Annotated in this window: 66 protein-coding genes, 1 rRNA gene and 2 other annotated features (1 of these 69 running past the window's edge); all 67 genes read left to right on the forward strand. The window is 43.9% G+C overall.

Translation table 11 applies throughout. The features are described 5' to 3' along the window. The first annotated feature begins 42 nt into the window (after nt 1-42). Nucleotides 43-158: ribosomal RNA gene (rrf, locus tag FQV28_RS03760) — 5S ribosomal RNA — on the forward strand. Between the two features lie 137 nt (nt 159-295). After that, nucleotides 296-541, forward strand: a complete 246-nt coding sequence (locus tag FQV28_RS03765; RefSeq protein ID WP_146494259.1) for a hypothetical protein — start codon at nt 296-298, stop codon at nt 539-541. Between the two features lie 157 nt (nt 542-698). After that, entirely contained in the window at nt 699-1,169 is a 471-nt protein-coding gene (locus FQV28_RS03770) for a CtsR family transcriptional regulator (RefSeq protein ID WP_146494260.1), read from the forward strand. A gap of 11 nt (nt 1,170-1,180) precedes the next feature. Further along, a complete protein-coding gene (locus tag FQV28_RS03775) occupies nt 1,181-1,714 on the forward strand; it encodes a UvrB/UvrC motif-containing protein (RefSeq protein WP_146494261.1) in 534 nt (177 codons plus the stop codon). Further along, entirely contained in the window at nt 1,704-2,795 is a 1,092-nt protein-coding gene (gene mcsB, locus FQV28_RS03780; protein ID WP_146494262.1) for a protein-arginine kinase McsB, read from the forward strand. The genes FQV28_RS03775 and mcsB overlap by 11 nt, the downstream gene beginning before the upstream one ends. Then, complete coding sequence (clpC, locus tag FQV28_RS03785) at nt 2,792-5,242, forward strand: ATP-dependent protease ATP-binding subunit ClpC (RefSeq protein WP_146494263.1); 2,451 nt, start codon at nt 2,792-2,794, stop codon at nt 5,240-5,242. The genes mcsB and clpC overlap by 4 nt, the downstream gene beginning before the upstream one ends. A gap of 63 nt (nt 5,243-5,305) precedes the next feature. After that, nucleotides 5,306-6,685, forward strand: coding sequence for a DNA repair protein RadA (gene radA / locus FQV28_RS03790; RefSeq protein WP_146494264.1), 1,380 nt, complete (start codon nt 5,306-5,308; stop codon nt 6,683-6,685). A 103-nt stretch (nt 6,686-6,788) separates the two neighbouring features. Then, complete coding sequence (locus FQV28_RS03795; protein ID WP_146494265.1) at nt 6,789-7,886, forward strand: PIN/TRAM domain-containing protein; 1,098 nt, start codon at nt 6,789-6,791, stop codon at nt 7,884-7,886. Nucleotides 7,887-7,899: 13 nt separating this feature from the next. Then, entirely contained in the window at nt 7,900-8,595 is a 696-nt protein-coding gene (gene ispD, locus FQV28_RS03800) for a 2-C-methyl-D-erythritol 4-phosphate cytidylyltransferase (RefSeq protein WP_146494266.1), read from the forward strand. Then, nucleotides 8,592-9,092, forward strand: coding sequence for a 2-C-methyl-D-erythritol 2,4-cyclodiphosphate synthase (gene ispF / locus FQV28_RS03805; RefSeq protein WP_146494267.1), 501 nt, complete (start codon nt 8,592-8,594; stop codon nt 9,090-9,092). The genes ispD and ispF overlap by 4 nt, the downstream gene beginning before the upstream one ends. A gap of 38 nt (nt 9,093-9,130) precedes the next feature. After that, nucleotides 9,131-10,594 (forward strand): glutamate--tRNA ligase, encoded by a 1,464-nt coding sequence (gene gltX, locus FQV28_RS03810; RefSeq protein WP_146494268.1) that lies wholly within the window; start codon nt 9,131-9,133, stop codon nt 10,592-10,594. A gap of 42 nt (nt 10,595-10,636) precedes the next feature. Next, nucleotides 10,637-10,853 (forward strand) — a binding site (T-box leader). A 52-nt stretch (nt 10,854-10,905) separates the two neighbouring features. Continuing rightward, nucleotides 10,906-11,568 carry a serine O-acetyltransferase gene (gene cysE / locus FQV28_RS03815; protein WP_146494269.1) on the forward strand — a complete coding sequence of 221 codons (663 nt, stop codon included), beginning with the start codon at nt 10,906-10,908 and terminating at the stop codon, nt 11,566-11,568. After that, nucleotides 11,565-12,965, forward strand: a complete 1,401-nt coding sequence (gene cysS / locus FQV28_RS03820) for a cysteine--tRNA ligase (RefSeq protein WP_146494270.1) — start codon at nt 11,565-11,567, stop codon at nt 12,963-12,965. The genes cysE and cysS overlap by 4 nt, the downstream gene beginning before the upstream one ends. Before the next feature lie 4 nt (nt 12,966-12,969). Further along, the gene (locus FQV28_RS03825; protein ID WP_146494271.1) at nt 12,970-13,389 is read left to right on the forward strand and encodes a Mini-ribonuclease 3; all 420 of its coding nucleotides are present in this window, start codon (nt 12,970-12,972) and stop codon (nt 13,387-13,389) included. Beyond that, nucleotides 13,386-14,138, forward strand: coding sequence for a 23S rRNA (guanosine(2251)-2'-O)-methyltransferase RlmB (gene rlmB, locus FQV28_RS03830; RefSeq protein ID WP_146494272.1), 753 nt, complete (start codon nt 13,386-13,388; stop codon nt 14,136-14,138). The genes FQV28_RS03825 and rlmB overlap by 4 nt, the downstream gene beginning before the upstream one ends. Nucleotides 14,139-14,149: 11 nt before the next feature. Next, a complete protein-coding gene (locus tag FQV28_RS03835) occupies nt 14,150-14,659 on the forward strand; it encodes an NYN domain-containing protein (RefSeq protein ID WP_146494273.1) in 510 nt (169 codons plus the stop codon). Between the two features lie 70 nt (nt 14,660-14,729). Beyond that, nucleotides 14,730-15,380: an RNA polymerase sporulation sigma factor SigH gene (sigH, locus tag FQV28_RS03840; RefSeq protein ID WP_146494274.1), complete on the forward strand. Its 651-nt coding sequence runs from the start codon at nt 14,730-14,732 to the stop codon at nt 15,378-15,380. Between the two features lie 70 nt (nt 15,381-15,450). Then, nucleotides 15,451-15,597: a 50S ribosomal protein L33 gene (gene rpmG, locus FQV28_RS03845; protein ID WP_146494275.1), complete on the forward strand. Its 147-nt coding sequence runs from the start codon at nt 15,451-15,453 to the stop codon at nt 15,595-15,597. A 59-nt stretch (nt 15,598-15,656) separates the two neighbouring features. After that, on the forward strand, nt 15,657-15,842 hold the full coding sequence (gene secE, locus FQV28_RS03850; RefSeq protein WP_146494276.1) for a preprotein translocase subunit SecE: 186 nt from the start codon (nt 15,657-15,659) through the stop codon (nt 15,840-15,842). 97 nt (nt 15,843-15,939) lie between these two features. Beyond that, the gene (nusG, locus tag FQV28_RS03855) at nt 15,940-16,473 is read left to right on the forward strand and encodes a transcription termination/antitermination protein NusG (protein ID WP_106534490.1); all 534 of its coding nucleotides are present in this window, start codon (nt 15,940-15,942) and stop codon (nt 16,471-16,473) included. Between the two features lie 289 nt (nt 16,474-16,762). Then, on the forward strand, nt 16,763-17,188 hold the full coding sequence (gene rplK / locus FQV28_RS03860; protein WP_052654209.1) for a 50S ribosomal protein L11: 426 nt from the start codon (nt 16,763-16,765) through the stop codon (nt 17,186-17,188). Between the two features lie 109 nt (nt 17,189-17,297). Beyond that, a complete protein-coding gene (gene rplA / locus FQV28_RS03865) occupies nt 17,298-17,996 on the forward strand; it encodes a 50S ribosomal protein L1 (protein ID WP_146494277.1) in 699 nt (232 codons plus the stop codon). A 42-nt stretch (nt 17,997-18,038) separates the two neighbouring features. Further along, nucleotides 18,039-18,188: a sequence feature (ribosomal protein L10 leader region), on the forward strand. A gap of 38 nt (nt 18,189-18,226) precedes the next feature. Beyond that, the gene (rplJ, locus tag FQV28_RS03870; RefSeq protein WP_146494278.1) at nt 18,227-18,727 is read left to right on the forward strand and encodes a 50S ribosomal protein L10; all 501 of its coding nucleotides are present in this window, start codon (nt 18,227-18,229) and stop codon (nt 18,725-18,727) included. 58 nt (nt 18,728-18,785) lie between these two features. Continuing rightward, nucleotides 18,786-19,145, forward strand: coding sequence for a 50S ribosomal protein L7/L12 (rplL, locus tag FQV28_RS03875; protein ID WP_146494279.1), 360 nt, complete (start codon nt 18,786-18,788; stop codon nt 19,143-19,145). 113 nt (nt 19,146-19,258) lie between these two features. Then, nucleotides 19,259-19,861, forward strand: a complete 603-nt coding sequence (locus tag FQV28_RS03880) for a class I SAM-dependent methyltransferase (RefSeq protein ID WP_146494280.1) — start codon at nt 19,259-19,261, stop codon at nt 19,859-19,861. Nucleotides 19,862-20,076: 215 nt separating this feature from the next. After that, complete coding sequence (rpoB, locus tag FQV28_RS03885) at nt 20,077-23,631, forward strand: DNA-directed RNA polymerase subunit beta (protein WP_146494281.1); 3,555 nt, start codon at nt 20,077-20,079, stop codon at nt 23,629-23,631. Between the two features lie 107 nt (nt 23,632-23,738). Then, entirely contained in the window at nt 23,739-27,344 is a 3,606-nt protein-coding gene (gene rpoC, locus FQV28_RS03890; protein WP_146494282.1) for a DNA-directed RNA polymerase subunit beta', read from the forward strand. A 320-nt stretch (nt 27,345-27,664) separates the two neighbouring features. Beyond that, nucleotides 27,665-28,084, forward strand: coding sequence for a 30S ribosomal protein S12 (rpsL, locus tag FQV28_RS03895; protein ID WP_146494283.1), 420 nt, complete (start codon nt 27,665-27,667; stop codon nt 28,082-28,084). Between the two features lie 45 nt (nt 28,085-28,129). Beyond that, complete coding sequence (gene rpsG, locus FQV28_RS03900; protein WP_146494284.1) at nt 28,130-28,600, forward strand: 30S ribosomal protein S7; 471 nt, start codon at nt 28,130-28,132, stop codon at nt 28,598-28,600. Nucleotides 28,601-28,651: 51 nt separating this feature from the next. Continuing rightward, the gene (gene fusA / locus FQV28_RS03905; RefSeq protein WP_146494285.1) at nt 28,652-30,730 is read left to right on the forward strand and encodes an elongation factor G; all 2,079 of its coding nucleotides are present in this window, start codon (nt 28,652-28,654) and stop codon (nt 30,728-30,730) included. Between the two features lie 114 nt (nt 30,731-30,844). After that, entirely contained in the window at nt 30,845-32,032 is a 1,188-nt protein-coding gene (tuf, locus tag FQV28_RS03910) for an elongation factor Tu (protein WP_146494286.1), read from the forward strand. 490 nt (nt 32,033-32,522) lie between these two features. Beyond that, a complete protein-coding gene (gene ilvE, locus FQV28_RS03915) occupies nt 32,523-33,422 on the forward strand; it encodes a branched-chain-amino-acid transaminase (RefSeq protein ID WP_146494287.1) in 900 nt (299 codons plus the stop codon). A 339-nt stretch (nt 33,423-33,761) separates the two neighbouring features. After that, a complete protein-coding gene (ilvB, locus tag FQV28_RS03920; protein WP_186763776.1) occupies nt 33,762-35,477 on the forward strand; it encodes a biosynthetic-type acetolactate synthase large subunit in 1,716 nt (571 codons plus the stop codon). Then, nucleotides 35,474-35,986 carry an acetolactate synthase small subunit gene (gene ilvN / locus FQV28_RS03925; protein ID WP_146494289.1) on the forward strand — a complete coding sequence of 171 codons (513 nt, stop codon included), beginning with the start codon at nt 35,474-35,476 and terminating at the stop codon, nt 35,984-35,986. Before ilvB ends, ilvN begins: the two co-directional genes overlap by 4 nt. Nucleotides 35,987-36,014: 28 nt before the next feature. Further along, the gene (ilvC, locus tag FQV28_RS03930; RefSeq protein ID WP_146494290.1) at nt 36,015-37,049 is read left to right on the forward strand and encodes a ketol-acid reductoisomerase; all 1,035 of its coding nucleotides are present in this window, start codon (nt 36,015-36,017) and stop codon (nt 37,047-37,049) included. Further along, on the forward strand, nt 37,036-38,580 hold the full coding sequence (locus FQV28_RS03935) for a 2-isopropylmalate synthase (RefSeq protein ID WP_146494291.1): 1,545 nt from the start codon (nt 37,036-37,038) through the stop codon (nt 38,578-38,580). The genes ilvC and FQV28_RS03935 overlap by 14 nt, the downstream gene beginning before the upstream one ends. Before the next feature lie 33 nt (nt 38,581-38,613). Continuing rightward, nucleotides 38,614-39,714 (forward strand): 3-isopropylmalate dehydrogenase, encoded by a 1,101-nt coding sequence (gene leuB, locus FQV28_RS03940; protein WP_146494292.1) that lies wholly within the window; start codon nt 38,614-38,616, stop codon nt 39,712-39,714. Between the two features lie 18 nt (nt 39,715-39,732). Then, nucleotides 39,733-41,151 (forward strand): 3-isopropylmalate dehydratase large subunit, encoded by a 1,419-nt coding sequence (leuC, locus tag FQV28_RS03945; RefSeq protein WP_146494293.1) that lies wholly within the window; start codon nt 39,733-39,735, stop codon nt 41,149-41,151. A gap of 24 nt (nt 41,152-41,175) precedes the next feature. Then, on the forward strand, nt 41,176-41,766 hold the full coding sequence (gene leuD, locus FQV28_RS03950) for a 3-isopropylmalate dehydratase small subunit (protein ID WP_146494294.1): 591 nt from the start codon (nt 41,176-41,178) through the stop codon (nt 41,764-41,766). A gap of 84 nt (nt 41,767-41,850) precedes the next feature. After that, nucleotides 41,851-42,786, forward strand: coding sequence for a threonine/serine dehydratase family protein (locus FQV28_RS03955; protein ID WP_255472797.1), 936 nt, complete (start codon nt 41,851-41,853; stop codon nt 42,784-42,786). Between the two features lie 158 nt (nt 42,787-42,944). Beyond that, nucleotides 42,945-44,267, forward strand: coding sequence for a Na+/H+ antiporter family protein (locus FQV28_RS03960; protein ID WP_146494296.1), 1,323 nt, complete (start codon nt 42,945-42,947; stop codon nt 44,265-44,267). 253 nt (nt 44,268-44,520) lie between these two features. Then, a complete protein-coding gene (gene rpsJ, locus FQV28_RS03965) occupies nt 44,521-44,829 on the forward strand; it encodes a 30S ribosomal protein S10 (protein WP_033542800.1) in 309 nt (102 codons plus the stop codon). Between the two features lie 52 nt (nt 44,830-44,881). Continuing rightward, entirely contained in the window at nt 44,882-45,511 is a 630-nt protein-coding gene (gene rplC / locus FQV28_RS03970; protein WP_146494297.1) for a 50S ribosomal protein L3, read from the forward strand. Between the two features lie 29 nt (nt 45,512-45,540). Continuing rightward, nucleotides 45,541-46,164, forward strand: coding sequence for a 50S ribosomal protein L4 (rplD, locus tag FQV28_RS03975; protein ID WP_146494298.1), 624 nt, complete (start codon nt 45,541-45,543; stop codon nt 46,162-46,164). Then, nucleotides 46,164-46,448 carry a 50S ribosomal protein L23 gene (rplW, locus tag FQV28_RS03980; protein WP_146494299.1) on the forward strand — a complete coding sequence of 95 codons (285 nt, stop codon included), beginning with the start codon at nt 46,164-46,166 and terminating at the stop codon, nt 46,446-46,448. The genes rplD and rplW overlap by 1 nt, the downstream gene beginning before the upstream one ends. A gap of 46 nt (nt 46,449-46,494) precedes the next feature. Next, a complete protein-coding gene (gene rplB, locus FQV28_RS03985) occupies nt 46,495-47,325 on the forward strand; it encodes a 50S ribosomal protein L2 (RefSeq protein ID WP_146494300.1) in 831 nt (276 codons plus the stop codon). Nucleotides 47,326-47,385: 60 nt separating this feature from the next. Continuing rightward, on the forward strand, nt 47,386-47,664 hold the full coding sequence (rpsS, locus tag FQV28_RS03990; RefSeq protein WP_146494301.1) for a 30S ribosomal protein S19: 279 nt from the start codon (nt 47,386-47,388) through the stop codon (nt 47,662-47,664). 19 nt (nt 47,665-47,683) lie between these two features. After that, entirely contained in the window at nt 47,684-48,025 is a 342-nt protein-coding gene (gene rplV / locus FQV28_RS03995; protein ID WP_106534465.1) for a 50S ribosomal protein L22, read from the forward strand. Between the two features lie 3 nt (nt 48,026-48,028). Then, nucleotides 48,029-48,685: a 30S ribosomal protein S3 gene (gene rpsC / locus FQV28_RS04000; protein ID WP_146494302.1), complete on the forward strand. Its 657-nt coding sequence runs from the start codon at nt 48,029-48,031 to the stop codon at nt 48,683-48,685. A 1-nt stretch (nt 48,686) separates the two neighbouring features. Next, nucleotides 48,687-49,121 carry a 50S ribosomal protein L16 gene (rplP, locus tag FQV28_RS04005; protein ID WP_036803910.1) on the forward strand — a complete coding sequence of 145 codons (435 nt, stop codon included), beginning with the start codon at nt 48,687-48,689 and terminating at the stop codon, nt 49,119-49,121. After that, nucleotides 49,111-49,311 carry a 50S ribosomal protein L29 gene (gene rpmC, locus FQV28_RS04010; RefSeq protein WP_006828936.1) on the forward strand — a complete coding sequence of 67 codons (201 nt, stop codon included), beginning with the start codon at nt 49,111-49,113 and terminating at the stop codon, nt 49,309-49,311. Before rplP ends, rpmC begins: the two co-directional genes overlap by 11 nt. A gap of 24 nt (nt 49,312-49,335) precedes the next feature. After that, nucleotides 49,336-49,599 carry a 30S ribosomal protein S17 gene (gene rpsQ, locus FQV28_RS04015; RefSeq protein WP_146494303.1) on the forward strand — a complete coding sequence of 88 codons (264 nt, stop codon included), beginning with the start codon at nt 49,336-49,338 and terminating at the stop codon, nt 49,597-49,599. Between the two features lie 47 nt (nt 49,600-49,646). Continuing rightward, nucleotides 49,647-50,015, forward strand: a complete 369-nt coding sequence (rplN, locus tag FQV28_RS04020; RefSeq protein ID WP_121636502.1) for a 50S ribosomal protein L14 — start codon at nt 49,647-49,649, stop codon at nt 50,013-50,015. A 35-nt stretch (nt 50,016-50,050) separates the two neighbouring features. Next, nucleotides 50,051-50,362, forward strand: a complete 312-nt coding sequence (gene rplX / locus FQV28_RS04025) for a 50S ribosomal protein L24 (RefSeq protein WP_146494304.1) — start codon at nt 50,051-50,053, stop codon at nt 50,360-50,362. Nucleotides 50,363-50,389: 27 nt separating this feature from the next. Beyond that, nucleotides 50,390-50,929 (forward strand): 50S ribosomal protein L5, encoded by a 540-nt coding sequence (rplE, locus tag FQV28_RS04030; RefSeq protein WP_146494305.1) that lies wholly within the window; start codon nt 50,390-50,392, stop codon nt 50,927-50,929. Nucleotides 50,930-50,948: 19 nt separating this feature from the next. Beyond that, on the forward strand, nt 50,949-51,134 hold the full coding sequence (rpsN, locus tag FQV28_RS04035) for a 30S ribosomal protein S14 (protein ID WP_084242180.1): 186 nt from the start codon (nt 50,949-50,951) through the stop codon (nt 51,132-51,134). A 29-nt stretch (nt 51,135-51,163) separates the two neighbouring features. Continuing rightward, entirely contained in the window at nt 51,164-51,562 is a 399-nt protein-coding gene (gene rpsH, locus FQV28_RS04040; RefSeq protein ID WP_006828942.1) for a 30S ribosomal protein S8, read from the forward strand. A 30-nt stretch (nt 51,563-51,592) separates the two neighbouring features. Continuing rightward, entirely contained in the window at nt 51,593-52,132 is a 540-nt protein-coding gene (gene rplF, locus FQV28_RS04045; protein ID WP_146494306.1) for a 50S ribosomal protein L6, read from the forward strand. Nucleotides 52,133-52,165: 33 nt separating this feature from the next. Further along, nucleotides 52,166-52,525 carry a 50S ribosomal protein L18 gene (rplR, locus tag FQV28_RS04050; RefSeq protein WP_146494307.1) on the forward strand — a complete coding sequence of 120 codons (360 nt, stop codon included), beginning with the start codon at nt 52,166-52,168 and terminating at the stop codon, nt 52,523-52,525. A gap of 20 nt (nt 52,526-52,545) precedes the next feature. Beyond that, the gene (rpsE, locus tag FQV28_RS04055; RefSeq protein ID WP_106534456.1) at nt 52,546-53,046 is read left to right on the forward strand and encodes a 30S ribosomal protein S5; all 501 of its coding nucleotides are present in this window, start codon (nt 52,546-52,548) and stop codon (nt 53,044-53,046) included. A gap of 14 nt (nt 53,047-53,060) precedes the next feature. Then, entirely contained in the window at nt 53,061-53,243 is a 183-nt protein-coding gene (rpmD, locus tag FQV28_RS04060; protein WP_106534455.1) for a 50S ribosomal protein L30, read from the forward strand. 33 nt (nt 53,244-53,276) lie between these two features. Continuing rightward, on the forward strand, nt 53,277-53,717 hold the full coding sequence (gene rplO / locus FQV28_RS04065) for a 50S ribosomal protein L15 (RefSeq protein WP_106534454.1): 441 nt from the start codon (nt 53,277-53,279) through the stop codon (nt 53,715-53,717). After that, nucleotides 53,717-55,012, forward strand: coding sequence for a preprotein translocase subunit SecY (secY, locus tag FQV28_RS04070; RefSeq protein ID WP_146494308.1), 1,296 nt, complete (start codon nt 53,717-53,719; stop codon nt 55,010-55,012). The genes rplO and secY overlap by 1 nt, the downstream gene beginning before the upstream one ends. 60 nt (nt 55,013-55,072) lie before the next feature. Continuing rightward, nucleotides 55,073-55,726: an adenylate kinase gene (locus FQV28_RS04075; RefSeq protein WP_146494309.1), complete on the forward strand. Its 654-nt coding sequence runs from the start codon at nt 55,073-55,075 to the stop codon at nt 55,724-55,726. A 412-nt stretch (nt 55,727-56,138) separates the two neighbouring features. Beyond that, nucleotides 56,139-56,357: a translation initiation factor IF-1 gene (gene infA, locus FQV28_RS04080; protein ID WP_006828950.1), complete on the forward strand. Its 219-nt coding sequence runs from the start codon at nt 56,139-56,141 to the stop codon at nt 56,355-56,357. A gap of 37 nt (nt 56,358-56,394) precedes the next feature. Next, nucleotides 56,395-56,508: a 50S ribosomal protein L36 gene (rpmJ, locus tag FQV28_RS04085; protein WP_058386714.1), complete on the forward strand. Its 114-nt coding sequence runs from the start codon at nt 56,395-56,397 to the stop codon at nt 56,506-56,508. A gap of 23 nt (nt 56,509-56,531) precedes the next feature. Further along, nucleotides 56,532-56,696, forward strand: partial view of a 30S ribosomal protein S13 gene (gene rpsM / locus FQV28_RS04090; protein ID WP_033542779.1) — the start only. 201 nt of this gene lie beyond the right edge of the window; only the first 165 of its 366 coding nucleotides appear in the window; it begins with the start codon at nt 56,532-56,534; the stop codon falls past the right edge of the window.

Consider the following 56,696-nt stretch of genomic DNA (forward strand, 5'->3'; position numbering starts at 1 on the left):
GTCGTGTATCCAGTTTTGAGTGAACAAGCACTCTAACAAGAGTCCAGTGATGATGGCAAAGAGGCCACACCCGTTCCCATCCCGAACACGGAAGTTAAGCTCTTTTGCGCCGATGGTAGTTGGGGGTCTCCCCCTGTGAGAGTAGGACGTCGCTGGGCATACCGAAAAAGTCAGAACCGATCAGGTTCTGGCTTTTTTGCGTTCCCTAAGAAAGCATTAGCTTTTTTTAGCAATTACTTACCTAAATGGTTGAATATTACCCAATAAGGGAAAAGCAAAAAATGAGGTGAGGAATATGAAAGCAGGATTATATAAAGTAGAAACAATTGATAAACGAACAGCTTTATTAACTTCAATAGAAGAGCAGCACGATCAGTTTACATTTCCCGTAGCTGATTTTACGCACGATGTTTCAGTTGGAGATGTAGTGGAAATCTGGCGAGAAGGTGTGAAATGGAAAACCAAGTACAGAGAAGAAAAAACTGAATCGATTTCAAGCCATGCAAAAGATTTCATGAAGCGAATGCTTGAAGAAGAATAATTTAAGTTATAGTCTCGAGTGCACTTTTCTCGAGCTTTTTTTGAAGCCTACTTTTTCGAAACGTACTATTTGAAATCTCTAAAATAGTTAGTGTATAATTAAGTCAAATATAGTCAAAGTCAATTTTGACATATTATGTATCGAAGAGGTGAAGGCGATGCGGAATATTTCAGATGTGATTGAAGGTTATTTAAAGCAAGTTATCGAATTAAGCGAGAGAGACCATATTGAAATCAAGAGAAGCGAAGTAGCTGAAAAATTTCAATGTGTCCCTTCTCAAATAAATTACGTTATTAACACAAGGTTTACCGTTGACCGCGGCTATTTGGTGGAAAGTAAAAGGGGAGGTGGAGGTTATATTCGCATTAAGCGAATTCGTCTCCATAAAAAATCAGATGTTTTGGCGGAAATTATTGATCGATTAGAACAAGGTGCAACACAAAGTATGGCAGAAGACATTGTGTTTCGACTGCTAGACGAAGAAATTGTTTCTAAACGCGAGGCAAAATTGATGCTAAGTGCAATTGATCGTTCTACATTGCTTTTGCCTTTGCCTCTTCGAGATGAAGTGAGATCCCGGATTCTCATTGCAATGCTTTTCTCATTAAAATTTCAGTCTAACGCTTAAGAGGTGATCAGATGATTTGCGATCAATGTGGAGAACGTCCTGCTTCAGTAATAGTGAAACAAACACAGCAAGGGCAAACGACCGAACGCCATTTGTGCCATGTTTGCGCAGCTGGAAACCAAAGCATTAATATTGCTTTTGAGCAGGACCCGATGGCTATTCATCAATTATTATCTAATTGGTTTCCTGCTCAACAAACAACGATTAATCCAGTTCGTAAAGAAGTGGCAGTTTGTCCATCTTGTGGATTTACGTTTACAAAATTTTTAAAGTTAGGCAAATTCGGTTGTGCTTCTTGCTACGATACATTTGAACCGCAACTCGATGAAATTTTTAAAAGGCTCCATAATGGCAATACAGAACATACCGGTAAAATTCCCGCTTCTTATGGGAATACGTTAAAAATAAAAAAAGAAATCGAAGAATTACGGAAACAAATGAAGACATCAATTGAAGAAGAAGACTTCGAAGAAGCTGCAAAGTTAAGAGATGAAATTCGCGTATTGAATTCGCAGCTTGAAGGAGGCGTCTCTAATGGCAATTGATCGGTTCCTTCAACCAAGAGCGAGCAGTTGGATGGCTAATGCGGGGGAGAATGTTGACATTGCGATGAGTACACGAATCCGATTAGCACGGAATTTAAGCGACTTTCAATTTCCATATGCTTTTTCAGAAGATGAAGCGCTGAAAGTAGATAAAGCAATTTCAGCGGTATTGTTGGACAAAGGCAGAGAATTGGATTATAACTTTACTCATATTGATATACAAGAAACATCGCAATTAGATCGAGATATCTTGGTCGAGAAGCACTTGATAAGCCCTTACCTTGCTAGAGGTCAGCATTCAGGATCTGTTCTGCTATCTGATAATGAAGAGTTAAGTGTTATGGTCAATGAAGAAGACCATTTACGAATCCAAAGTTTACAGTCAGGTTTTCATCTGCAAGAAGCTTATCAAGTAGCCAATCGACTCGATTCGCTGCTTGAAAAACACTTATCTTATGCGTTTCATGAGAAGTTTGGTTATTTAACAAGTTGCCCGACGAACACGGGGACTGGAATGAGGGCGTCGGTGATGCTCCATCTACCAGCTTTGACAATGTCGCATCAAATCAACCGTATTATTCCCGCTATATCACGCCTTGGTATGGTTGTGAGAGGGAGTTACGGTGAAGGCAGTGAAGCACTTGGGAATGTATATCAAATTTCAAATCAACTTACCCTTGGGAAATCTGAATATGAAATTCTTAAGGATCTTCAAAATATGACCGAACAGATTATCCAGCAAGAACGTCGGGCACGGGAAGCTATTCAAGAAAACTCCCCGGTAGTGTTGGAAGACCGGATTTACCGGTCACTTGGAACGCTTACCTATTCTCGCTTATTGACAACAGAAGAAGCTGCAAGGTGTTTGTCAGACGTACGTTTGGGTATTGATTTAAAAATGATCAAAGATATGGACATGTCCATATTGAATGAATTGATGATTTTTATGCAACCTGCTTTTCTACAGCAATATTCAAATAAGCCACTGCAGCCAAAAGAACGAGATTATGCACGAGCGAAGTTATTTCGCGAACGCTTGAATAAAGAAAGCTTAAATGATGAAGGAGAGGATTTTTTATGATGTTCAACCGATTCACACAACGCGCACAAAAAGTTCTTCAATTAGCTCAAGAAGAAGCAATTCGCATGAAACATGAATCAATCGGCACAGAGCATATTTTGCTTGGCCTGATTCGTGAAGGCGGCGGCATTGCTGCTAAAGCTCTTGAAGCGATCGAAGTGAATACACAATTGATCGAAGAAGGCGTAAAAGAACTAGTTGGTGTTGGCGAGAAAAATGTAGGACCGATTGTCCACTATACGCCAAGAGCGAAAAAAGTTATTGAATTGTCTGTTGATGAATCTCGTAAATTAGGCCATTCTTATATTGGCACAGAGCATTTATTGCTTGCATTGATTCGTGAAGGCGAAGGCGTTGCTGCACGCGTATTAGGAAATGCGGGCGTTAGCTTGAACAAAGCTCGTCAGCAAGTGTTGCAATTGCTTGGAAGCAATGAACAAGCTTCTACTGGCAGCAATCCAAATGCCTCAGCTAATACACCAACTTTGGATGGCTTGGCACGTGATTTGACTCAAGTAGCGCGTGAAGGAAGCCTAGACCCGGTTATCGGGCGCAGTGACGAAATCACACGTGTAATTGAAGTATTAAGCCGCAGAACAAAAAACAACCCAGTTTTGATCGGTGAACCGGGTGTGGGTAAAACAGCAATTGCTGAAGGATTGGCACAGCAGATCATCAATAATGAAGTACCAGAAACATTGCGCGACAAACGCGTTATGGTGCTAGATATGGGTACTGTGGTTGCTGGTACAAAATACCGCGGTGAATTTGAAGACCGCTTGAAAAAAGTAATGGATGAAATTCGCCAAGCAGGCAACATTATTCTCTTTATCGATGAACTTCATACATTGATTGGGGCAGGTGGCGCTGAAGGGGCAATTGATGCGTCGAACATTTTGAAACCATCTTTAGCTCGTGGTGAGTTGCAATGCATTGGTGCAACAACACTTGATGAGTACCGTAAATACATTGAGAAAGATGCAGCTCTTGAACGCCGTTTCCAACCAATTCAAGTAGATGAGCCAACGGTTGAAGAATCAATTCTTATTATTAAAGGATTGCGCGACCGCTATGAAGCCCATCACCGTGTGAAAATCACTGACGAAGCGATTGAAGCAGCAGCGAAAATGTCTGACCGCTATATCTCTGATCGGTTCTTGCCAGATAAAGCAATCGATTTGATCGATGAAGCGGGTTCTAAAGTGAGACTTCGCTCTTACACAACTCCACCTGATTTAAAAGAATTGGAAGCAAGACTTGAAGCTGCACGCCACGAGAAAAACGAAGCCGTGCAAAGCCAAGAGTTTGAAAAAGCAGCTTCTCTTCGAGATGTTGAACAGAAACTAAAAGATCAACTAGAGAAAACGAAAAAAGAATGGAAAGAAAAGCAAGGCAAAGAAGAATCGCAAGTTACCGTAGAAGACATTGCGAAAGTGGTTTCTATGTGGACTGGGATTCCAGTTTCCAAGCTTGCGCAAACAGAGTCCGATAAACTGTTGAACCTGGAACAAATTCTCCATGGCCGTGTTATTGGTCAAGAAGAAGCAGTCACTTCGATTTCAAAAGCAATTCGCCGTGCACGCGCTGGATTGAAGGATCCAAAACGTCCAATCGGTTCATTTATCTTCCTCGGACCAACTGGTGTTGGTAAAACAGAATTGGCTCGTGCTCTTGCTGAATCCATGTTCGGCGATGAAGATGCGATGATTCGTATTGATATGTCCGAGTATATGGAAAGACATTCAACTTCACGTCTTGTTGGTTCACCTCCAGGATATGTTGGTTATGAAGAAGGCGGCCAATTAACTGAAAAAGTTCGCCGTAAACCATATTCAGTTATCTTGCTTGATGAAATTGAAAAAGCTCATCCGGATGTCTTCAACATCTTGCTTCAAGTTCTTGAAGATGGCCGCTTGACTGATTCGAAAGGACGCAGAGTCGACTTCCGTAATACTGTCATCATTATGACTTCAAACGTTGGTGCGGAAGAGTTGAAATACAATAAATACGTTGGCTTTAACTTGGAAGATGCAAAAACTGACTATAAAGATATGAAAGACAAGATGCTTGCTGAATTGAAAAAAGCGTTCCGTCCAGAATTCTTGAACCGTATTGATGATATGATCGTCTTCCACTCGCTTGAAAAAGAAAACTTGCGTGAGATTGTAACGTTAATGACAAAACAATTGACTGATCGTTTGAAAGAGCAGGATATTGATTTGGAATTGACTGAAGCGGCTCTTGATAAAGTGGCGAATGAAGGATATGATCCAGAGTACGGGGCACGACCATTGCGCCGGGCTCTTCAAAAATACGTTGAAGATCGTCTGTCTGAAGAATTGCTGAAAGGTACAGCACTAGCTGGCCAGCACATTATATTTGATGTAGAAGATGGGGAATTTATTGTCCGCACAGACCAACCTACTGTAGAATTGCAGAAGAAGTAAGTAAGGGCGTTCCGCTCGCCGGATTTCCGGCGGGCGGTTTTTTATTAGAAATAGGAGGTCCGTATGGCTAAGAAGAAAACAAAGTTTATGTGCCAATCATGCGGCTATGAATCGGCTAAATGGATGGGAAAATGTCCGGGCTGCGGTGCATGGAATACGATGATAGAAGAAGTGGAAGTGGCAGCGCCTAAAGGGACGCGCGGAGCTTTTCAACATTCGGCGACTGTGGCGCAAAAAGCGACGCCAATCAATTCAATTGAAACCCAGCAGGAGCCGCGGGTAGAGACGAAACTTGGTGAATTGAACCGGGTTCTTGGCGGCGGTATTGTGCCAGGTTCTCTGGTATTGATAGGTGGAGACCCAGGAATAGGGAAATCGACGCTGTTGCTGCAAGTGTCAGCTATGCTTGCTAACAGCGGCAGCCGCGTTTTATATATTTCTGGTGAAGAATCCATCCGGCAAACAAAACTTCGTGCTGAGCGATTGGATGCATCTTCCTCGGAATTGTTCATTTATGCGGAGACGAATTTGGAATTGATCCATCATACGATTGAAGAAGTGGCTCCAGATTTTGTGATTGTCGATTCAATCCAAACGGTCCACCATCCGGAGGTAACATCAGCACCAGGCAGTGTTACGCAGGTGCGAGAAAGTACGGCCGAATTAATGCGTATTGCAAAGACAAAGAACATTGCTATATTTCTAGTGGGCCATGTAACCAAAGAAGGGCAAATTGCTGGACCACGTATTCTTGAGCATATGGTGGATACGGTGCTGTATTTTGAAGGCGAGCGCCATCATACGTATCGGATTTTGCGGAGCGTGAAAAACCGGTTTGGTTCGACCAATGAAATTGCCATTTTCGAGATGCTGCAAAGCGGATTAAAAGAAGTGTTGAATCCGTCAGAACTATTCTTGCAAGAGCGCTCGAGTGGAGCTGCAGGTTCGACGGTTGTGGCATCGATGGAAGGTACGCGTCCAATCCTTGTTGAAATCCAAGCATTGGTGACGCCTTCAAGCTTTAATTATCCGAAGCGTATGGCGACAGGGATTGACCAAAACCGTGTTTCACTTTTAATGGCTGTATTGGAAAAACGGGTTGGTATGCTGCTTCAATCGCAGGATGCCTATATCAAAGTTGCAGGGGGCGTGAAGCTTGATGAGCCGGCAATCGATCTTGCTGTGCTTGCAAGCATTGTATCGAGTTTCCGGGATACTGCGCCGAATGTTTACGACTGTATTGTCGGAGAAGTGGGATTGACAGGCGAAATTCGTCGTGTATCACGGATTGAACAACGCGTCCAAGAGGCGGCGAAGCTTGGATTTAAACGGGCGATTGTACCGGCTTCCAATTTAGGGGGCTGGGATTATCCTGAAGGCATACGCGTAGTCGGCGTTGAAAATGTCAACGATGCATTACGAGAGATATTTCCACAACAGTAAGGAGGCGATTTCGCCTCCTTTTCCTTTGTTCTGAGTACTAATAAGGGTCACAAAGGCGTTTCCTACACAAACAGTGTATAATTAGCAAAAGGAGGTGGAGCACATGTTAAGGAGAATTATCCAGATTTTATTTTTATTGATTGGCGCTACTGTCGGAATTATATTTTTACCTTATGTTTTTGAACTTATCCCTTTTCTTGACAACCCGTGGAGCAATAATGCTATTGTAGCTGCTTTGATCGGAGCCATCGTTTTCTTTTTATTATCTCTTTTGTTTGCAGATTCAATCGTCAAATTTATGAAATGGATGGAAGAAAAGTTATTACATGCCCCAACCCCAGATTTACTTTTTGGGACGGTTGGGTTAATTTTAGGTTTGGTTGTTGCATTTTTGATCGGCTTTGCTTTAAGTACCATTGATATACCAGTGGTTGCTACTGCAGCGCCAATTGTTTTATCGGTTGTGCTTGGTTATTTAGGATTTCAGGTAGGCTTTCAAAAAAGGGAAGAAATGGTGACGATGTTAACGCCACAGCGTTTAGGAGCAGCCAAAAAAGTGGAGGTTGAAGAACCGGTTCAAAAAACCACTTATAAATTGCTTGATACGAGTGTCATTATCGACGGTCGGATTGCCGATATTTCAGCTACCGGTTTTATGGAAGGAACGTTTGTCGTTCCACAATTCGTCCTATCTGAGTTGCAGCATATTGCGGATTCGTCCGATACGCTAAAACGGACGCGCGGCCGTCGGGGCTTGGATATATTGAAGCGCCTACAAAGCGAGCGTGAAGGGGCCATAATGATTACGGAGGAAAGCTTTGATGAAGTTAATGAAGTTGACTTGAAGTTGATGAGAGCCGCGAAGAAAATGGGCGGTCAAGTGGTAACGAATGACTTCAATCTCAATAAAGTCTGTGAGCTTCATAATGTTCCGGTATTGAACATCAACGACTTGGCGAATGCGGTGAAACCGGTTGTCATTCCGGGGGAAGATATGCATGTGGTCGTCATTAAGGATGGCAAAGAACAAAACCAAGGAGTTGCTTACTTGGATGATGGTACGATGATTGTCATTGAAGATGGCAAAGGCTTTATCGGACAGGCAATTGATGTTACTGTAACAAGTGTATTGCAAACTTCAGCAGGGCGCATGATTTTCGCAAAACCGCGAGATGGCCGCCAAGCTTCAATGAATGGGTAAAGGATGTCGCAAAATGAACTATACAGTCGTCTTGCCTGCTGGCGGAAGCGGGAAACGGATGAAAGCAAATAAAAATAAGCTATTGCTGGAACTTCTGGGCAAGCCTATTTTTCTTCATACTTTGGAAGTGTTTCAACACGATCCAAATTGTGATGCAATCTGGCTTGCGGTGAAAGAGGATGAACGCCGGGTAATCGATAGCTATGTAAAAAAGCATAAAATTACAAAAGTTCATGGCTATGCAGAAGGCGGAATGGAGCGGCAAGACAGTGTAAGATCTTGTCTTGAAGCGATTCCGCCTTGCAGCATTGTATTGGTTCACGATGCGGCGCGCCCGTTCATTGACCGCGAAGTGATTGCACGGCTCGTAGAAGCAGCTAAAGCCACTGGTGCTGCTATTGCAGGGGTACCTGTTAAAGACACGATTAAGAAAGCAACAGGTGGCGTGATAACGGAAACGGTGGACCGCAATCAATTGTGGATTATCCAGACGCCGCAAGCTTTTAAATACGAGCTAATATTGAAGGCCGCTAAAACGGCGGTTCAGGATGGTTTCCTTGGAACAGATGAAGCGATGCTCGTTGAGCGCTTGAATTACCCAGTACAGATTGTGGAAAGTACTTATGAAAATGTAAAAATGACGACGCCGGATGACTTGATTTATGGAAAAGCCATTTTGGAGAGCCGGATACAGGAGGAAAAACGATGATGCGAATTGGACAAGGATACGATGTACATCAATTAGCAGAAGGAAGACCTTTTATTTTAGGAGGCATTAATATTCCTCATGACCGGGGATTGCTCGGGCATTCGGACGCAGATGTCTTGCTTCACACTATTACCGATGCGGCACTTGGTGCAATCGGCGGAGGGGATATTGGCAAGCATTTTCCAGACACTGATCCGGAATTTAAAGATGCTGATTCGAAGAAGCTGTTAACCCATATATGGGAAATCGTTAAAAGTGAAGGCTATGAACTAGGAAACGTGGATTGTACAGTTATCGCACAAAAGCCGAAACTGGCTCCTTATATCGAACAAATGCGAGAGTCGATTGCCGGATTGCTTGAAGCAGACGTTTCCCAGGTGAACGTTAAAGCTACCACTTCGGAGCATTTGGGCTTTACAGGGCGCGAGGAAGGAATTGCCGCGCTTGCGGTCATTTTGCTGGTAAAACGCCCACTTTCGCTAGACGTTCCAGAGTGATAGAATAGCAGAAGGATATTTTTTAGGAGGAAAACTACATGACACAACAAGTACGCGTACGCTATGCCCCGAGCCCGACTGGACACTTACATATCGGCGGAGCCCGCACAGCGCTATTCAATTATTTATTTGCCCGCCACAATGACGGAAAATTTATTGTCCGGATTGAAGACACGGATATCGAACGCAATATCGAAGCTGGTGAGCTGTCACAACTCGACAACTTGAAATGGCTTGGCATTGACTATGATGAATCGGTTGATATCGGAGGCGATTATGGTCCATACCGCCAAATGGAGCGTTTGGACTTGTATAGCGGTTATGCACAGGAAATGCTGGAAAACGGATCAGCTTTCAAATGCTTCTGCTCGCCTGAAAAATTGGAAGCGGAACGCGAAGCGCAGAAAGAAGCGGGAATTGCTGCTCCTCAGTACAGCGGAACGTGCCGCAATTTGACAGTAGAAGAAGTGGCCGAAAAAGAAGCGGCAGGTCTTCCCCATACCATTCGCATGAAAGTGCCGGCTGACGTAACGTATGAGTTTGAAGATTTGGTGCGTGGTCCGATTTCATTTGAATCAAAAGACGTTGGGGATTGGGTGTTGGTTAAGACAAACGGCATTCCGACATACAACTTCGCTGTTGTCATCGACGATCACTTGATGGAGATTTCCCATGTGTTCCGCGGGGAAGAGCATTTGTCGAATACACCGAAGCAGCAAATGGTATTCAACGCGCTAGGCTGGGAACACCCAACTTATGGCCACATGACCCTTATTGTCAATGAAGACCGCAAAAAACTATCGAAACGCGACGAATCGATTATTCAGTTTATCTCGCAATATAAAGACCTTGGCTATATTCCAGAAGCATTGTTCAATTTCTTCGCGCTCCTGGGCTGGTCTCCGGAAGGCGAAGAAGAAATCTTCTCGAAAGAAGAATTGATTCGCATTTTTGATGTGAATCGCTTGTCGAAATCCCCTTCAATGTTTGATAAACAGAAGTTGACGTGGATGAACAACCAGTACATCAAAGCAATGCCGCTCGAAGAAGTGGTGAAATTAGCGCTTCCGCACTTGCAAAAAGCCGGAAAACTTCCTGAAACGCTTACGGAAGAACAAGCTGAATGGGCAAACAAATTAATTGCGTTGTACCATGACCAATTGAGCTTTGGTGCAGAAATCACAGAGCTCTCGGAACTATTCTTTGCTGATGAGTTGACATATGGGGAAGCGGAGCAAGAGGTGCTTGCCGGCGAACAAGTACCGGAAGTCATGGCTTCATTCAAAGAACAGCTTGAAGCACTTGAAACGTTCGAACCTGCAGAAATCAAAGCGGCTATTAAAGCTGTCCAAAAAGCGACAGGACACAAAGGCAAGAATTTATTCATGCCAATCCGAGTTGTAACGACAGGGCAAACGCACGGTCCGGAACTGCCGGATTCAATCGCTCTTTTAGGAAAAGAAAAAACGATTGCCCGCGTAGTTGGTTTCGCAAAAGCATAAGATTGACTTATAACTTAAAAAGTGTACAATAAATTTACCATTACGAAATCGTTGACGAGAAGAAGTATATGTAGCATGCGCAAAAGAGAGGGTCATCATCGGCTGAAAGTGATCCGCGCCCCTGCAGCATAGAAATGCCTCTCTGAGTGCTGAGTCGAATCGAGTAGACCAGACGTATTGCCTGCGTTAAAGGTGTTCGAGAGAAGAGGGACCAGTCCCTTTTAATCAGAGTGGAACCGCGCAACTATGCGTCTCTGTCATGCTAATGACAGGGGCGCTTTTTATTTTGGCAGAGAAAGGAGCTGAGCAGCATGTGGAAAAGAATAAAAGACGACATAGATGTTATCTTTGAACAAGATCCGGCGGCCCGCAGTTATTTTGAAGTGATGTTGACTTATTCGGGATTGCATGCCATTTGGGCGCACCGCATCGCGCACCTCTTTTTTAAAAAGAACTGGTTTTTCTTAGCTCGTGTTATTTCTCAAATCAGCCGCTTTTTCACGGGCATTGAAATTCATCCGGGAGCGGTCATTGGCCGCCGGTTCTTTATCGACCATGGCATGGGTGTCGTGATTGGTGAGACCTGTGAAATCGGCGACAACGTCACACTATACCAAGGAGTGACACTTGGCGGTACGGGAAAAGAAAAGGGGAAACGCCATCCAACCCTTGAAGACAATGTCCTTGTTGCGACAGGCGCAAAAGTATTGGGATCAATTACAATTGGCGCCAATTCGAAAGTTGGAGCAGGTTCAGTTGTATTAAAAAATGTACCCGCCAATTCGACTGTCGTTGGAATTCCTGGCAAGGTCGTCATCAAAGACGGCATAAAAGTAAAACCGGATTTGAACCATCAAGATTTGCCGGATCCAATTATGGATAAAGTAGAAGCGATGGAGTTCAAACTGGCTCAATTGCAGAGGGAAGTCGAATTGTTGAGAAAAGCTAAGAAGGAAGAAGGGAAGCTATTATGAGCATACAACTATTCAACTCATTATCACGCGAAAAAGAAGCGTTTATTCCATTAGAAGAAGGAAAAGTAAAGATGTATGTGTGCGGCCCAACCGTTTACAATTATATTCATATCGGCAATGCGCGGCCAGTCATTGTCTACGATACGGTTCGCCGCCATTTGGAATACAGAGGGTATGACGTTACGTATGTGTCCAACTTTACGGATGTGGATGATAAATTGATCAAAGCCGCTAACGAATTGGGTGAAGAAGTACCGCAAATTGCGGAACGATTTATCCATGCGTATTTTGAAGACACAAAAGCGCTTGGCTGCGAGGAAGCAGATATTCACCCGCGCGTTATGGACCACATGCCGCAAATCATCGAATTTATCGAAGCGCTGATTGAAAAAGGCTTTGCTTACGAATCGCAAGGAGACGTCTATTACCGGACGCGCAAATTTGAAGGTTACGGCAAGCTGTCGCATCAATCAGTCGATGAACTGAAAATTGGCGCCCGCATTGAAACCGGCGATAAAAAAGAAGACGAGCTGGACTTTGCGTTGTGGAAAGCAGCCAAGCCAAATGAAATTTTCTGGGAAAGCCCATGGGGCAAAGGGCGCCCAGGGTGGCATATCGAGTGCTCCGTGATGGCGCGCGAGCATTTAGGCGATACAATTGATATCCATGCTGGTGGGCAAGATTTAACATTCCCGCACCATGAAAACGAAATTGCTCAATCCGAAGCGTTGACAGGAAAAACTTTTGCACGTTATTGGATGCATAATGGGTATATAAATATTGACAATGAAAAAATGTCGAAGTCATTGAACAACTTTGTACTGGTTAACGATATTTTGAAAGAGCTGGATCCGCAAGTCCTGCGGTTCTTTATGTTGTCGGTCCACTATCGCCATCCAATCAATTATTCACGAGAATTGGTGGAAGACGCTCGTGCTGGGCTTGATCGTTTGCGTACTGCTTACAGCAATTTAAAACACCGTCTACGTGCATCAGCTGACCTCGGTGACCATTCAGATATTTGGCTATCGAAAATCGAAGAAATCAAAAATGAATTTGTCGATACGATGGATGATGACTTCAATACAGCGAACGCCATCTCAAAAGTTTTTGATTTGTCGCGCCTGTCAAACACGTATCTGATGGAAAAGCAGACGTCGACAAACGTGATCCAAGCATTTATTCAGACTTTTGATGAATTAGTTGCAGTTTTGGGCGTACCCTTCAAACAAGAAGAGGAATTGCTTGATGCAGAAGTAGAGGCTTTGCTTCAAGAACGCATTGAAGCCCGCAAAAACCGTGATTTTGCAAGAGCGGATGAAATCCGTGATTTGTTTAAAGAAAAAAACATTATCTTGGAAGATACTGCACAAGGCACGCGCTGGAAGAGGGGGTAATAAGGTGAACGTTTTACGAAATAGGGACGTTGACCAGTTGAATGCACTGGCCCTCGCTTATATGGGTGATGCAGTTTTTGAACAAGCCGTGCGCGAGCACTTGCTGCGTTCAGGCCATGTCAAACCGAATATGCTGCATCGGCAGTCAACCTCATTTGTGTCAGCAAAAGCACAAGCAATGGTACTGAAGCGGCTGACGGAAGAAGAGTTTTTGACAGAAGAAGAGCTAGCGGTCATGAGAAGAGGACGCAATGCCAAGTCAGGCAGTGTGCCGAAGAACACAGACGTTCAAACTTACAACTTCAGCACTGCATTTGAAGCGGTGCTCGGCTGGTTGTACTTGAAAGAACAACAAGCACGGCTCCACGAAATCGTTTCATACTCGATTGCCATCGTAGAAGAGCTGAGAGGAGTGATCAAATGAGCGAAGAAACAGTACCAGAAATTATTGGCGGCAAGAACCCGGTGCTTGAAGCGCTTCGTGCAGACCGGGATATCAACAAAATCTGGATTGCTGAAGGCGTCCAGAAAAAAGGCATTACGGAATTGCTGCAGCTGGCAAAAGATAAAGGAGTTTTAGTCCAGTTCGTGCCGAAGAAAAAAATTGACGGGTTAACTGACTCGAATCATCAAGGCATTGCAGCAGCGGTTGCTGCTTACAACTATGCAGAGCTTGATGATTTGTTCAAGGTGGCAAGTTCACGGTCAGAAGACCCGTTCTTCTTAATTTTAGATGAATTGGAAGATCCGCATAACCTCGGATCTATTATGCGGACAGCCGATGCGGTTGGCGCCCACGGGCTGATCATTCCAAAGCGGCGCGCTGTTGGCTTGACAGCGGTTGTTGCAAAAGCTTCAACCGGTGCAATCGAGCACATTCCAGTAGTGCGTGTCACGAACTTATCTCAGACGGTAGACGAATTAAAAAAACGCGGCGTTTGGGTTGCTGGAACAGATGCAAAAGAATCGATGGATTACCGGCAGATGGATGCTGCGCTTCCGTTAGCTGTCATCATAGGCAGCGAAGGAAAAGGCATGAGCCGGGTTTTGCGGGATAAATGCGATTTCCTTTACCAGTTGCCAATGGTTGGGTATGTGACATCGCTAAACGCATCAGTGGCTGCAAGCCTCTTAATGTATGAAGTTTACAGAAAGCGCCATCCGCTTGGATAAGGGTAAAGACCATGAATATTCTGCTGGTTGATGGATACAATATCATTGGTGATTGGATGGAGCTGAAAGAGTTAAAAAAGGACAAATTAGCAGATGCCAGAGACCGTCTGATTGAACAGATGGCCGAGTATCGAAGCTTTAAAGGGTGGCGCGTCATCGTTGTATTTGACGCTCATCTTGTACCTGGAATTGAAGCAAAAAACAAGCATCATGACGTTGAAATCATTTTCACAAGGGAAAGTGAAACAGCGGATGAGCGGATTGAAAAACTTGCGTCGAGCTTGAAAACACGGCGCGACCAAATCCATGTCGCGACTTCCGATTCAACGGAGCAATCGGTGATTTTTGCCAAAGGCGCATTGCGTATTTCCGCACGTGAGTTAGAAATTGAAATGGAAGAAATCCAAAGAAAAATAACAAAAAGAGTAAAAGAAATCCAAGAGCAACGGGCGTCATCCAAAATTCCATTGACCGATGAAGTTGAAGAAATTTTCGAAAAATGGAGACGTGGACAAAAATGAACGGTTGACGCTCAAAATTTTCTTCCTGTATACTTGTGTTTAAGAGGCTCGCGCAACCGGAGGGATACCCGTGGGAAATCATGAGCAAGTTCAACCCCAACGCTTTACCGAAATGACAGATGAAGAACTTGTTAGTTTAGTCCACAGCGGAAATACTGAGGCCTTGGATTTTTTAATCACGAAGTTTCGGCATTTCGTACGCATGAAAGCCCGTTCTTATTTCTTGATTGGTGCTGATAAAGAAGACATCATACAAGAAGGCATGATTGGCCTGTACAAAGCAATCCGTGATTTTCGGAGCGACAAATTGTCTTCGTTCCGTGCATTTGCTGAACTATGCATCATCCGGCAGATCATCACGGCCATTAAAACTGCGACAAGACAAAAACATATTCCGTTGAATTCTTATGTATCGCTCGATAAACCTATTTACGATGAAGAATCCGATCGTACGTTAATGGATGTGCTGACGGGGAACGCTATAGACGATCCGGAAGAGTTAATGATTAATAATGAAGAGTTTCTGTACATGGAAGAGAAGATGGGTGAAGTGTTAAGTGATTTCGAACGCGAGGTATTAACTTTTTATTTGGACGGCCAATCCTATCAGGAAATATCAGAGAAATTGGGCCGGCATGTCAAATCAATCGATAATGCATTGCAGCGGGTCAAGCGGAAGTTGGAGCGCCATCTGCAGGCGAATGAGACAGGCACCTCTTGAGGTGCGGTTGACAGGTTAGTTTTAAGGTGATACCCTTGAAAAAGCTGCAAACTCGAATAGGATGAGGGAAATGGCTAAAAAAATCGTTTTAAGCTGCTCGAAGTGTGCATCACGCAATTATACGGTTCCAGCGAAAGCAGAGCCTAGCACCCGTTTGGAACTCAAAAAATTCTGTGCTCATTGCAATGAGCACACCGTGCATAAACAAACGATATGAATTTTACTTGAATGCCGGACGATATAGAGTGATTTTGAAATTCGGAGGTTTTTTAAATAATGGGTAACATTGGTGGGTTCTTCAATAATGTTCTTTCAGAAATGAGAAAAGTCAGCTGGCCAAAACGCAAAGAGTTAACACGCTACACCATCGTTGTTTTATCAACATGTATCTTCATGGCTCTTTTCTTTGCCGCGGTTGATGCAGGCATTTCAGAATTGATCCGCTGGTTCTTAGCACTTTAAGCCAACAAGAATAACGAATAAAAATAGCCCGTCATTCTATTCGAACGGGTTTTTTAATTTGGAAAAAAGGAGGGATGGACGTCTAGTCCGCGCGATTATGGAGAAAAATTGGTATGTAGTCCATACTTACTCTGGATATGAAAATAAAGTAAAAGCGAACTTGGAAAAACGTGTCGAAACAATGGGCATGCAAGACAAGATTTTTCGCGTCATCATTCCGGAAGAGCAAGAAACAGATTTCAAAGACGGCAAAAAACGTACAGTAATGCGCAAAACTTTCCCGGGATACGTGTTGGTTGAATTGATTATGACGGATGAATCTTGGTACGTAGTCCGGAATACGCCAGGGGTTACTGGCTTTATCGGTTCATCAGGCGGCGGTGCAAAACCGACTCCTCTTTTAGATGAAGAAGTTGAATTCATCTTGAAGCAAATGGGCATGGCAGGCCGCAAGCTCGATATCGACTTTGCGGTTAGTGATACGGTTGAAGTAATGGAAGGGCCGTTTGCCAACTTCCAAGGCAAAGTGGAAGAAATCGATGAGACAAAAGGCAAAGTCAAAGTGTCGATTGATATCTTTGGCCGGGAAACAAAAATGGAACTCGATTTCGAGCAAGTTCAGAAGGTATAAAGAGAAACTAACATTCAGCAGGACATCATTCCCCGCCGAATATCAGTTGATCCAATCGGGTTTTTACGGTCAGTAGACTTCCGCTTGAAAAGGCAGAAGTCTTACTGCCCGTTAAAATGGGATAAAAATCGCTTGCTATTCTGTTTCATCAGTGTTATTATTTCATAGGTCAGACTGTCAGAGTACCATCTGAACATTTTAACTAATTCTATCAACCTGATTGATAGACGGATATTGAGTGGGAGGGGAAACCCTATTACCACATCACGGACTTAAGGAGGTGTGTTTCGTGGCTAAAAAAGTTATTAAAGTTGTAAAATTGCAGATCCCTGCAGCAAAAGCAAATCCAGCACCACCGGTTGGTCCAGCATTGGGTCAAGCAGGTGTTAACATCATGGGCTTCTGTAAAGAATTCAACGCGCGTACTGCAGAACAAGCAGGACTTATCATTCCAGTTGAGATTTCAGTATTTGAAGACCGTTCATTTACTTTCATTACGAAAACTCCACCCGCTGCAGTTCTTTTGAAAAAAGCAGCTGGTATCGAGTCAGGTTCAGGCGAACCGAACCGCAATAAAGTAGCGACTGTGAAACGCGATCAAGTTCGCGAAATCGCAGAAACTAAAATGCCAGATCTAAATGCCGCTTCAGTTGAAGCTGCAATGTTGATGGTTGAAGGTACTGCTCGCAGCATGGGCATTACAATCGAAGACTAATTATTAGTAGTTGTTTTTGGATGGGTTGCGTTGAGTTCGATAGTGAACAACGCAGCCCTTAATCGTGGGAGGCTTACACCGTTAGACCACAACAAGGAGGACGTTTAAAATGGCTAAAACAAGCAAAAAGCTGCAAGAAGCAGCAAAACTGATCGACCGTTCAAAACTTTACAACGCAACAGAAGCGATCGAACTTGCGAAAAAAACTAGCACAGTTAACTTTGACGCAACAGTAGAAGTAGCTTTCCGTCTTGGAATTGATACGCGTAAGAACGACCAGCAAATCCGTGGGGCGGTTGTGCTTCCAAACGGTACTGGTAAAACTCAAAGCGTATTGGTTTTCGCTAAAGGCGAAAAACTTAAAGAAGCTGAAGCTGCAGGCGCTGACTATGTTGGCGATGCTGAATATATCCAAAAAATCCAACAAGGATGGTTTGACTTCGACGTGATCGTAGCAACTCCTGATATGATGGGTGAAGTTGGTAAACTTGGACGCGTTTTAGGACCAAAAGGCTTAATGCCAAACCCTAAAACAGGTACAGTTACTTTTGATGTAACAAAAGCTGTTCAAGAAATCAAAGCTGGTAAAGTGGAATACCGTGCAGACAAAACTGGTATCATCCATGCTCCAATCGGAAAAGTTTCTTTCGATGACAGCAAACTAGCTGAGAACTTAGCGGCAATCTTCGACGTAGTGCAAAAAGCGAAGCCATCGGCTGCTAAAGGTACTTACATGAAGTCGTTGAATGTTACAACTACAATGGGACCTGCTGTTAAAGTAGACACTAACACTGTAGTCGCTAAATAATTTATTGACATTTTATTTCTTCTTTGCTATAATAGCGAAGTTGTGAAATATCCATTTGTACCGCAGACAGCAGGGGCGCTAGCCGCTTAATTTATCCCTGCCGAGGACATGATGAATTCAGTAAACATCTTTTTGATGCTGACTTTATGCCTCTGTGTCTGTTAAAAGACCAGAGGCTTTTCTTGTGTTTTGAAACGGTATAAGTGAAAAAATCTACAGGAGGTGCCAAAATGAGCAAAGCAGTTGAAACGAAAAAAGTTGTCGTACAAACAATCGCTGATAAATTCGGTGCTGCAGCTTCGGTTGTAGTTGTTGATTATCGTGGATTGAACGTTGCCCAACTTACAGAACTTCGTAAACAGCTTCGTGAAGCAGGAATTGAGTTTAAAGTATACAAAAACTCAATGACTCGCCGCGCAACAGAAATGCATGGACTTGAAGCGATCAACGAACACTTTGTAGGTCCAAACGCCATTGCATTTTCAAACGAAGATGTAGTAGCACCAGCGAAAATCATCAACGATTTCGCTAAAAAGAACGAAGCACTTGAGATTAAAGCAGGTGTTATTGAAGGCGCGATCGCATCAGCAGACGAGGTTAAAGCGTTGGCGGAACTTCCATCACGCGAAGGCCTACTTTCTATGCTACTCAGCGTACTTCAAGCCCCAGTCCGCAACTTTGCTGCTATTACAAAAGCAGTTGCAGACTCAAAAGAAGAACAAGGCGCTTAATAAGTTAGCCGGTTAAGCTACACAAAAAAAATTACCTAATCTATAGGAGGAAATTATAATGACACAAGAACAAATCTTAGACGCAATCAAAGAAATGACAGTTCTTCAACTTAACGACCTAGTAAAAGCAATCGAAGACGAGTTCGGCGTAACTGCTGCTGCTCCTGTTGCTGCAGCTGCTGCTGGCGGTGCTGCTGAAGAAGAAAAAACTGAGTTTGACGTTGTCCTTGCTTCTGCAGGCGACCAAAAAATCAAAGTTATCAAAGTAGTACGCGAAATCACTGGTCTTGGCTTGAAAGAAGCAAAAGGTCTAGTTGACGAAGCTCCTAAAGCTCTTAAAGAAGGCGTTTCTAAAGAAGAAGCAGAAGAAATCAAAGGCAAACTTGAAGAAGTTGGCGCTTCAGTAGAAGTTAAGTAATTTCAAGAATTTATAAAAAGATAGAAAAGCTCGTCAGTGTATACCGACGGGCTTTTCTTCTTTTTAAATTTAAAGTTATGGTTAGAAATGGATTAATGTAAGGGGGACCTCATATGTCGCAACATTACTATTCCAAAAATCCTCAAACAAAAAGCAATCCTCGAGAATGGACGTATACATTGCGAGGCGAGAAATTCCATTTCCATACAGACGCAGGCGTTTTTAGCAAAGGTGAAGTGGATTTTGGTTCGCGGCTATTGATTGAAGCGTTTCAAGATTCGGAAGTAGATGGACCGGTGTTGGATGTTGGGTGTGGATATGGACCGATCGGAATGGCAATCGCCAAAGCATATCCTCAAAAAGAAGTTCATATGGTAGACGTCAACACGCGTGCAATTGAATTGGCCAAAAAAAATTCAGAAAAAAACGGAATCCATAATGTGAAGGTTTACGAAAGTGATGGACTTGCTTCAGTGGAAGAGGCGGATTTTTCAGCCATCTTAACAAATCCTCCGATCCGCGCAGGAAAAGAAACGATTTTTCGTTTTTACGAAGAAGCTTTCGGTAAATTGGCAGCTGGTGGATCTCTTTGGGTAGTTATCCAAAAAAAGCAGGGAGCTCCTTCGACGCAGGAGAAGTTGGAAGAACTTTTTGGGGAAGTACAGGTAGTGGACAAGAAGAAGGGCTACTTTATTTTTGAAGCAAGAAAAGTTTGACTTGACAAAATGCCTGTGATATCATAATAAAATGCAAAAATTATTATTTTGAGGTCGTTTGCCCTTTTTCGGGCATGGCATGGCGACAGAACAAATCACGTGTTAACCGAAAATGAGCTAAAATTAGTCTCGTTTTCTTTTTGTCTTTTCGATATCATACACTATTTAGTGGAAATCGCAAAGACCTATAATCGTTTTATTGAGGGGTGAATAAGTTGGCAGGTCAACTAGTTCAGTACGGTCAGCATCGTCAACGCAGAAGTTTTTCGAGAATCAGTGAAGTACTGGATCTTCCGAACTTGATTGAAATTCAGTCATCGTCTTATGAGTGGTTCCTTGAAGAGGGATTGCGCGAAATGTTCCGGGACATCTCACCGATTGAAGATTTCACAGGGAATCTGTCGCTCGAGTTTGTTGATTACAGTCTCGCAGAACCAAAATATCCAGTCGATGAATCTAAGGAACGAGATGTAACTTACGCGGCTCCGCTTCGTGTAAAAGTGCGTCTTCACAACAAAGAAACGGACGAAGTGAAGGAACAGGATGTCTTTATGGGAGATTTCCCGTTAATGACAGAAACCGGAACTTTTGTGATCAATGGTGCAGAACGCGTTATCGTTTCTCAATTGGTACGTTCGCCAAGTGTTTATTTCCATGACAAAACAGATAAAAATGGTAAAAAAGGCTTTGGAGCCACGGTTATTCCAAACCGCGGTGCGTGGCTTGAATATGAAACAGATGCAAAAGACGTTGTGTATGTCCGAATCGACCGCACCCGTAAATTGCCTGTAACTGTGCTTTTAAGAGCGCTTGGATTTGGTACCGACCAAGAAATCATTGATTTGCTTGGTGACAACGAATTCCTTCAGAACACGCTGGAAAAAGACAATACAGAAAGCACCGAAAAAGCGCTTCTGGAAATCTACGAACGCTTGCGCCCTGGTGAACCACCAACGGTTGAAAGTGCGAAAAGCTTACTTTACTCACGTTTCTTCGACCCGAAACGCTATGATTTAGCAAATGTGGGCCGCTATAAAATGAACAAAAAGCTTCATATCAAAAACCGTCTTTTCAACCAAACCATTGCTGAAACATTGGTTGACCCTGAAACAGGCGAAATTTTGGTGGAAGCTGGCACTTTAATCGACCGCCGAGTTTTGGATCGCTTGATTCCTAACTTGGAAAGTGGAGTAGGTTTCCATACAGTAAACCCGGTAAACGGTGTTCTTGAAGGAGACGTCACACTTCAATCGGTTAAAATCTTTGCTCCAAATGACGAAAACCAAAAAGAAATCACTGTGATTAGCAATGCTTACGTAGAAGATGCCATTAAACACGTAACAACAGCTGACATTATTTCTTCTATTAGTTACTTCTTTAACCTGCTTTATGGTGTTGGAAACACAGATGACATCGATCACCTTGGTAACCGTCGCCTTCGTTCGGTAGGGGAGCTATTGCAAAACCAGTTCCGCATCGGTTTATCCCGTATGGAACGTGTAGTACGCGAGCGCATGTCAATTAACGACACGCAAGCAATCGTGCCACAGCAATTGATCAATATCCGTCCAGTTATTGCATCAATCAAAGAGTTCTTCGGTAGTTCTCAGCTTTCCCAGTTTATGGATCAAACAAACCCATTAGCTGAATTGACGCACAAACGCCGTTTATCGGCGCTTGGACCTGGTGGTTTAACGCGTGAGCGCGCAGGATTTGAAGTTCGTGACGTTCACTATTCCCATTATGGCCGTATGTGCCCGATTGAAACGCCTGAGGGCCCGAACATCGGTTTGATCAATACGCTTTCAACATTTGCGAAAGTGAATAAATTCGGTTTTATTGAAACGCCATACCGGCGTGTAGATCCTGAAACCGGCATTGTAACAGAACACATCGATTATTTGACAGCTGATGAAGAAGACAACTATGTAGTGGCGCAGGCCAATTCAAGATTGAACCCAGATGGTTCATTTGTTGAGGAAGAAGTTGTTGCTCGTTTCCGTGGTGAAAACACTGTCTATAAACGCAGCAGCGTCGACTATATGGACGTTTCTCCAAAGCAAGTTGTTTCTGTAGCAACAGCATGTATCCCGTTCCTTGAAAACGATGACTCCAACCGGGCATTGATGGGAGCGAACATGCAGCGTCAAGCTGTTCCATTGTTGAATCCTGAAGCGCCTTTCGTAGGTACAGGTATGGAGCACCTTGCAGCACGCGACTCAGGAGCAGCGGTAATCGCTAAATACGAAGGTATTGTGGAATCTGTAGAAGCCAAAGAAATCAAGGTCCGCCGCATTGAAGAAATCGACGGCCAAGAAGTAAAAGGCGACGTAACCACATACAAACTGCAAAAGTTTGTCCGTTCTAACCAAGGAACCAGCTATAACCAACGCCCGATTGTAAAAGTGGGCGACCGTGTGTCAAAACGTGATATTTTAGCGGATGGTCCTTCAATGGAACGGGGCGAAATGGCATTAGGGCGTAACGTACTAGTAGCCTTCATGACTTGGGATGGCTTTAACTATGAAGATGCGATCATCATGAGCGAACGTCTTGTTAAAGATGATGTTTACACATCTGTCCATATTGAAGAATACGAATCCGATTCACGCGATACAAAACTAGGGCCTGAAGAAATTACTCGCGATATTCCGAACGTAGGGGAAGATGCGCTTCGTAATTTAGATGACCGTGGAATTATCCGTGTCGGAGCGGAAGTTAAAGATGGCGATATTCTAGTTGGTAAAGTTACTCCTAAGGGAGTTACAGAGTTGACTGCCGAAGAACGCTTGCTGCATGCAATCTTTGGAGAAAAAGCGCGTGAAGTGCGTGATACTTCGCTGCGTGTGCCTCACGGCGCCGGCGGTATCGTACTTGACGTGAAGATTTTCAACCGCGAAGATGGCGATGAGCTGCCGCCAGGTGTTAACCAGCTGGTTCGTGCTTATATCGTTCAAAAACGTAAAATTTCAGTCGGCGATAAAATGGCCGGCCGCCATGGTAACAAAGGTGTTATTTCGCGCATTCTTCCTGAAGAAGATATGCCGTTTATGCCGGATGGAACTCCTGTCGACATCATGCTTAACCCGCTTGGTGTACCTTCACGGATGAACATCGGGCAAGTATTGGAGCTGCATTTAGGTATGGCTTCCCGTTCACTTGGAATTCATATGGCATCTTCAGTATTTGATGGTGCCAATGAAGAAGATGTTTGGGGGACAATGGAAGAAGCAGGAATGTCGCGTGACGGGAAAACCGTTCTTTATGACGGCCGTTCCGGTGAAGCGTTCGACAACCGTGTCTCAGTAGGGATCATGTACATGATCAAACTTGCGCACATGGTTGACGATAAGTTGCACGCCCGTTCAACTGGTCCTTACTCTCTTGTTACTCAACAGCCTCTTGGCGGTAAAGCCCAATTCGGCGGACAGCGTTTTGGTGAAATGGAAGTATGGGCACTCGAAGCTTATGGTGCTGCCCATACCCTTCAGGAAATCTTAACGGTCAAGTCGGATGATGTGGTTGGTCGTGTTAAAACATATGAAGCTATTGTCAAAGGCGAAAGCGTACCAGAACCAAGTGTTCCAGAATCATTCAAAGTATTGATCAAAGAACTTCAAAGTTTAGGTATGGACGTTAAAATGCTGACAATTGATGATGAAGAAATTGAATTGCGTGATTTGGACGAAGAAGATGACCTTCAGCCAGCTGATTCATTGAACATCTTGCCAATTGCAGACAAAGAAGCGCCTGTTGGAACAATTGATTGATAAACTTTGGAATCGGACGGCTTTGAACAGCCGTTCGGCTTCCATTTGCTTGGTTACAAACGAGGAAGAGCCGTGCAGAAACTCGAGACAAAAGGGAGGTAGGCTCCTTGATAGATGTTAACAATTTTGAGTATATGAAAATCGGATTAGCGTCACCCGATAAAATTCGCTCATGGTCTTATGGAGAAGTCAAAAAGCCAGAAACAATTAACTACCGTACATTAAAACCTGAAAAAGACGGTTTGTTCTGTGAACGTATTTTCGGTCCTACAAAAGACTGGGAATGCCATTGCGGAAAATACAAACGCGTTCGTTATAAAGGTGTTGTCTGTGATCGCTGTGGCGTTGAAGTTACGCGTTCAAAAGTAAGACGTGAACGTATGGGCCACATTGAACTTGCAGCTCCTGTTTCACATATCTGGTATTTCAAAGGGATTCCGAGCCGTATGGGCCTTATCTTGGATATGTCCCCGCGCTCACTCGAAGAAGTTATCTATTTTGCTTCTTATGTAGTAATCGATCCTGCGGATACACCACTTGAAAAGAAACAGCTTCTTTCTGAAAAGGAATACCGCGCATACCGTGATAAGTTTGGGAAAAAATTCCAAGCCGCTATGGGAGCGGAAGCGATCAAACGACTTCTTCAAGAAATCGACCTTGAACGCGAAACTGACTCATTGAAAGAAGAATTGAAAACGGCTCAAGGCCAACGCCGCACTCGTGCGATCAAACGCCTTGAAGTAGTGGAATCTTTCCGTAACTCAGGAAACAATCCTGATTGGATGATTCTGGATGTTCTTCCAGTTATTCCACCTGAACTTCGCCCGATGGTTCAATTGGACGGCGGTCGCTTTGCGACTTCCGATCTAAATGATCTTTATCGCCGCGTAATCAACCGGAATAACCGTTTGAAACGCTTATTGGATCTTGGTGCTCCTAGCATTATCGTCCAAAACGAAAAACGCATGCTTCAGGAAGCTGTAGATGCGCTGATTGACAATGGCCGCCGTGGCCGTCCTGTTACAGGACCAGGTAACCGTCCATTGAAATCTCTTTCTCATATGTTAAAAGGGAAACAAGGACGTTTCCGCCAGAACCTTCTTGGTAAACGTGTTGACTATTCAGGTCGTTCAGTTATCGTTGTTGGACCAAACTTGAAAATGTATCAGTGCGGTTTGCCGAAGGGAATGGCAATCGAATTGTTCAAGCCTTTCGTTATGAAAGAACTTGTTGAACGTGGGCTTGCCCACAACATCAAGAGCGCGAAGCGCAAAATTGAACGTCTTCATTCTGAAGTTTGGGATGTACTGGAAGATGTCATTAAGGAGCATCCGGTTCTATTGAACCGGGCACCAACCCTTCACAGACTTGGTATCCAGGCATTTGAACCGACCTTGGTTGAAGGTAAAGCGATCCGTCTTCATCCGCTTGTATGTACCGCATACAACGCCGATTTCGATGGTGACCAAATGGCTGTTCACGTACCGTTATCATCCGAAGCACAAGCAGAAGCAAGACTTTTAATGCTTGCAGCTCAAAACATTTTGAACCCGAAAGACGGGAAACCTGTTGTAACACCTTCTCAGGATATGGTTTTAGGGAACTATTACTTAACGCTTGAGCGTGAAGGTGCTACAGGAGAAGGCGCTACTTTTACCGGACCGGAAGAAGTAATGATCGCTTATCAAACAGGCCACGTCCATCTTCATACACGTATTGCCATCTTAGCGGGATCAGTTAACAACCCGACATTTACAGAAGAGCAAAACAAAATGCTATTGCTGACAACAGTCGGTAAAGTCATTTTCAATGAGATTCTGCCAAAGTCATTCCCTTACATCAATGAACCGACAAATTACAACTTGCAGGTGGAAACACCAGCGAAGTACTTCGTGCCGACTACGACAGATGTCCGCCGTCATATCGAAGAAGCCGAGCTAGTGACTCCATTTAAAAAGAAAATCCTTGGGGAAATCATTGCTGAAGTATTTACGCGTTTCCACATCACAGAAACTTCAAGAATGCTTGACCGCATGAAGAGCCTAGGATTCAAATACTCAACTCAAGCTGGTATTACCGTTGGGGTTGCAGATATTGTCGTACTTCCTGATAAAGGTGAAATCTTAATCGAAGCACAAGCAAATGTTGATAAAGTAATGAAGCAGTTCCGTCGTGGTTTGATTACTGAAGAAGAGCGTTATGCGCGTGTTATCTCTTACTGGAGCAGCGCAAAAGATGTTATTCAGGAAAAACTGATGGCTTCCTTAGATAAAACAAACCCGATTTACATGATGAGTGACTCTGGTGCCCGTGGTAACGCGTCCAACTTTACACAGCTTGCTGGTATGCGCGGACTCATGGCCAACCCGGCTGGACGAATCATTGAACTTCCGATCAAATCTTCATTCCGTGAAGGTCTGACGGTACTCGAATACTTCATCTCGACTCACGGTGCGCGTAAAGGCCTTGCCGATACAGCACTGAAAACAGCAGACTCAGGTTACTTGACTCGTCGTCTAGTAGATGTTGCACAAGATGCAATTGTCCGCGAAAATGACTGTGGCACGGACCGCGGCTTGCTAGTTGGGGCGTTAATGGAAGGAACGGAAGTTATCGAAGAGCTTGACGAGCGTATCATTGGCCGCCATGCGAAGAAAACAATCCGCCATCCAGAAACAAAAGAAGTTATTGTAGCTAAAGACGAATTGATTACTCACGACTTGGCTCGTTTGATTGTTGAAGCAGGAATCAAAGAAGTAACTATTCGTTCGGCATTTACATGTAACACAAAACACGGCGTATGTAAGAAGTGCTACGGTACGAACTTGGCAACTGGCGATGAAGTTGAAGTGGGCGAAGCAGTTGGGATTATTGCAGCTCAATCAATTGGTGAGCCAGGAACCCAGCTCACAATGCGTACGTTCCACACAGGTGGAGTTGCGGGTGACGATATTACCCAAGGTCTTCCGCGTATCCAAGAGATTTTTGAATCACGTAATCCAAAAGGGCAAGCTGTTATTTCTGAGATAAACGGTACTATCACCGAAATTGATGAAATTAGAGAAGGCCTGAAAGAAATTACGATTCAAGGAGACGTTGAAACTCGTAAATATCTGGCTCCTTATAATGCACGATTAAAAGTACAGCTTAACGATACAATCCGCCGCGGTGAAGTATTGACCGATGGATCGATTGATCCGAAGCAATTGCTTCAAGTTAAAGATGTACAATCTGTACAAGTGTATCTATTAAAAGAAGTTCAAAAAGTTTACCGCATGCAGGGCGTTGAAATCGGCGACAAACACGTTGAAGTTATGGTCCGTCAAATGTTCCGTAAAGTTCGCGTAATCGAAGCCGGCGACACTGATTTGCTTCCAGGTTCACTTTTGGATATTCACCAATTCACAGAAGCGAACGTAAAAGCGGTCCTAGAAGGCAACTTGCCTGCTACAAGCCGTCCTGTTATTCTCGGGATCACGAAAGCTTCACTTGAAACAGAATCATTCCTATCAGCAGCGTCCTTCCAAGAAACGACTCGTGTCTTAACGGATGCGGCTATTAAAGGAAAACGTGATGAACTGTTAGGTCTGAAAGAAAATGTTATCATCGGTAAACTTGTTCCAGCTGGAACGGGGATGCAGCGTTACCGTCAGATTAAGATTGCAAAAGATGAGTTGCACGAAGAAGCAGAAACAGTTAGCACAGAATCATAAAAAAGTCTTGTTGATTCCGGAAAGTTTAATAAAACTTTCCGGGATTTTTCAGGAATCAGTTGACACTGTCAGCAGAGAATGATAACATATTGAGGGTTGATGTTTAACGGTCTGTTACTGCTCGATTTATGATCCTCAGATTAACTATTAAAGTAGTTTCAGATAAGTAAAACGATCATCGGTACAAACAACAGTAAGCGTCTAAACGGTTACTGGATAACAGTTTTTGTGTAAAAAACACAAAGACTTTGTTTTTACCCAAAAAATGAACCACCTGGATATGTGGTATTAGAACACCTTTTGAGAGGAGGAAAAAATCAATGCCTACTATTAACCAATTAGTAAACAAACCTCGTAAACCAAAAAGCACGAAATCAGGCTCACCAGCGTTGAACAAAGGGTATAACAGCTTCCAAAAGTCTCAGACTAACGTTAGCTCACCTCAAAAACGTGGAGTTTGTACACGTGTGGGTACGATGACACCAAAAAAACCAAACTCAGCATTGCGTAAATACGCACGTGTTCGTTTGACAAACCAAATTGAGGTTAATGCTTACATCCCTGGAGAAGGCCACAACCTTCAAGAGCACAGTGTAATTCTTCTTCGCGGCGGACGCGTAAAAGATTTACCGGGTGTACGTTACCATATCGTACGTGGAGCACTTGATACTGCTGGAGTAAACGGCCGTATGCAAGGACGTTCTAAATACGGAACAAAACGTCCAAAAGAAAAAAAATAATCATATTCAAGTAACGAAGTGATTTCGTTGAAAGGAGGAACATACATGCCTCGTAAAGGTCCTGTAGCTAAACGTGACGTGTTGCCAGATCCGATTTATAATTCCAAATTGGTGACACGCTTAATTAATAAAATGATGGTCGACGGAAAAAGAGGTACTTCACAAAAGATTTTGTACGGAGCGTTTGAACTAGTTAGAGAACGCAGCGGCAAAGATCCAATTGAAGTATACGAACAAGCTTTGGCAAACGTAATGCCAGTTCTTGAAGTTCGCGCTCGCCGTGTTGGTGGAGCTAACTATCAAGTGCCGGTTGAAGTTCGTCCAGAACGCCGTACGACTCTAGGCCTTCGCTACCTTGTAAACTATTCACGCCTGCGTGGAGAAAAAACAATGGAAGAGCGTTTGGCTAATGAAATTCTTGATGCTGCAAACAACACTGGAGCAGCAGTTAAGAAACGTGAAGATATTCACAAAATGGCAGAAGCAAACAAAGCATTTGCTCATTATCGCTGGTAATTTCTTTCAAGATGTTAAAATCTTAATCCGAGACGGAAGGAGAAAAACAACATGGCAAGAGAGTTCTCCTTAGACAAAACACGTAATATCGGAATCATGGCACACATTGATGCCGGTAAAACGACTACTACGGAGCGTATTTTATACTACACAGGTCGAATCCATAAAATTGGTGAAACGCATGAAGGTGCTTCTCAAATGGACTGGATGGAGCAAGAGCAAGAGCGTGGTATTACAATCACATCTGCTGCAACAACAGCTTCATGGAAAGAACATCGCGTTAACATCATTGATACTCCAGGACACGTAGACTTCACAGTTGAAGTTGAACGTTCATTGCGTGTACTTGATGGTGCAGTTACAGTTCTTGATGCTCAATCAGGTGTTGAGCCTCAAACTGAAACAGTATGGCGTCAAGCTACAACTTACGGAGTTCCACGTATCGTTTTCATCAACAAGATGGATAAAATCGGTGCTGATTTCCTTTATTCCGTAAAAACTTTGCATGATCGCTTGCAAGCGAATGCTCACCCAATTCAATTGCCAATCGGTGCCGAAGATGAGTTCTCTGGAATCATTGACTTGGTTGAAATGAATGCACGCTTCTATGCAAACGATTTGGGAACTGAAATTACTGAAGGGGATATTCCAGAGGAATACAAAGAGCAGGCTGAAGACTACCACACTAGATTAGTGGAAGCAGTAGCTGAGCTTGATGAAGAACTTATGGAAAAATACCTTGGCGGCGAAGAAATTACAAAAGAAGAGCTTAAAGCAGCAATCCGTAAAGGAACGTTGGATGTTGAGTTCTACCCAGTAGTTTGCGGAACTGCTTTCAAAAACAAAGGTGTTCAATTAATGCTTGATGCAGTAATCGATTACCTGCCATCTCCATTGGATGTGCCTCCAATGACAGGTGTTCTTCCAGATTCTGATGAGGAAGTATTGCGTAGACCTAGCGAAGAAGAGCCATTCTCAGCGCTAGCGTTTAAAGTAATGACAGATCCATACGTAGGGAAACTAACGTTCTTCCGCGTATATTCTGGTACTCTTAAATCTGGTTCTTACGTACAAAACTCTTCTAAAGGAAAACGTGAACGTGTAGGACGTATCCTGCAAATGCACGCTAACTCCCGTGAAGAAATCTCTGAAGTATATTGCGGAGATATCGCTGCTGCAATCGGCCTTAAAGATACATCTACTGGAGATACATTGAGCGACGAGAAGCACCAAGTAATCCTTGAGCGCATGGTCTTCCCAGAACCAGTTATTTCGTTATCAGTAGAGCCGAAATCAAAAGCGGACCAAGATAAAATGGGTCAAGCTCTTGCTAAATTGCAAGAAGAAGATCCGACTTTCCGTGCACATACAGACCAGGAAACTGGCCAAACAATCATCGCGGGTATGGGTGAACTTCACCTTGATATCCTCGTTGACCGTATGCGCCGCGAGTTTAACGTAGAAGCTAACGTGGGTGCACCTCAGGTATCTTACCGTGAGACATTCCGCAGCTCTGCACAAGTTGAAGGTAAATTTGTACGCCAATCAGGTGGACGCGGACAATTTGGACACGTTTGGATTGAATTCTCTCCAAACGAAGAAGGAGCAGGTTTTGAATTTGAAAATGCTATCGTTGGTGGTGTTGTTCCTCGCGAATACATCCCAGCAGTTGAAGCGGGTCTACGCGACTCTCTAGACAACGGTGTTCTTGCCGGATACCCATTGATCGATATCAAAGCTCGTTTGTTCGACGGTTCTTACCATGATGTTGACTCGAATGAAATGGCATTTAAAGTAGCTGCTTCTATGGCTCTTAAAAATGCAATCTCTAAAGTTAATCCGGTAATTCTTGAGCCAATCATGCGTGTTGAGGTTGTTATCCCTGAGGAATACCTTGGAGATATCATGGGTGACATTACGTCACGCCGCGGCCGTGTAGAAGGTATGGAAGCTCGCGGAAACGCGCAAGTTGTCCGTGCTATGGTTCCTCTTGCTGAAATGTTTGGTTATGCAACTTCATTGCGTTCTAATACGCAAGGCCGTGGTGTATTCTCAATGCACTTCGATCACTATGAAGAAGTACCAAAATCAATTTCAGAAGAAATTATCAAAAAAAATAAAGGTCAATAATTGAATTTTGATCTTTAATAAAGTATAAATAATTTGTATGCCCGGAATGGTAGGCGCCTATTTTTCCGGGAACGCAGATTACCTAGCAACTTAATTTTAAGGAGGATTTTTCTAATGGGAAAAGCTAAATTTGATCGCTCGAAAACACATGCGAATATTGGTACAATCGGTCACGTTGACCATGGTAAAACAACTTTAACTGCAGCAATCGCTACAGTTCTTTCTAAGCGTCTTGGCGGGGAAGCTCGTTCATACGACCAAATCGACAACGCACCAGAAGAAAAAGAGCGCGGTATTACAATCAATACTTCACACGTTGAGTATGAAACTGCAAACCGCCACTATGCACACGTTGACTGCCCAGGACACGCCGACTATGTTAAAAACATGATCACTGGCGCTGCTCAAATGGACGGCGGGATCCTAGTAGTATCTGCTGCTGACGGCCCAATGCCACAAACTCGTGAGCACATCCTTCTTTCACGTCAAGTTGGTGTTCCTTACCTAGTTGTATTCATGAACAAATGTGATATGGTAGACGACGAAGAACTTCTTGAACTAGTTGAAATGGAAGTACGCGATCTATTATCAGAATATGACTTCCCTGGCGATGACATTCCTGTTATCAAAGGTTCTGCTCTTAAAGCTCTTGAAGGCGAAGAAGAGTGGGAAGAAAAAATCGTTGAATTGATGGACGCAGTTGATGAGTACATCCCAACTCCACCACGTGACACTGACAAGCCATTCATGATGCCAGTTGAGGACGTTTTCTCAATTACTGGTCGTGGTACAGTTGCTACTGGTCGTGTTGAGCGTGGACAAGTTAAAGTCGGCGATACTATCGACATCATCGGTCTTACAGAAGAGCCAAAATCTACTACTGTAACAGGTGTAGAAATGTTCCGTAAATTGCTTGACTATGCTGAAGCTGGCGACAACATCGGTGCACTTCTTCGCGGGATTTCTCGTGACGATGTACAACGTGGACAAGTATTGGCTAAACCAGGCACAATCACTCCACACACTGAGTTCAAAGCTGAAGTTTATGTTCTTTCAAAAGAAGAGGGTGGACGTCACACTCCATTCTTCACAAACTACCGTCCGCAGTTCTACTTCCGTACAACTGACGTAACTGGTGTTTGCAACCTTCCTGAAGGCGTTGAAATGGTTATGCCTGGAGACAACATCGAAATGAACGTTGCTCTAATCTCTCCAATCGCGCTTGAAGAAGGAACAAAGTTCTCTATCCGTGAGGGTGGACGTACTGTAGGCGCTGGCGTTGTTGCTTCTATCCAGAAGTAATTTCTATTAAGTGCTTAACCCCTATCTCATTTTTAATGAGGTAGGGGTTTTTTTGTTGTTTGAAATTCTCCAGTTTTTCATTTCCTTATCGAAAGCTATAGATCTCACTAATCTTTCATGTGTAAGTGAAGCTGAGTCAAAGCTGAAACCAAAACAGGCCTCGATTACGATTTATGAAATTTGGCCACTAGCTATTTGACAGCATGTACCCCATTGCTTAAACCGGTAAATAAGCAAAGTAGCAGCCGCATTTTTCATTTATTTTTCGCGTTTTTAAAAGTTTTTTATAAAAAATTTAAAGCTATGTAAACCTTGCTACTATAACAATGAAAACGGATACAACTTTTTAAAATATTTGTAATTCACTAAAAGTTTCAGAAAACTTAGTTGACAGTTGATTTTAAAGGCGTTATGATAACAACAATTTAAATTTCCTAAAAGATATACAATATATCGCATTATTAAATTTCAGTAGAAAGAAGTGAACATCATGGGTGAGCAGGTCATTTACATGAATGGTGGATTTGTTAAGAGAGAAGATGCAAAGATCTCGGTTTACGACCATGGTTTCTTATATGGAGATGGAGTCTTTGAAGGCATCCGCTCTTATAATGGAAATGTTTTTCGGCTAGCAGAGCATTTAGAACGGCTCTATGATTCTGCAAAATCTGTAATGCTAGATATTCCATATACTTTCGAAGAAATGACCGATCTGGTTGTTCAGACCCTGCGCCGCAATGAGTTGAAAAATGCTTACATTCGTCTTGTAGTATCAAGAGGAGTTGGGAATCTTGGCTTGGATCCTTTCAGCTGTAAAGAACCCAACGTTATCATTATTGCTGAAGCGTTGGCGATGTATCCGCAAGCTCTCTATGATTCCGGTATTGAAATTGCATCAGTTGCAACGCGTCGAAGCCGAGCAGATGTATTAAGCCCAAAAGTAAAGTCACTTAATTATATGAATAACATTCTAGTGAAAATTGAAGCCAATCTTGCTGGAGTTTCTGAAGCCTTGATGATGAACGAGCAAGGCTATGTAGCTGAAGGTTCAGCAGATAATATTTTCATCATCCGTAATCGGAAAATTCTAACGCCGCCCGGTTATGTCGGAGCACTTGAAGGAATTACAAGAAACGCCATTATTGATCTGGCAAACAAAAAAGGCTACGACATTCAAGAAGGCGTGTTTACGAGACACGATGTTTATACAGCAGATGAAGTGTTCCTGACCGGCACAGCAGTTGAAGTAATATCCGTAGTTAAAGTAGATGGCCGCGTGATTGGAGAAGGCAAACCAGGACCGGTTACTAAAGATTTGCTTTCCGCATTCCGTGAACTTGTAGAAGAAGATGGCGTAAAAGTTTATGACACAGAGTTAAAAGCAATTTAAATAAAACAACTCAATGACGAGGTTAAAGTTAATGGGCCACGTATTTACAGAGAGCCGGTATAGGTGGAAGCCGGTAATACTGCCATTAATGACATCCCCTCCGAGTGGAGTGCTGAAAGGTTCATACCGTTTAGGCATTCCCGGTGGCTGCAAGATTGGGCCATCGTTACCAGCGGATAAGTTAGCTTATCCATGAGGTTGCAGCTATGCAGCGAAGTAGGGTGGTACCATGAAGCTTTTTCATCCCTAAGCAAAGAACAGGTTTCTTTGTTTAGGGATGAAAAAGCTTTTTTATTTTTAAGACATACTCAAAAGGAGGCGGACAGATTGGGCGTAAACATGAAAGTAAGGCAAGAAACGGACCAAAAACTGAAAGGTAGCGGGGCTGATGTACTGATTCGGTCCTTGCAAGAGCAAGAAGTTGAAATCATCTTCGGTTATCCAGGAGGGGCTGTCTTACCGATTTACGATGCACTGCACAGGAATCCAATCCAGCATGTGCTTGCCCGGCATGAACAAGGCGCAATCCACGCCGCCGAAGGATATGCCAGAGTGTCAGGGAAGCCGGGAGTGGTCATTGCTACATCAGGACCCGGTGCAACAAACCTAGTGACAGGAATTGCAGACGCGATGCTCGATTCAATTCCCCTAGTGGTCTTTACCGGTCAAGTGGCCAGCGGAGTAATTGGAACAGATGCTTTCCAAGAAGCCGATATTATCGGCATCACTCAACCGATCACAAAGCATAATTATCAAGTGAAAAATGCAGAAGACTTACCAAGAATCATCAATGAAGCTTTCTATATTGCTTCTACCGGTCGTCCAGGACCTGTAGTGATAGACGTCCCGAAAGATATTTCAGCGAAGATGTTTGTAGAAGCTGAACAGCCGAATGAAGTTGAATTACCCGGCTATCAACCAACAACCAAACCGAACTTCTTACAAATCCAAAAAGCGATTCAAGCCTTAACAGCATCTGAAAGACCATTGATATTAGCGGGGGCTGGTGTTTTAGCGGCTCGTGCAACAGCAGAATTGCAAGAGTTCATTGAGCGACATCAAATTCCAATTACAAACACGTTGCTTGGGTTAGGGACGATAGATGGACACCATGAATTGTTTCTTGGCATGGCTGGCATGCACGGTACGTATACAGCAAATACGGCAATTTGCGAATGTGATGTTCTGTTAAATATCGGCGCACGTTTCGATGACCGGCTGACCGGCAACTTGGCGCATTTCGCACCAAATGCAAAAGTAATCCATATCGACATTGATCCAGCTGAAATTGGAAAGAATGTACCAACAGCCATTCCAATAGTAGCGGATGCAAAAGAAGCTTTGCAGGAACTGCTGAATCAGCCATTCGAGTCGCCTGACACAGCAGAATGGCTTCAGTTGCTGAAAACAAACACGGCTGCATATCCGCTACAGTATAAAGCGGATAAGGAGAGGGGAATTCTTCCTCAACAAGCAATTGAGTTGATCCACAAATTAACTGGAGGAGATGCGGTAGTTACAACAGACGTTGGGCAGCATCAAATGTGGGCGGCGCAGTATTACAAATTCAATTATCCGCATCACTGGGTAACTTCAGGTGGACTTGGAACGATGGGCTTTGGTTTTCCTGCAGCAATCGGAGCACAGTTGGCAAAGCCGCATGAGAAAGTAGTCGCCATTGTAGGAGACGCTGGATTCCAAATGACGCTGCAAGAGCTTTCGCTTTTACAGGAGATGAGGCTTCCGGTGAAAGTCGTTATTTTGAATAATCAATGTTTGGGGATGGTAAGACAGTGGCAAGAAACGTTTTACGAAGAACGATATTCCCAGTCAATGATTTCCGTTCAACCGGATTTTGTGAAATTGGCTCAAGCATATGACATTCAAGGTTATAAAGTTGAAACGATGGCAGAAGCAGAAGCGGTGTTTGCAGAAGCATTCGCGTCGAACGAGCCAGTGCTGATCGATTGCCGCGTGGTTCAATTGGAAAATGTATATCCGATGGTTGCGCCAGGCAAGGGGCTGAATCAAATGATCGGAGTGAAAATCGAATGAAACGAGTAATCACAACAACGGTTATTAACCAAAGTGGAGTTTTGAACCGGGTGACAGGCCTCATGATGAAGCGTCAGTTCAACATTGAAAGCATCTCAGTGGGACATACGGAACAACCAGGAATGTCAAAAATGACCTTCATTGTAAACGTGGAAGATGAAGGGAAGCTAGAACAGTTGTTGAAGCAGCTCCAAAAACAGATTGATGTAATCAAGGTGAATGACATTACTGATAAGGCGGTAGTCATGCGGGAGTTGGCATTGGTAAAAGTAGTAGCACCGCCAGCTGTCAGAAGTGAAATTTACAGCATTGTTGAACCTTTCCGGGCCACAGTGGTCGATATGAGCAAAAACGTCACCACTTTCCAGGTTACTGGAGATCCGGAAAAAATCGAAGCTTTTATTGACTTGATGAAGCCTTACGGCATTAAAGAATTAACCCGGACCGGCGTTTCAGCATTTGTTAGAGAAACTCAAAAAGTGCAGGCGCCGCAATTAAATATATTATAAAAAACCCAAAATTCGAGGAGGAAATAAAATGACAAAAATGTATTATAACCAGGACGTAAACGAGCAAGTATTAAAAGGACAGACAATCGCTATCATCGGATATGGTTCACAAGGCCATGCACATGCACAAAACTTGAAAGATTCAGGATTTAACGTAGTGGTCGGTGTAAGACCTGGTAAATCGTTTGACCAAGCACAAGCGGATGGCATGCAAGTGGCAACAGTAAAAGAAGCCGCCGAAACAGCAGACGTTATCATGGTGCTGGTGCCGGATGAAAAGCAAACACAAATCTATAATGAAGAAATTAAGCCGTCATTGAAGGCTGGAAAATCGCTTGTTTTCGCTCATGGATTCAATGTTCATTTCAACCAAATCGTAGCTCCTGCTGATGTTGATGTCTTCTTGGTAGCGCCAAAAGGGCCTGGCCATCTTGTTCGCCGGACATACGAATCAGGCGCCGGTGTTCCAGCGTTGTTCGCAGTGCACCAAGACGTTTCAGGACAAGCTAAGGAAGTGGCACTTGCTTATGCAAAAGGAATTGGATCGGCACGCGCTGGAGTTTTGGAAACAACGTTTAAAGAAGAAACCGAAACGGATTTATTTGGAGAACAAGCAGTTCTTTGCGGCGGCGTAACTTCTCTAGTGAAAGCCGGATTCGAAACGCTTGTTGAAGCAGGTTATCAGCCAGAGCTGGCTTACTTTGAATGTATGCACGAATTGAAATTGATCGTGGACTTGATGTATGAAGGGGGCTTGTCTGGAATGCGTTATTCTATCTCGGACACAGCACAGTGGGGAGATTTCATCTCAGGGCCACGCATTGTTGATGCTGATACAAAGGCGCGGATGAAAGAAGTCCTTAAAGATATCCAAACCGGAAAATTCGCAAAAGGCTGGTTGCTTGAAAACCAGTTGAATCGTCCAGAATTCACTGCTATCGAAAAAGCAGAAGAGTCTCATCAAATCGAGCAAGTTGGCCGTGAGTTGCGTGCCATGATGCCATTCGTCAATGAAGGCAAAAAAGCTAAACATAAAGAGGTGGTCGCCAATGCCGCAAATTGATATTTTCGATACGACACTACGAGACGGAGAACAGTCGGCTGGGATCAACTTGAATACTGCAGAAAAAATCGAAATCGCCCGCCAGCTTGAACGTTTTGGAGCGACGATTATCGAATCAGGGTTTCCTGCTGCTTCCCCGGGAGACTTTGACGCTGTCCAGCGCATTGCAGGGACAGTTAAAAATTCCATCGTAACAGGCTTGGCACGTTCGATGAAAAGTGATATTGACCGGACATGGGATGCACTAAAAGGAGCGGAGCAGCCGCATATCCATATTTTCCTGGCAACCTCTCCTATCCATATGGAACATAAATTAATGAAAACTCCTGAACAAGTAGTGGAAATTGCTGTAGAGTCGGTCAAATACGCACGTAAGTTCTTCCCGCTTGTCCAGTGGTCAGCGGAAGATGCTTCCCGTTCAGACCCGGAATTCTTGGCCCATATTATCCGCAAGGTCATTGATGCGGGAGCGACAACTATCAACTTGCCGGACACAGTCGGCTACGCAACTCCTCAGGAATACGGGGCGATGTTCAAGTATATGACGGAAAATGTTACAGGCATTGAGAAAGTAAAATTGTCGGCACATTGCCATAACGATCTTGGTATGGCGACTGCTAATACATTGGCGGCTATCGAAAACGGTGCTACACAAATCGAAGGCACTATTAACGGTATCGGCGAACGTGCTGGAAACGTGGCGTTAGAGGAAATTGCAGTGGCTTTGCACATTCGCAAACAAATCTATAACACGGAAACTGGCATTAACCTGCATGAGATAAAACGTACCAGCCAATTGGTAAGCCAATTGACAGGCAGCTTGATCCAACCTAATAAAGCGGTAGTCGGAAAAAATGCTTTTGCACACGAATCAGGAATTCACCAGGATGGCATGTTGAAGAACCCGTTGACATACGAAATCATTACACCAGAACTGATTGGGGATGCCTCGACAGAACTGGTGCTTGGGAAACATTCTGGCAGACATGCTTTTAAAGACCGAGCCGTTAAAATGGGCTTCGACTTGACGGAAGAAAAATTAAACAAAGCATTTATTGAATTTAAAAAACTGGCAGACAGCAAAAAAGAAATTGTTGAAGATGATTTGTATGTTTTGCTAACAGACCAGCAGATCCATGATACAGAAACACCCGTTTATAAATTGGAAAGTGTACAAGTTCAATACGGTACGGCAAACATCCCAACTGCCACAGCATCTGCTTATAATCCAGATGGGGAAATGGTTAATGAAGCAGCAACAGGAGCCGGATCAGTTGAAGCGATATTCAACACGCTGGAGCGGATTGTGGAAGGAAAAGTCCATATCCTAGATTACCGTGTCACATCAATTGGCAAAGGGCGAGATGCTCTAGGGGAAGCGGTTATCAACATGACGTACAACGGAGAAACGGTCACAGGCCGTGATGTTGCGCAAGATGTGTTGGAAGCGACAGCTAAAGCTTATCTGAATGCTGTAAATCGGCAAATTATCCAAACAGGCCAGAAAAAAATAAAAATACCAGCAATTTAACGCCAGACAATCATCGATAGAGGAGGAAATACTATGAAAAAAACAATAGCGGTATTGCCAGGGGACGGCATCGGACCAGAAGTAACAGATGCGGCGGTAAAAGTGCTGCAATCCATCGCAATGCGTTATGGGCATACTTTTCATTTGAAACACGGGGCAATTGGCGGAACGGCGGTCGACCAATTCAACAGCCCGCTTCCTCAGGAAACAATCGAAGTTTGTGAAGCGAGCGACGCCATTCTTTTAGGGGCAGTTGGCGGTCCGAAGTGGGATAGCCAACCGTCGCACTTGCGGCCCGAAAAAGGATTATTGACTATCCGAAAACATTTTGATTTGTTCGCAAATCTTCGGCCTGTCAAAGCGGTGCCGGCTCTGCTTTCTTCATCGCCGTTAAAAGAAGAAGTGGCTAAAGATGTAGATATGATGATTGTGCGTGAGTTGACGAGCGGATTGTATTTCGGAGAACCGAAACGAAAATCTGAAAAATCGGCGGTTGATACGCTGGTTTATACCCGAGAAGAGATTGAGCGCATTGTTAACCAGTCATTCGAAATGGCACGCACCCGCAGAGGTAAAGTGACGTCTGTTGATAAAGCCAATGTGTTAGAAACAAGCAAGCTTTGGCGCGAAATAGTGGAAGAACGCAAGCAAGCGTATCCTGACGTTGAAGTTGAGCATATGCTAGTTGATTCAGCAGCAATGAAATTGATTACAGATCCGCGTTCTTTCGATGTCGTCGTTACTGAAAATATGTTTGGAGATATTTTAAGCGATGAAGCGTCCGTTATCACTGGTTCTCTTGGCATGCTGCCTTCGGCAAGCATCCGATCGGATGGTTTTGGACTTTATGAACCGGTCCACGGATCAGCGCCGGATATTGCAGGGCAAAACAAAGCCAATCCGTCTGCGGCTATTTTATCGGCAGCAATGATGCTGAAACACTCTTTTGGCCTTCATGCAGAAGCGGCAGCGATTGAAGCTGCAGTAATGAGTGTGTTGGAAGACGGCTATTGCACAGGAGACTTGGAAGGTGAAGGGAAACGGGTCATGTCGACAAATGCTTTCGTTGCAAAAGTGATTGAAGAATTGGAACGGGAATTTATCTCTGAACATATCATGTATTCATACGTTTAATTGATAGGAGCGGTTAGTGTGGCAAAAACAATTATTGAAAAAGTTTGGGAACAGCATATTGTCTATGAGGAACCAGGGAAGCCAGATCTTCTTTATATTGACCTTCATTTGTTGCATGAAGTAACGTCTCCGCAGGCATTTGAAGGGCTCCGGCTGAACGGCCGGAAAGTGCGTCGTCCGGACTTATGCTTTGCGACGATGGATCACAACGTGCCGACTAGGAACCGCGAAACGATCAAAGATCCGATTTCGCGGAAGCAGATCAAGACGTTGCAGGAGAACTGCGAAGAATTCGGAGTGCCATTGGCAGGCCTTAACCATCCAGACCAGGGCATTGTTCATGTAATCGGTCCGGAACTTGGGCTTACGCAACCAGGGAAGACGATCGTCTGTGGAGACAGCCATACGTCGACGCACGGAGCTTTTGGTGCACTAGCTTTTGGTATTGGCACTAGTGAAGTAGAACATGTTCTTTCAACCCAAACTTTATGGCAATCAAAACCAAAGACGATGGAAATTCGAATTGAAGGAGAACTTGGCTTTGGCGTTTCTGCAAAAGACGTCATCTTGGCGATCATTTCAAGATTCGGAGTAGATATGGGGACAGGGCATATTGTGGAGTATACAGGAGAAGCAATTCGCAAATTATCCATGGAAGAGCGAATGACCATCTGTAATATGTCAATCGAAGCAGGTGCGCGCGCGGGACTTATCAGTCCAGATGAGACAACAGTCGAATACTTGAGAGGGCGCCGCCATGTTCCTAAAGGCGAAGAATTTGAAAAAGCGGCAGAACAATGGTTGGCGTTGGCAACAGATGAAGGCGCAGAGTACGATGTATCTCATAGCATTCATGCAGATGATATTTCCCCGTTTGTCACTTGGGGAACAAATCCATCAATGGGTTCTGGAATTGCCGAGCGGGTTCCGGCGGCAGTTGATTTTGAGCAGCAAGCGGACCGTGATGCATTAAAGCAAGCATTGGCTTATATGCAGCTTGAAGAAGGTACGCCATTGTCTTCTATTGAAATTCAACATGTCTTTATCGGCTCTTGTACAAATGCCCGCATCGGAGACTTACGGGCGGCAAGTGAAATTATAGCCGGCAAAAAAGTCCATCCAGCGGTGACGGCTATCGTTGTCCCGGGTTCGGAATCAGTAAAACGTGCAGCAGAAGCAGAAGGCTTAGACCAAATTTTCCTTGAGGCAGGCTTTGAGTGGCGGGAAACAGGTTGCAGCATGTGCTTGGCGATGAATGAAGACTCTGTGCCAGCAGGGGAGCGCTGTGCTTCCACTTCAAACCGAAACTTTGAAGGGCGCCAAGGCGCAGGTTCTATGACTCACTTGGTGAGTCCGGTTATGGCGGCTGCAGCAGCAATTGAAGGGCATCTGACAGACGTCCGCAAGTTCATGAAAGAACCTGTTCCTACAGCATAAGAGAAAAGTTCAAGGAGGCAACCTATGAAGCCGATAAACAAAATCACCAGTGTCTTAACGCCGCTGGATCGAAAAAATGTAGACACCGACCAGATTATTTCCAAAGAATTTTTAAAGCGCATTGAACGAACAGGATTTGGTAAATACTTGTTTTATCATTGGCGATTTCGTTCGGACGGTTCAGAAATTGAAGACTTCGTCCTCAACGACCCTCGCTTTCAAGGCTCTGAAATTCTAGTCGCACAAGAAAATTTCGGCTGCGGCTCTTCACGTGAGCATGCCCCATGGGCGATTCAAGATTACGGGTTTAATGTGGTCATCGCACCGAGTTATGCAGATATCTTCTATAATAACTGTGTGAAAAATGGGATCTTACCAATTCGGCTTACCGACCAAGAGGTAAATGAGCTTATCCAAAAAGGAAAACACGAGAACTTTAAGCTGGAAATCAATTTGGAAGAGCAAACAGTTACCGGGCAAGATGGAAGCCGATATGAATTTACCATTGATCCGTACTGGAAAGAAATGCTGCTAAAAGGCTGGGATGAGATTGCATTGACCTTCCAATTCGATTCGTACATCGCGGCATACGAAGAAAGGAAGCAATCAGTTTAACGCATTACTATTAAGGGAGATGATTTAGTTGGGAATTCGTACGATACAGTAGGTTTATACAATGCATTCGAAAAGCTGGCATCCATTGTCCACCGCACGCCTTGCAAACAGTCGAAAACCTTGAATGAAATCGCCGGCAATTGTGTTTCGTTGAAATTGGAGAATTTGCAGAAGACCGGTTCATTCAAAATAAGAGGTGCCTTCAATAAGGTCAGCCGCTTAACGGACGAAGAATGCCGGAAAGGGATTTTGGCTGCTTCTGCCGGTAACCATGCGCAAGGAGTCGCTTTAGCCGGGAAAGAAAAAGGGGTGCCGGTAACGATTTATATGCCGGTAACGACGCCTGAAGCGAAAGTAATGGCAACTCGTCAGTACGGGGCTACTGTGCAGCTTGTTGGAAACAATTTTGACGAAGCGTACGCCGCTGCCAAAAAAGAGCAGCTTTTCACCGGCGCCGCGTTTATCCATCCGTTCGACGATATGGCAATTATCGAAGGGCAAGCGACAGTAGCGATGGAAATGATGCAGCAATGTCCAGAACTCGATACTATCGTCGTTCCGGCTGGAGGTGGAGGCTTGCTTGCAGGCACAGCTCTTGCCGTTAAGTCAATACGGCCAAACATTCGAGTAATCGGGGTGCAAGCGCAAGCGGCTCCCGCCATTGCCTCTATCTTCCATGGTACTCAAAATTCCGCTGTACCGTTTCTCACAACCATCGCAGAGGGGATCAAAGTAAAAGAGCCGGGCAAATTAACGACTCAAATCATCAACGCCTATGTTGATGATGTTATTACGGTCAGTGAACAAGAAATTGCTTCTGCGATCCTGTTTATGCTCGAACGTGAGAAAATGCTGGTTGAAGGAGCGGGAGCTGCTGCTGTGGCTGCGGTGCTTTATCGCCATTTGCCGTTTCAGTCAAACTATACTGGGGTGGTAGTCAGCGGCGGTAATTTTGATATCGGCAAACTGAATGCATGTATAAAAACCATAACTGATATAAGTACGGCCAGTTCGTTTTAATAGTAAGAAGTAACCTTTGCTTTGGGGCAAAGGTTTTTTGTTTTCAGAGTTTTTCAGCTTTCTCCTATTATGAATAAATGCGGTTGACATCCTTTTCTCCTTTTGTTAATTTAAAGTGTACACTTTAACGCTTTAGCAAACTAAAGGAGATAGATATTATGAATGCAGTTATAGTTGCCGTTCTGGTCATGTTGGTTTTGAGCTTGCTTCGGGTCAATGTGGTCTTTGCATTGTTGCTTGGTGCACTGGCCGGTGGGCTCAGCGGTGGTTTGCCGTTTATGGATACAATTACGGCGTTTACCGATGGACTTGGGGCAGGAGCGGAAATCGCACTCAGTTATGCGATGCTTGGAGGATTTGCAGTAGCAATTTCCCGTACAGGAATTCCGGAACTGCTCGTCTCAAGTGTCTTAAAACTTATTAATAAAGAAGGAGAAACAACGCGGGAAGGGCTAGCAAAAGCGTTAATCATTTTTACGCTATTGATCATGGCAATCTTCTCGCAGAACTTGATACCGATTCATATCGCATTTATCCCGCTATTGCTGCCGCCGATCTTGCATATTATGAACGAATTGCGTATAGACCGTCGCTTGATCGCTTCTGTGCTGACATTTGGTTTGACTGCACCTTATATTTTACTGCCATATGGCTTTGGACTGATCTTCCATGACATTGTGGCAACGCAAATGGAGCTTGCCGGGTTGCCGATTGATATGGCGGATATTCCGAGAGCGATGATGATTCCGGTCCTTGGACTAGTAGTCGGACTTGCGGTTGCAGTGTTCATCTCTTACCGCCGGCCGCGTGATTATCACATCGCCCATACTAATATAGAAGAACTCTCTAAAAAGGCGGCTTCGAAAAAAGACATCACTGTAACTATATTGGCGCTGCTTGCTGCACTATACGGGCAAATTACCACTGACTCCATGATTATCGGGGCGCTTGCTGGTATCTTGGTCTTGTACCTTCTAGGCGCTATGAAATGGCGGGATGCAGATGACATTCTGAGTGCCGGCATGCGCATGATGGCATTCATCGGTTTTGTCATCATTGCAGCAAACGGTTTTGCCTCTGTCATCCAAGCCACTGGAGCCATTGAGCAGCTGGTTGCGAGTGTCTCTGAAACGTTTGCAGGGAACAGAGGGCTTGCCGCTTTCGCCATGTTGGTAGCTGGCTTGTTGGTGACTATGGGCATCGGTTCATCGTTTGCAACGATTCCAATCATCGCAGCCATCTTTGTGCCAATGAGTATGGAGTTCGGTTTCTCGACACTCGCGATCATATCATTGATCGGAACGGCAGGGGCATTAGGAGACGCCGGATCACCAGCATCCGACTCGACGCTGGGGCCGACTGCCGGACTCAACGTGGACGGCCAACACAATCATATCTGGGATACATGCGTACCAACATTCCTTCACTACAACATTCCGCTTTTGGTTTTCGGTTGGATCGCCATTATGTGGCTAGCATAAGATAAAAATGTTCGGACTATTAGCGTATAGGTTGAATATAAAATAAATCCTGCTATACTAATAAAAGTGATTAAAAGAATTTCGTAAAAACACTTGCGGAATTCTTTTTAATTTTGTATACTAGTGAACGTTGGTCTTTGACTGCGATGAAGCGAGAGGTTACCGATACACCCGGCCGCTTTGCCATGGCGAGTGATTGGAAAATTTTCGTGGAGAATGTCTATCAAAAATAGGCGAAAAGGGAGGGAAAATAATGGCAAAACAAAAAATTCGTATCCGTTTAAAAGCATATGATCACAGAATTCTTGATCAATCTGCTGAGAAAATTGTAGAAACAGCTAAACGTTCAGGTGCAAGCGTATCGGGTCCGATACCGTTGCCGACGGAAAAGTCAGTTTACACAATCTTGCGCTCAGTCCACATTTATAAAGATTCACGTGAGCAATTTGAAATGCGCACGCACAAACGTCTAATCGATATCGTTAACCCAACACCACAAACTGTTGATGCGTTAATGAAATTAGATTTACCATCTGGCGTTGACATTGAAATCAAACTTTAATCGGTAAACGAAATATAAAAAAAACACAAATAATTGCAGGAGGTGTGACAACATGACCAAAGGAATCTTAGGTAGAAAAATCGGTATGACGCAAGTTTTTGCTGAGAACGGTGATTTAATCCCTGTAACTGTAATCGAAGCTGCTCCAAACGTGGTGCTTCAAAAGAAAACAGTTGAGGTAGACGGCTACGAGGCAATCCAATTAGGTTTTGAAGACAAGCGCGAAAAGCTTTCTAACAAACCTGCTAAAGGACATGTAGCTAAAGCAAACACTGCTCCTAAGCGCTTCATTCGCGAACTTCGCAATGTAAACTTAGCTGATTACGAGATTGGTCAGGAAGTCAAAGTAGATGTATTCGCAGAAGGCGATGTAGTAGATGTAACAGGAACTACGAAAGGTAAAGGTTTCCAAGGTGTTATCAAACGCCACGGACAATCACGCGGACCAATGGCTCACGGTTCACGCTACCACCGTCGTCCTGGTTCGATGGGTCCGGTTGCTCCTAACCGTGTATTCAAACAAAAGAAATTGCCTGGTCAAATGGGTGGCAACACAGTTACGATCCAAAACCTTCACATCGTGAAAGTTGATACAGAACGCAACTTGCTTCTTATTAAAGGTAATGTTCCTGGTTCACGCAAAGCGTTGATCCGAGTAAAATCTTCTATTAAAGCGAAATAATATCTTTTCAAAGGAAGGAGGAAACAAGAATGCCTAAAGTAGCTTTATTAAATCAAACAGGTTCACAAGTGGGCGACATCGAATTGAACGATCACGTATTCGGTATCGAGCCAAATGAATCAGTGTTATTCGACGCTGTAGTGATGCAACGCGCTTCACTTCGCCAAGGTAACCATAAAGTAAAAAACCGTTCTGAAGTAGCTGGTGGTGGTAAAAAACCATGGAAGCAAAAAGGAACTGGACGTGCTCGTCAAGGTTCGATCCGTTCACCACAATGGCGCGGAGGCGGTATCGTATTCGGTCCAACGCCACGCAGCTATAGCTATAAACTTCCTAAGAAAGTACGTCGTTTAGCTCTACGTTCTGCACTTTCATCTGCAGTAGCTGGAGAAAACTTGATGGTACTTGAAGGGTTGACTTTCGATGCACCGAAAACAAAGGAATTCACTAAATTAGTGCAAGACCTTTCAATTGGTAAAAAAGCATTGTTCGTAACTGCTGACCTAGATGAAAACGTAGCATTGTCTGCACGTAACCTTCAAGGTATGACAGTAGTAACAGCAAGCGGCATTAACGTTTTAGACTTGCTTGGCCATGACAAAGTTGTTATGACTAAAGCAGCTGTAGAAAAAATAGAGGAGGTGCTTAGTTAATGGAAGCACGTGATGTATTAAAGCGTCCAGTCATTACTGAGCAATCTTCAGAAGTAATGGCAGAGAAAAAGTACACTTTCGAAGTGGACACTCGCGCAAACAAAACACAGGTAAAACAAGCCGTACAAGAAATCTTTGGCGTGAAGGTTGAGAAAGTCAACATCATGAACTACAAAGGCAAATTCAAACGTATGGGCAAACACGCAGGCTATACTAACAAACGCCGCAAAGCGATCGTGAAATTGACTGCTGACTCTAAAGACATCGAATTGTTCGAAATTTAATTTCTATAAGTTCTTAAGGAACTAATCAAAGAAGGAGGGAAACAAAATGGCGATTAAAAAATATAAACCTACCTCCAACGGTCGTCGTAACATGACAAGTTCGGATTTCGCTGAAATCACAACGAACAAGCCAGAAAAATCGCTTCTACAACCAACGAAGCGTAAAGGCGGCCGTAACAACCAAGGTAAGTTGACTGTACGCCACCACGGTGGTGGACACAAACGCCAATATCGTGTCATCGATTTCAAACGTAACAAAGATGGCATTCCAGGACGCGTTGCTACAATCGAGTACGATCCAAACCGTTCTGCTAACATCGCATTAATTCATTACGCTGACGGAGAAAAACGTTACATCTTGGCTCCTAAAGGAATCGAAGTTGGAACTCAAATCATGTCAGGCGTTGAAGCTGATATCAAACCAGGTAACGCACTTCCGTTATCAAACATCCCAATGGGTTCTACAATCCACAACATTGAATTGAAGCCAGGCGGCGGCGGACAACTTGTACGCTCTGCAGGAACTTCAGCTCAAGTATTGGGTAAAGAAGGCAAATACGTAACGGTTCGTTTGCAATCAGGCGAAGTTCGCATGATCTTGGCTACTTGCCGCGCGACTATCGGTTCTGTAGGTAACGAACAGCACGAATTGATTAACATCGGTAAAGCAGGACGCTCTCGCTGGTTAGGCAAACGCCCAACAGTCCGCGGATCTGTAATGAACCCGAACGATCACCCACACGGTGGTGGTGAAGGACGTTCGCCAATCGGACGTAAGTCACCAATGTCTCCTTGGGGCAAACCAACTCTTGGATACAAAACCCGCAAGAAAAACAACAAGTCAGACAAGTTTATCGTGCGTCGTCGTAAAAAATAATTTGATTTCGCTACGGTTCGCCAAAAGAGCCGTGGTGCAATCACGAAGGGAGGATCCCAAATGGGTCGCAGCTTGAAAAAAGGACCTTTTGCTGATGATCATCTTATGAAAAAAGTTGATGCACAAAAGGACTCTGAGAAAAAACAAGTGATCAAAACTTGGTCTCGCCGTTCTACAATTTTCCCGACATTCATCGGACAAACAATCGCTGTATATGATGGACGTAAACACATTCCTGTCTACGTAACTGAAGATATGGTAGGCCATAAGCTTGGTGAATTTGCTCCAACACGCAAATACGCAAGCCATGGTGCAGACGATAAGAAAACAAGACGTTAATTGAGAGGAGGATTTCCCCATGCAAGCAAAAGCTGTCGCTAGAACAGTACGTATTGCTCCTCGTAAAGTCCGTTTAGTAGTAGATTTAATCCGAGGCAAGCAAATTGGCGAAGCCGTTGCGATTTTGAACCACACTCCTAAAGCAGCATCGATTGTTGTTGAGAAGTTGTTGAAATCTGCAGCTGCTAACGCTGAACATAACTACGAAATGAACCTGGACAACTTGATCGTCAGCGAAGTATTCGTTGATGAAGGTCCAACACTAAAACGTTTCCGTCCACGTGCAATGGGACGCGCAAGCGCAATTAACAAACGCACAAGCCACATCACGCTAGTGGTATCTGAGAAGAAGGAGGGATAATTCGTGGGACAAAAAATACATCCAATCGGTATGCGTATCGGCATCATTCGTGACTGGGAGTCAAAATGGTACGCTGAAAAAGACTATGCGACACTTCTTCACGAAGATATTAAGATCCGCGAGTACATTGAAGCCCGTTTAAAAGAAGCTTCAGTTTCTAAAATTGAAATCGAGCGCGCTGCAAACCGCGTAAACGTTACAATTCACACTGCGAAACCAGGTATGGTAATCGGTAAAGGTGGTTCTGAAGTAGAAGTACTTCGCAAGCAACTTACTGCTATGACTAGCAAACGTGTACACATCAACATCATTGAAATCAAAAGAGCTGACCTTGATGCAAAATTGGTTGCTGAAAGCGTAGCACGTCAATTGGAAAACCGCGTGTCTTTCCGCCGTGCACAAAAGCAAGCAATCCAACGCACAATGCGTTCTGGCGCTAAAGGGATCAAAACTCAAGTATCTGGACGTCTAGGCGGCGCTGACATTGCGCGTGCTGAACACTACAGTGAAGGTACTGTTCCGCTCCATACACTTCGCGCTGATATCGATTATGCGCATGCTGAAGCAGACACAACTTACGGTAAGCTTGGCGTAAAAGTATGGATCTATCGCGGTGAAGTCCTTCCAACTAAGAAGAAATCTGAGGAAGGAGGCAAATAATATGTTAATGCCTAAACGCGTTAAATATCGTCGTGAGCACCGCGGAAAGATGCGCGGAGAAGCTAAAGGCGGCAAAGAAATCGCATTCGGTGAATTTGGTCTCCAAGCTTTAGAATCATCTTGGATCACTAACCGTCAAATTGAAGCAGCACGTATTTCCATGACTCGTTACATGAAACGTGGCGGTAAAGTCTGGATTAAAATTTTCCCTCATAAACCATATACGAAAAAGCCTCTAGAGGTTCGTATGGGATCTGGTAAAGGTTCACCTGAAGGCTGGGTAGCCGTTGTCAAAACTGGTAAAGTAATGTTCGAACTTGCAGGAGTATCTGAAGAAGTGGCACGCGAAGCATTGCGCCTTGCATCTCACAAACTTCCGATCAAAACGAAGTTCGTAAAACGCGAAGAAATTGGTGGTGAATCGAATGAAAGCTAATGAAATCCGTGACCTAACCACTGCTGAAATCGAACAAAAAGTGAAATCACTGAAAGAAGAGCTTTTCAACCTTCGCTTCCAATTGGCTACTGGTCAATTAGAAAACACTGCTCGCATCCGCGAAGTGCGTAAAGCGATTGCCCGTATGAAAACTGTGATTCACGAAAGAGTACTCAGTGGCAATAACTGATAAATCGAGAGGAGGTTTGCAAGTATGACTGAGCGTAATCAACGCAAAGTATACACAGGCCGTGTTGTGTCTGACAAAATGGACAAAACCGTTACAGTAATGGTTGAAACTCAAAAGAAGCACGCATTTTATGGCAAACGTGTAAAATACTCTAAGAAATATAAAGCTCATGATGAGCTAAACGAAGCGAAAATGGGCGACATCGTTCGCATCATGGAAACTCGTCCGTTATCAGCTACAAAACGCTTCCGCGTAGTGGAAGTTGTAGAAAAAGCGGTTATCATCTAATTTAAATAATTTCGGAACGTAAGAAATTCCGAAGGGAGGTTACCTAAGTGATCCAACAGGAAAGTCGTTTAAAAGTTGCAGACAACTCGGGTGCTCGTGAAGTACTAGCGATTAAAGTACTTGGTGGTTCTGGTCGCAAGACTGCAAGCATCGGTGACGTAATCGTTTGTACCGTGAAAAAAGCAACACCAGGTGGCGTTGTTAAGAAGGGTGAAGTCGTAAAGGCTGTTATCGTTCGCACGAAAAGCGGAGCTCGCCGTAAAGACGGTACTTACATCAAATTTGATGAAAATGCATGTGTCATTATTCGTGACGATAAAGGTCCACGCGGAACACGTATTTTCGGACCTGTTGCACGCGAACTTCGCGACAACAACTTCATGAAAATCGTTTCACTTGCTCCTGAAGTTCTTTAATCTATCATTGTGCAATACCAAGGAGGTGCGACAGAATGCATATTAAAAAAGGCGATACAGTTAAGGTAATCTCAGGCAAAGACAAAGGCAAAACAGGCGTTGTTTTGACTGCTTTACCTAAGAAAGAACGTGTGCTTGTAGAAGGTGTTAACATCGTGAAGAAGCATACAAAACCGAACCAGGCAAATCCGCAAGGCGGAATTGTCAGCCAAGAAGCAGCAATCCACGTTTCTAACGTAATGTTACTTGACCCTAAATCCGGCGAGCCGACTCGTGTAGGATACCAGGTTGAAGATGGCAAAAAAGTTCGTGTTGCAAAAAAATCCGGTGAAAAATTAGATAAATAAAATTCCTGAATGAAGGGAGGTACACACATGAACCGCCTAAAAGAAAAATATGTGAATGAAATCACTCCTGCTCTAGTGAGCAAGTTCAACTACTCTTCAATTATGCAAGCACCAAAAGTAGACAAAATCGTTATCAACATGGGTGTGGGTGAAGCAGTACAAAACACGAAATCACTAGATACGGCTGTTGAAGAATTGCAAACAATCACTGGTCAAAAACCAGTTATTACTAAAGCTAAGAAATCTATCGCTGGCTTCCGTCTTCGTGAAGGTATGCCTATCGGATGTAAAGTTACACTACGCGGAGAGCGTATGTACGACTTCCTGGATAAATTGATTGCTATCTCACTACCACGTGTACGTGACTTCCGTGGCGTATCGAAAAAATCTTTCGACGGACGCGGCAACTACACACTAGGTGTGAAAGAACAATTGATCTTCCCTGAAATCGATTATGATAAAGTTTCTAAAGTACGCGGTATGGACATCGTAATTGTAACAACTGCGAACTCTGACGAGGAAGCTCGTGAGTTACTAACACAATTCGGAATGCCGTTCCAAAAGTAAACGTGAGGGAGGCGTAAACGTGGCTAAAAAATCTATGATCGCAAAACAAAAACGCACGCCAAAGTTTAAAGTACAAGAGTACACACGCTGTGAACGTTGCGGACGTCCGCATTCAGTAATACGCAAATTTAAACTTTGCCGTATTTGTTTCCGTGAACTTGCATATGTGGGACAAATTCCTGGCGTCAAAAAAGCCAGCTGGTAATCCCCTAATTTGGGAAGGAGGTAAATGTAATGACAATGACAGATCCGATTGCAGATATGCTGACACGCATTCGTAATGCGAATATGGTTCGTCACGAGAAATTAGAGCTTCCAGCTTCTAACGTGAAAAAAGACATCGCTGAAATTCTTAAGCGTGAAGGTTTCGTTCGTGACGTTGAGTATGTTGAAGATGACAAACAAGGTATGATCCGCATTTTCTTAAAATACGGAGCTAACAACGAGCGCGTTATCACTGGCTTGAAACGCATTTCAAAACCAGGATTACGTGTATACGCAAAAACAAATGAGGTACCTCGTGTACTAAACGGTCTAGGAATTGCTCTAGTATCGACATCACAAGGTCTAGTTACTGATAAAGAAGCCCGCGCGAAACAAATCGGCGGAGAAATCATAGCATACGTTTGGTAATAAACAACAAACGAATGGAGGTGCAACAGAATGTCACGAGTAGGTAAAAAACCAATCGAGGTACCAGCTGGAGTTACCGTTACTGTAGGCGAAAACAACGTCGTTACAGTAAAAGGTCCTAAAGGCGAACTATCTCGCACTTTTAACAAAGATATCGCAATTTCTCAAGAAGAGAACATCCTAACATTGTCACGTCCTTCTGACTCTAAAGAACACCGCACAATCCACGGTACAACCCGTGCTTTGCTTGCGAACATGATCACTGGAGTTTCTGCAGGATTCGAACGTGCACTTGAATTAGTCGGTGTAGGTTACCGTGCGCAATTGCAAGGAACAAAATTGGTTCTTAACGTTGGATACTCTCACCCGGTAGAATTCACGCCGGAAGAAGGTCTTACAGTTGAAGTGCCAGCTAACACAAGAGTCGTTATCAGAGGTATTGATAAAGAACGCGTTGGAGCTCTTGCTTCTAACATCCGCCAAGTGCGTCCGCCAGAGCCGTATAAAGGCAAAGGGATTCGCTACGAAGGGGAAGCAGTTCGCCGCAAAGAAGGTAAAACAGGTAAATAATGCTGCTTAGGCAGGCTGAAAGGAGTGACCTCAGTGATTACGAAACTCGATAAAAACGCATCTCGTAAAAAACGTCATGCACGTGTACGTTCTAAAATTGCGGGTACAGCACAACGCCCACGTTTAAACGTATTCCGTTCTAACAAATACATTTACGCTCAATTGATCGACGATACTAACGGTGTAACACTTGTTAGCGCATCATCAATGGAAAAAGATTTCGAAGGTTCAACTGGAAATCTTGAAGCTGCAGCTAAAATCGGCGAAACTATCGCGAAACGTGCTGTAGAACAAGGATTGACATCGATTGTTTTTGACCGCGGTGGTTATTTATATCACGGACGTGTTAAAGCTTTAGCAGAAGCAGCACGTGAAAATGGTTTAGAATTTTAAAAGAAGGAGGGACACATTTCATGCGTCGTATTGATCCAAACAAACTTGAACTTGAAGAACGCGTAGTTACGATTAACCGCGTAGCGAAAGTTGTAAAAGGTGGACGTCGTTTCCGTTTCTCCGCACTAGTTGTAGTTGGAGACAAAAATGGTAATGTCGGTTTCGGTACTGGTAAAGCTCAAGAAGTTCCAGATGCTATCCGTAAAGGTATCGAAGATGCCAAGAAAAACCTTATTGCAGTACCAATGGTTAAAGGTACTACTCCACACTTAGTAATCGGCCGTTTTGGTGCAGGGCAAATCCTGATCAAACCTGCTTCTCCAGGTACTGGAGTCATTGCTGGCGGACCTGTCCGTGCGGTACTTGAACTTGCGGGAGTACAAGATATCTTATCTAAATCTCTAGGTTCGAACACACCAATCAACATGGTTCGTGCAACTATTGATGGTTTAACTCAACTGAAGAGTGCTGATGAAGTAGCAAAACTTCGCGGCAAAACTACAGCAGAGCTATTAGGATAAGGAGGGAAAATTACATGGCTACTAAACTAGAAATTACCCTCACAAAATCTGTGATTGGTTCAAAACCGAATCAACGTAAAGTTGTTCAGGCTCTTGGCCTACGCAAAATGCATCAAACAGTTGAGCAGCAAGACAACGCAGCCGTTCGCGGAATGCTTGATAAAGTCGCTCACCTAGTAACAATTAAAGAAGTTTAATTTTCGATTTCTATAGAAGGAGGTGCCAACCATATGAAACTTCATGAATTAAAACCAGCAGAAGGATCACGCAGCTCAAGAAAGCGTATCGGACGCGGTATCGGTTCAGGTACTGGTAAAACATCGGGTAAAGGTCATAAAGGTCAAAACGCACGTTCAGGCGGAGGAGTTCGTCCTGGATTTGAAGGTGGACAAAATCCTTTGTTCCGTCGTTTGCCAAAACGTGGCTTTACGAACATTAACCGTAAAGACTACGCAGTCGTAAACTTGGACGTATTAAACCGTTTTGAAGAAGGCACAGAAATCACACCTGCATTGTTGATCGAATCAGGTGTTGTGAGCAACGAACGTTCTGGAATCAAGATTCTTGGCAATGGTAGCTTAGAAAAGAAACTAACTGTCAAAGCTCACAAATTCTCTGGATCAGCTAAAGAAGCGATTGAAGCTGCCGGTGGACAAACCGAGGTGGTTTAATGTTTCAGACAATCTCTAATTTTATGCGCGTGACTGATATTCGAAATAAAATTATCTTTACACTACTGATGCTCATCATTTTCCGTATCGGGACTTTCATTCCGGTACCGAATGTTGATGCAACAGTATTGCAAGCTACTGATCAAATGGGTTTGATTGGATTCTTAAATACTTTCGGTGGAGGCGCCCTGGCTAACTTTTCGATTTTAGCAATGGGAATCATGCCTTACATTACAGCGTCGATCATCGTGCAATTATTGCAGATGGATGTTGTACCGAAATTTGCAGAGTGGGCGAAACAAGGTGAAGTCGGAAGACGGAAACTTGCGCAATTCACTCGCTACTTCACAATAGTACTTGCGTTTATCCAGGCAATCGGTATGTCTTATGGGTTCAACCAAATGTATGGTGGAACATTAATCCAGAATGACACAATCTCAACGTATGTTGTTATTGCTATCGTATTAACTGGAGGAACAGCGTTTTTACTGTGGCTTGGTGAGCAGATTACGGCAAAAGGTGTGGGGAACGGTATTTCGATTATCATCTTCGCTGGGATTGTCGCTGCAATACCTGGTTCTATAAACCAACTTTATGCACAGCAAATTGAAGGGGCTGGAGATCAGCTTCCGATCAACATTGCCATTATGGCGTTAATTGCATTAGCTGTTGTTGCTATTACGGTATTGGTCATTTACGTTCAGCAAGCGCTGCGTAAAATTCCAATTCAGTATGCAAAGCGTGTTGCTGGCCGCGGCCAAACAGCTGGCGGGCAACAAACGCATTTACCTTTGAAAGTAAACGCGGCCGGAGTTATTCCAGTAATCTTTGCAGTGGCATTTATCATTACGCCACAAACCATTGCTTCTTTCTTTGGAGCTAACGCGTTTACGGATGCGATCCAAAATACTTTCGATTACACTCGTCCTGTCGGCATGATTATTTATGTTGCCTTGATTGTGGCTTTCACGTATTTTTACGCATTCATTCAGGTCAATCCTGAAAACGTGTCGGATAACTTGAAAAAGCAAGGTGCATATATTCCGGGAATCCGTCCGGGTAAAAATACACAAGATTATTTAACAAGTGTGTTGTACCGTTTGACAATCGTTGGCGCTATTTTCCTTGCAGTCATCGCTATTATGCCGATTTTCTTCATTAACCTTGCGGGCTTGCCCCAAACGGCTCAAATTGGCGGAACTAGTCTTCTGATTGTAGTAGGGGTTGCGCTTGAAACGATGAAACAACTGGAATCACAACTTGTGAAACGTCATTATAAAGGCTTTATGAAATAATCAATAGGCGAAAGGAACGTTTAGGCGTTCCTTATCCAATTGTCTGAGGGGGCAAAACGTATGAATATCGTATTAATGGGTCTTCCTGGTGCCGGTAAAGGCACTCAAGCGGACAAAATTGTTGAGAAGTACGACATCCCTCATATTTCTACAGGTGATATGTTTCGCGCCGCTATCAAAGGCGGAACGGAACTAGGCTTGAAAGCAAAATCGTTCATGGATCAAGGTGCTCTAGTACCTGATGAAGTGACTATCGGTATCGTCCGTGAGCGTCTTAGCATGGTAGATTGTCAAGAAGGCTTTCTATTAGACGGCTTTCCACGTACAGTCCCTCAAGCTGAAGTGCTAGAGTCTCTTCTTGCTGATCTTGGCAAAAGAATCGAGCATGTCGTAAATATTCAAGTTGAACAAGATGAGTTGATTGCACGTTTGACAGGCCGTTGGATTTGTAGAGTGTGTGGAACTGCTTACCATACTGTGTTTAACCCGCCGCAAGTTGCTGGCGTGTGCGACAAAGATGGCGGAGAGCTCTACCAACGCGAAGACGATAAGCCTGAAACCGTCACGAAACGCTTAGAAGTAAACATGCAACAAACACAGCCGCTTCTTGATTTCTACGAAAGCAAAGGCGTGCTGGGGAATATAAATGGACAGCAGGATATTCACCAAGTATTTGCTGACATTGATGCTCTTCTAAAGGGCGACCGAGGATAATACCCGGCGCCGGGCGCAGTTAGTTGCCTCCATGTGGCTTTAAGGGGCACAGGAGAAATGAATTCTCGAGAGCTGCAAAAGCATAAAATGCCTGGTTATATGAAATTCAGTGTCGAATGTCTTAGGCCTTTAAGCCGTGCATTTCAGCACTGTAGGGAGTATAATGGGTTTCGTGGAAGCATCTGTGTAACGGGTTTGGAACTCATCCAAGGCAGTCCGGGCGGCCGAGGATACATGAGGCAGACTGGCAACCGGATTACCCCCGACCTGCATCAGCAGGAAGCGGAACTCGGAAACTTGCCTTCACTGTCACTCATGCAATCCTGGTGAATGAATGTAGCACTATTGTTCAATCAGCAAATACTGTTTGAAGATGAGATCCTAATTTGTATACAGAAGGGAGACTGGGTCGATGGCGAAAGACGATGTAATTGAAATCGAAGGAACAGTCGTTGAGACTTTGCCTAACGCGATGTTTAAAGTAGAATTGGAAAATGGCCATACGATTCTTGCGCATGTTTCTGGCAAGATCCGCATGCACTTTATCCGCATTCTGCCAGGAGATAAAGTAACAGTGGAACTTTCTCCTTACGATTTAACTCGCGGTCGTATCACATACCGTTTTAAATAATCTTTTGCACTCCGGACTACTAAGGAGGTTAGGTTAGATGAAAGTGAGACCATCTGTGAAACCGATCTGCGAAAAATGTAAAGTTATTCGCAGAAGCGGTAAAGTAATGGTAATCTGTGAAAATCCGAAACACAAACAAAGACAAGGCTAAAATGAAGGAGGTGCATGGCACACATGGCACGTATTGCTGGTGTTGACATTCCGCGCGACAAACGCGTTGTTATTTCTTTAACATATATTTTCGGTGTTGGTAAAACAACTGCACAGAAAGTTCTTTCTGCTGCTGGCATTTCTGAAGACACACGAGTTCGTGATCTTACAGAAGATGAGTTGAACAAT

It is taken from the genome of Planomicrobium sp. CPCC 101079 (assembly GCF_007859275.1).
GTDB lineage: Bacteria > Bacillota > Bacilli > Bacillales_A > Planococcaceae > Planococcus.

Bases quoted from the DNA above. Each gene is read 5' to 3' on its own strand.
- FQV28_RS03935 (WP_146494291.1), top strand. From the start codon at position 37,036: ATGCCGCAAATTGATATTTTCGATACGACACTACGAGACGGAGAACAG.
- FQV28_RS04075 (WP_146494309.1), top strand. From the start codon at position 55,073: ATGAATATCGTATTAATGGGTCTTCCTGGTGCCGGTAAAGGCACTCAA.
- rplO (WP_106534454.1), top strand. From the start codon at position 53,277: ATGAAACTTCATGAATTAAAACCAGCAGAAGGATCACGCAGCTCAAGA.
- rpsS (WP_146494301.1), top strand. From the start codon at position 47,386: ATGGGTCGCAGCTTGAAAAAAGGACCTTTTGCTGATGATCATCTTATG.
- FQV28_RS03775 (WP_146494261.1), top strand. From the start codon at position 1,181: ATGATTTGCGATCAATGTGGAGAACGTCCTGCTTCAGTAATAGTGAAA.
- ispD (WP_146494266.1), top strand. From the start codon at position 7,900: ATGAACTATACAGTCGTCTTGCCTGCTGGCGGAAGCGGGAAACGGATG.
- FQV28_RS03765 (WP_146494259.1), top strand. From the start codon at position 296: ATGAAAGCAGGATTATATAAAGTAGAAACAATTGATAAACGAACAGCT.
- radA (WP_146494264.1), top strand. From the start codon at position 5,306: ATGGCTAAGAAGAAAACAAAGTTTATGTGCCAATCATGCGGCTATGAA.
- ilvC (WP_146494290.1), top strand. From the start codon at position 36,015: ATGACAAAAATGTATTATAACCAGGACGTAAACGAGCAAGTATTAAAA.
- rpsH (WP_006828942.1), top strand. From the start codon at position 51,164: ATGACAATGACAGATCCGATTGCAGATATGCTGACACGCATTCGTAAT.
- ilvN (WP_146494289.1), top strand. From the start codon at position 35,474: ATGAAACGAGTAATCACAACAACGGTTATTAACCAAAGTGGAGTTTTG.
- rplP (WP_036803910.1), top strand. From the start codon at position 48,687: ATGTTAATGCCTAAACGCGTTAAATATCGTCGTGAGCACCGCGGAAAG.
- leuB (WP_146494292.1), top strand. From the start codon at position 38,614: ATGAAAAAAACAATAGCGGTATTGCCAGGGGACGGCATCGGACCAGAA.
- rplD (WP_146494298.1), top strand. From the start codon at position 45,541: ATGCCTAAAGTAGCTTTATTAAATCAAACAGGTTCACAAGTGGGCGAC.
- tuf (WP_146494286.1), top strand. From the start codon at position 30,845: ATGGGAAAAGCTAAATTTGATCGCTCGAAAACACATGCGAATATTGGT.
- FQV28_RS03770 (WP_146494260.1), top strand. From the start codon at position 699: ATGCGGAATATTTCAGATGTGATTGAAGGTTATTTAAAGCAAGTTATC.
- cysE (WP_146494269.1), top strand. From the start codon at position 10,906: ATGTGGAAAAGAATAAAAGACGACATAGATGTTATCTTTGAACAAGAT.
- rplJ (WP_146494278.1), top strand. From the start codon at position 18,227: ATGAGCAAAGCAGTTGAAACGAAAAAAGTTGTCGTACAAACAATCGCT.
- ilvB (WP_186763776.1), top strand. From the start codon at position 33,762: ATGAAAGTAAGGCAAGAAACGGACCAAAAACTGAAAGGTAGCGGGGCT.
- FQV28_RS03835 (WP_146494273.1), top strand. From the start codon at position 14,150: ATGAATATTCTGCTGGTTGATGGATACAATATCATTGGTGATTGGATG.
- rpsQ (WP_146494303.1), top strand. From the start codon at position 49,336: ATGACTGAGCGTAATCAACGCAAAGTATACACAGGCCGTGTTGTGTCT.
- rpsL (WP_146494283.1), top strand. From the start codon at position 27,665: ATGCCTACTATTAACCAATTAGTAAACAAACCTCGTAAACCAAAAAGC.
- rlmB (WP_146494272.1), top strand. From the start codon at position 13,386: ATGAGCGAAGAAACAGTACCAGAAATTATTGGCGGCAAGAACCCGGTG.
- rpsG (WP_146494284.1), top strand. From the start codon at position 28,130: ATGCCTCGTAAAGGTCCTGTAGCTAAACGTGACGTGTTGCCAGATCCG.
- ilvE (WP_146494287.1), top strand. From the start codon at position 32,523: ATGGGTGAGCAGGTCATTTACATGAATGGTGGATTTGTTAAGAGAGAA.
- clpC (WP_146494263.1), top strand. From the start codon at position 2,792: ATGATGTTCAACCGATTCACACAACGCGCACAAAAAGTTCTTCAATTA.
- infA (WP_006828950.1), top strand. From the start codon at position 56,139: ATGGCGAAAGACGATGTAATTGAAATCGAAGGAACAGTCGTTGAGACT.
- rplV (WP_106534465.1), top strand. From the start codon at position 47,684: ATGCAAGCAAAAGCTGTCGCTAGAACAGTACGTATTGCTCCTCGTAAA.
- rplW (WP_146494299.1), top strand. From the start codon at position 46,164: ATGGAAGCACGTGATGTATTAAAGCGTCCAGTCATTACTGAGCAATCT.
- secY (WP_146494308.1), top strand. From the start codon at position 53,717: ATGTTTCAGACAATCTCTAATTTTATGCGCGTGACTGATATTCGAAAT.
- FQV28_RS03795 (WP_146494265.1), top strand. From the start codon at position 6,789: ATGTTAAGGAGAATTATCCAGATTTTATTTTTATTGATTGGCGCTACT.
- FQV28_RS03960 (WP_146494296.1), top strand. From the start codon at position 42,945: ATGAATGCAGTTATAGTTGCCGTTCTGGTCATGTTGGTTTTGAGCTTG.
- leuD (WP_146494294.1), top strand. From the start codon at position 41,176: ATGAAGCCGATAAACAAAATCACCAGTGTCTTAACGCCGCTGGATCGA.
- rplB (WP_146494300.1), top strand. From the start codon at position 46,495: ATGGCGATTAAAAAATATAAACCTACCTCCAACGGTCGTCGTAACATG.
- rpmG (WP_146494275.1), top strand. From the start codon at position 15,451: ATGGCTAAAAAAATCGTTTTAAGCTGCTCGAAGTGTGCATCACGCAAT.
- rplA (WP_146494277.1), top strand. From the start codon at position 17,298: ATGGCTAAAACAAGCAAAAAGCTGCAAGAAGCAGCAAAACTGATCGAC.
- rpmJ (WP_058386714.1), top strand. From the start codon at position 56,395: ATGAAAGTGAGACCATCTGTGAAACCGATCTGCGAAAAATGTAAAGTT.
- rplC (WP_146494297.1), top strand. From the start codon at position 44,882: ATGACCAAAGGAATCTTAGGTAGAAAAATCGGTATGACGCAAGTTTTT.
- rplF (WP_146494306.1), top strand. From the start codon at position 51,593: ATGTCACGAGTAGGTAAAAAACCAATCGAGGTACCAGCTGGAGTTACC.
- rpsE (WP_106534456.1), top strand. From the start codon at position 52,546: ATGCGTCGTATTGATCCAAACAAACTTGAACTTGAAGAACGCGTAGTT.
- rpmD (WP_106534455.1), top strand. From the start codon at position 53,061: ATGGCTACTAAACTAGAAATTACCCTCACAAAATCTGTGATTGGTTCA.
- rplX (WP_146494304.1), top strand. From the start codon at position 50,051: ATGCATATTAAAAAAGGCGATACAGTTAAGGTAATCTCAGGCAAAGAC.
- FQV28_RS03880 (WP_146494280.1), top strand. From the start codon at position 19,259: ATGTCGCAACATTACTATTCCAAAAATCCTCAAACAAAAAGCAATCCT.
- ispF (WP_146494267.1), top strand. From the start codon at position 8,592: ATGATGCGAATTGGACAAGGATACGATGTACATCAATTAGCAGAAGGA.
- rpsJ (WP_033542800.1), top strand. From the start codon at position 44,521: ATGGCAAAACAAAAAATTCGTATCCGTTTAAAAGCATATGATCACAGA.
- rpmC (WP_006828936.1), top strand. From the start codon at position 49,111: ATGAAAGCTAATGAAATCCGTGACCTAACCACTGCTGAAATCGAACAA.
- cysS (WP_146494270.1), top strand. From the start codon at position 11,565: ATGAGCATACAACTATTCAACTCATTATCACGCGAAAAAGAAGCGTTT.
- rplE (WP_146494305.1), top strand. From the start codon at position 50,390: ATGAACCGCCTAAAAGAAAAATATGTGAATGAAATCACTCCTGCTCTA.
- mcsB (WP_146494262.1), top strand. From the start codon at position 1,704: ATGGCAATTGATCGGTTCCTTCAACCAAGAGCGAGCAGTTGGATGGCT.
- gltX (WP_146494268.1), top strand. From the start codon at position 9,131: ATGACACAACAAGTACGCGTACGCTATGCCCCGAGCCCGACTGGACAC.
- fusA (WP_146494285.1), top strand. From the start codon at position 28,652: ATGGCAAGAGAGTTCTCCTTAGACAAAACACGTAATATCGGAATCATG.
- rplL (WP_146494279.1), top strand. From the start codon at position 18,786: ATGACACAAGAACAAATCTTAGACGCAATCAAAGAAATGACAGTTCTT.
- secE (WP_146494276.1), top strand. From the start codon at position 15,657: ATGGGTAACATTGGTGGGTTCTTCAATAATGTTCTTTCAGAAATGAGA.
- nusG (WP_106534490.1), top strand. From the start codon at position 15,940: ATGGAGAAAAATTGGTATGTAGTCCATACTTACTCTGGATATGAAAAT.